Origin of the sequence: Nocardioides sp., from assembly GCF_047607365.1 — a bacterium.
GTDB lineage: Bacteria > Actinomycetota > Actinomycetes > Propionibacteriales > Nocardioidaceae > Nocardioides.
Genome location: NZ_JASGDD010000153.1, coordinates 1 through 57209, shown reverse-complemented (window position 1 = coordinate 57209; position 57209 = coordinate 1). Strand labels below are relative to the sequence as shown.

Annotated in this window: 58 protein-coding genes (1 of these 58 running past the window's edge); 43 read left to right on the top strand and 15 right to left on the bottom strand. The window is 67.6% G+C overall.

Annotation, left to right across the window (positions count from 1 at the left end):
• On the bottom strand, nt 1-713 hold the 5' portion of the coding sequence (locus QM572_RS12200; protein ID WP_415093450.1) for a hypothetical protein. It extends 85 nt beyond the left edge of the window; only the first 713 of its 798 coding nucleotides appear in the window; the start codon lies at nt 711-713; its stop codon lies off the left edge, out of view.
• 122 nt (nt 714-835) lie between these two features.
• Complete coding sequence (locus QM572_RS12195; RefSeq protein ID WP_415093448.1) at nt 836-2605, bottom strand: Ig-like domain repeat protein; 1770 nt, start codon at nt 2603-2605, stop codon at nt 836-838.
• A gap of 172 nt (nt 2606-2777) precedes the next feature.
• Between QM572_RS12195 and QM572_RS12190 the strand changes: the two genes are divergently transcribed.
• Complete coding sequence (locus QM572_RS12190; RefSeq protein WP_415093446.1) at nt 2778-3245, top strand: hypothetical protein; 468 nt, start codon at nt 2778-2780, stop codon at nt 3243-3245.
• Between the two features lie 231 nt (nt 3246-3476).
• Here QM572_RS12190 and QM572_RS12185 read toward each other — a convergent pair whose 3' ends face one another.
• A complete protein-coding gene (locus tag QM572_RS12185; RefSeq protein WP_415093444.1) occupies nt 3477-3755 on the bottom strand; it encodes a hypothetical protein in 279 nt (92 codons plus the stop codon).
• Between the two features lie 16 nt (nt 3756-3771).
• Here QM572_RS12185 and QM572_RS12180 point away from each other — a divergent pair, with 16 nt between their 5' ends.
• The 6 genes from QM572_RS12180 to QM572_RS12155 all read left to right on the top strand — a co-directional run bounded on the left by QM572_RS12180 (nt 3772) and on the right by QM572_RS12155 (nt 10963).
• A complete protein-coding gene (locus QM572_RS12180; protein ID WP_415093442.1) occupies nt 3772-4668 on the top strand; it encodes an FAD:protein FMN transferase in 897 nt (298 codons plus the stop codon).
• The gene (locus tag QM572_RS12175; protein WP_415093440.1) at nt 4623-6269 is read left to right on the top strand and encodes a 2Fe-2S iron-sulfur cluster-binding protein; all 1647 of its coding nucleotides are present in this window, start codon (nt 4623-4625) and stop codon (nt 6267-6269) included. The genes QM572_RS12180 and QM572_RS12175 overlap by 46 nt, the downstream gene beginning before the upstream one ends.
• Before the next feature lie 46 nt (nt 6270-6315).
• Nucleotides 6316-7029, top strand: coding sequence for a response regulator transcription factor (locus QM572_RS12170; protein WP_415093438.1), 714 nt, complete (start codon nt 6316-6318; stop codon nt 7027-7029).
• Nucleotides 7026-8441: a HAMP domain-containing protein gene (locus QM572_RS12165; protein ID WP_415093436.1), complete on the top strand. Its 1416-nt coding sequence runs from the start codon at nt 7026-7028 to the stop codon at nt 8439-8441. Before QM572_RS12170 ends, QM572_RS12165 begins: the two co-directional genes overlap by 4 nt.
• 606 nt (nt 8442-9047) lie before the next feature.
• Nucleotides 9048-10211: an MGDG synthase family glycosyltransferase gene (locus QM572_RS12160; RefSeq protein WP_415093434.1), complete on the top strand. Its 1164-nt coding sequence runs from the start codon at nt 9048-9050 to the stop codon at nt 10209-10211.
• Nucleotides 10212-10261: 50 nt separating this feature from the next.
• Complete coding sequence (locus tag QM572_RS12155; RefSeq protein ID WP_415093432.1) at nt 10262-10963, top strand: polysaccharide deacetylase family protein; 702 nt, start codon at nt 10262-10264, stop codon at nt 10961-10963.
• Here the strand turns inward: QM572_RS12155 and QM572_RS12150 are convergent.
• From QM572_RS12150 to mobF, 3 genes are all read right to left on the bottom strand, one after another.
• Nucleotides 10893-11639 carry an ABC transporter permease gene (locus tag QM572_RS12150; RefSeq protein ID WP_415093430.1) on the bottom strand — a complete coding sequence of 249 codons (747 nt, stop codon included), beginning with the start codon at nt 11637-11639 and terminating at the stop codon, nt 10893-10895. The two genes, QM572_RS12155 and QM572_RS12150, sit on opposite strands and share 71 nt — an antisense overlap.
• A 7-nt stretch (nt 11640-11646) precedes the next feature.
• Nucleotides 11647-12027 (bottom strand): hypothetical protein, encoded by a 381-nt coding sequence (locus QM572_RS12145; RefSeq protein ID WP_415093428.1) that lies wholly within the window; start codon nt 12025-12027, stop codon nt 11647-11649.
• 80 nt (nt 12028-12107) lie between these two features.
• A complete protein-coding gene (mobF, locus tag QM572_RS12140) occupies nt 12108-15650 on the bottom strand; it encodes a MobF family relaxase (RefSeq protein ID WP_415093472.1) in 3543 nt (1180 codons plus the stop codon).
• 561 nt (nt 15651-16211) lie between these two features.
• On the opposite strand from mobF, the gene QM572_RS12135 reads away from it, so the two are divergent.
• The 27 genes from QM572_RS12135 to QM572_RS12005 all read left to right on the top strand — a co-directional run bounded on the left by QM572_RS12135 (nt 16212) and on the right by QM572_RS12005 (nt 42074).
• Nucleotides 16212-16640 carry a hypothetical protein gene (locus QM572_RS12135; RefSeq protein ID WP_415093426.1) on the top strand — a complete coding sequence of 143 codons (429 nt, stop codon included), beginning with the start codon at nt 16212-16214 and terminating at the stop codon, nt 16638-16640.
• Complete coding sequence (locus tag QM572_RS12130; RefSeq protein ID WP_415093424.1) at nt 16625-17584, top strand: hypothetical protein; 960 nt, start codon at nt 16625-16627, stop codon at nt 17582-17584. The genes QM572_RS12135 and QM572_RS12130 overlap by 16 nt, the downstream gene beginning before the upstream one ends.
• A gap of 24 nt (nt 17585-17608) precedes the next feature.
• Complete coding sequence (locus QM572_RS12125) at nt 17609-18280, top strand: SAF domain-containing protein (RefSeq protein ID WP_415093422.1); 672 nt, start codon at nt 17609-17611, stop codon at nt 18278-18280.
• Nucleotides 18280-19047 carry a hypothetical protein gene (locus QM572_RS12120; RefSeq protein WP_415093420.1) on the top strand — a complete coding sequence of 256 codons (768 nt, stop codon included), beginning with the start codon at nt 18280-18282 and terminating at the stop codon, nt 19045-19047. The genes QM572_RS12125 and QM572_RS12120 overlap by 1 nt, the downstream gene beginning before the upstream one ends.
• A gap of 62 nt (nt 19048-19109) precedes the next feature.
• Entirely contained in the window at nt 19110-20531 is a 1422-nt protein-coding gene (locus tag QM572_RS12115) for a CpaF family protein (protein ID WP_415093418.1), read from the top strand.
• Nucleotides 20528-21385: a type II secretion system F family protein gene (locus tag QM572_RS12110; RefSeq protein ID WP_415093416.1), complete on the top strand. Its 858-nt coding sequence runs from the start codon at nt 20528-20530 to the stop codon at nt 21383-21385. The genes QM572_RS12115 and QM572_RS12110 overlap by 4 nt, the downstream gene beginning before the upstream one ends.
• Nucleotides 21382-22287 (top strand): type II secretion system F family protein, encoded by a 906-nt coding sequence (locus tag QM572_RS12105; RefSeq protein ID WP_415093414.1) that lies wholly within the window; start codon nt 21382-21384, stop codon nt 22285-22287. Before QM572_RS12110 ends, QM572_RS12105 begins: the two co-directional genes overlap by 4 nt.
• 205 nt (nt 22288-22492) lie before the next feature.
• Nucleotides 22493-22900, top strand: a complete 408-nt coding sequence (locus QM572_RS12100; RefSeq protein ID WP_415093412.1) for a TadE/TadG family type IV pilus assembly protein — start codon at nt 22493-22495, stop codon at nt 22898-22900.
• The gene (locus QM572_RS12095; protein WP_415093410.1) at nt 22897-23334 is read left to right on the top strand and encodes a TadE/TadG family type IV pilus assembly protein; all 438 of its coding nucleotides are present in this window, start codon (nt 22897-22899) and stop codon (nt 23332-23334) included. Before QM572_RS12100 ends, QM572_RS12095 begins: the two co-directional genes overlap by 4 nt.
• Nucleotides 23331-23756 carry a TadE/TadG family type IV pilus assembly protein gene (locus QM572_RS12090; protein ID WP_415093408.1) on the top strand — a complete coding sequence of 142 codons (426 nt, stop codon included), beginning with the start codon at nt 23331-23333 and terminating at the stop codon, nt 23754-23756. Before QM572_RS12095 ends, QM572_RS12090 begins: the two co-directional genes overlap by 4 nt.
• Nucleotides 23753-26866, top strand: a complete 3114-nt coding sequence (locus QM572_RS12085; protein WP_415093406.1) for a LysM peptidoglycan-binding domain-containing protein — start codon at nt 23753-23755, stop codon at nt 26864-26866. The genes QM572_RS12090 and QM572_RS12085 overlap by 4 nt, the downstream gene beginning before the upstream one ends.
• 214 nt (nt 26867-27080) lie before the next feature.
• A complete protein-coding gene (locus QM572_RS12080; protein ID WP_415093404.1) occupies nt 27081-27995 on the top strand; it encodes a bifunctional DNA primase/polymerase in 915 nt (304 codons plus the stop codon).
• A 412-nt stretch (nt 27996-28407) separates the two neighbouring features.
• Nucleotides 28408-29271, top strand: a complete 864-nt coding sequence (locus QM572_RS12075; RefSeq protein ID WP_415093402.1) for a hypothetical protein — start codon at nt 28408-28410, stop codon at nt 29269-29271.
• On the top strand, nt 29264-30253 hold the full coding sequence (locus tag QM572_RS12070) for a ParB N-terminal domain-containing protein (protein WP_415093400.1): 990 nt from the start codon (nt 29264-29266) through the stop codon (nt 30251-30253). The genes QM572_RS12075 and QM572_RS12070 overlap by 8 nt, the downstream gene beginning before the upstream one ends.
• Nucleotides 30254-30281: 28 nt before the next feature.
• Nucleotides 30282-30959 (top strand): hypothetical protein, encoded by a 678-nt coding sequence (locus QM572_RS12065; protein WP_415093398.1) that lies wholly within the window; start codon nt 30282-30284, stop codon nt 30957-30959.
• A gap of 3 nt (nt 30960-30962) precedes the next feature.
• Nucleotides 30963-32096, top strand: a complete 1134-nt coding sequence (locus QM572_RS12060; RefSeq protein WP_415093396.1) for a C40 family peptidase — start codon at nt 30963-30965, stop codon at nt 32094-32096.
• Nucleotides 32097-32136: 40 nt separating this feature from the next.
• Nucleotides 32137-32421: a DUF6112 family protein gene (locus QM572_RS12055; RefSeq protein WP_415093394.1), complete on the top strand. Its 285-nt coding sequence runs from the start codon at nt 32137-32139 to the stop codon at nt 32419-32421.
• A gap of 55 nt (nt 32422-32476) precedes the next feature.
• Nucleotides 32477-32776, top strand: coding sequence for a DUF6112 family protein (locus QM572_RS12050; RefSeq protein ID WP_415093392.1), 300 nt, complete (start codon nt 32477-32479; stop codon nt 32774-32776).
• A gap of 38 nt (nt 32777-32814) precedes the next feature.
• Entirely contained in the window at nt 32815-34140 is a 1326-nt protein-coding gene (locus QM572_RS12045; RefSeq protein WP_415093390.1) for a conjugal transfer protein TrbL, read from the top strand.
• Nucleotides 34137-35600 carry an SCO6880 family protein gene (locus tag QM572_RS12040; protein ID WP_415093388.1) on the top strand — a complete coding sequence of 488 codons (1464 nt, stop codon included), beginning with the start codon at nt 34137-34139 and terminating at the stop codon, nt 35598-35600. The genes QM572_RS12045 and QM572_RS12040 overlap by 4 nt, the downstream gene beginning before the upstream one ends.
• A gap of 41 nt (nt 35601-35641) precedes the next feature.
• Nucleotides 35642-36085: a VOC family protein gene (locus QM572_RS12035; protein WP_415093386.1), complete on the top strand. Its 444-nt coding sequence runs from the start codon at nt 35642-35644 to the stop codon at nt 36083-36085.
• Between the two features lie 97 nt (nt 36086-36182).
• Nucleotides 36183-36590 (top strand): hypothetical protein, encoded by a 408-nt coding sequence (locus QM572_RS12030; RefSeq protein ID WP_415093384.1) that lies wholly within the window; start codon nt 36183-36185, stop codon nt 36588-36590.
• On the top strand, nt 36587-38071 hold the full coding sequence (locus QM572_RS12025) for an ATP-binding protein (RefSeq protein WP_415093382.1): 1485 nt from the start codon (nt 36587-36589) through the stop codon (nt 38069-38071). Before QM572_RS12030 ends, QM572_RS12025 begins: the two co-directional genes overlap by 4 nt.
• Nucleotides 38072-38357: 286 nt before the next feature.
• Entirely contained in the window at nt 38358-38546 is a 189-nt protein-coding gene (locus QM572_RS12020; RefSeq protein WP_415093380.1) for a hypothetical protein, read from the top strand.
• A gap of 77 nt (nt 38547-38623) precedes the next feature.
• Complete coding sequence (locus tag QM572_RS12015) at nt 38624-39691, top strand: ImmA/IrrE family metallo-endopeptidase (protein ID WP_415093378.1); 1068 nt, start codon at nt 38624-38626, stop codon at nt 39689-39691.
• Nucleotides 39688-40314, top strand: coding sequence for a hypothetical protein (locus QM572_RS12010; RefSeq protein WP_415093376.1), 627 nt, complete (start codon nt 39688-39690; stop codon nt 40312-40314). The genes QM572_RS12015 and QM572_RS12010 overlap by 4 nt, the downstream gene beginning before the upstream one ends.
• Entirely contained in the window at nt 40311-42074 is a 1764-nt protein-coding gene (locus tag QM572_RS12005) for a type IV secretory system conjugative DNA transfer family protein (protein WP_415093374.1), read from the top strand. Before QM572_RS12010 ends, QM572_RS12005 begins: the two co-directional genes overlap by 4 nt.
• 12 nt (nt 42075-42086) lie before the next feature.
• Here the strand turns inward: QM572_RS12005 and QM572_RS12000 are convergent, their stop codons facing one another.
• Nucleotides 42087-42359, bottom strand: coding sequence for a hypothetical protein (locus QM572_RS12000; RefSeq protein WP_415093372.1), 273 nt, complete (start codon nt 42357-42359; stop codon nt 42087-42089).
• 5 nt (nt 42360-42364) lie between these two features.
• Nucleotides 42365-42796, bottom strand: coding sequence for a hypothetical protein (locus QM572_RS11995; protein ID WP_415093370.1), 432 nt, complete (start codon nt 42794-42796; stop codon nt 42365-42367).
• A gap of 321 nt (nt 42797-43117) precedes the next feature.
• Here QM572_RS11995 and QM572_RS11990 point away from each other — a divergent pair, with 321 nt between their 5' ends.
• The 5 genes from QM572_RS11990 to QM572_RS11970 all read left to right on the top strand — a co-directional run bounded on the left by QM572_RS11990 (nt 43118) and on the right by QM572_RS11970 (nt 46678).
• Nucleotides 43118-43786 (top strand): hypothetical protein, encoded by a 669-nt coding sequence (locus QM572_RS11990; protein ID WP_415093368.1) that lies wholly within the window; start codon nt 43118-43120, stop codon nt 43784-43786.
• A gap of 176 nt (nt 43787-43962) precedes the next feature.
• Nucleotides 43963-44322, top strand: a complete 360-nt coding sequence (locus QM572_RS11985; protein WP_415093366.1) for a hypothetical protein — start codon at nt 43963-43965, stop codon at nt 44320-44322.
• Entirely contained in the window at nt 44319-45665 is a 1347-nt protein-coding gene (locus QM572_RS11980) for a hypothetical protein (protein WP_415093364.1), read from the top strand. The genes QM572_RS11985 and QM572_RS11980 overlap by 4 nt, the downstream gene beginning before the upstream one ends.
• Nucleotides 45592-46155, top strand: a complete 564-nt coding sequence (locus QM572_RS11975; protein ID WP_415093362.1) for a single-stranded DNA-binding protein — start codon at nt 45592-45594, stop codon at nt 46153-46155. The genes QM572_RS11980 and QM572_RS11975 overlap by 74 nt, the downstream gene beginning before the upstream one ends.
• 85 nt (nt 46156-46240) lie before the next feature.
• Nucleotides 46241-46678: a single-stranded DNA-binding protein gene (locus QM572_RS11970; protein WP_415093360.1), complete on the top strand. Its 438-nt coding sequence runs from the start codon at nt 46241-46243 to the stop codon at nt 46676-46678.
• 208 nt (nt 46679-46886) lie between these two features.
• Here the strand turns inward: QM572_RS11970 and QM572_RS11965 are convergent, their stop codons facing one another.
• The 4 genes from QM572_RS11965 to QM572_RS11950 form a co-directional block, all read right to left on the bottom strand.
• Nucleotides 46887-47780: a hypothetical protein gene (locus QM572_RS11965; protein ID WP_415093358.1), complete on the bottom strand. Its 894-nt coding sequence runs from the start codon at nt 47778-47780 to the stop codon at nt 46887-46889.
• Between the two features lies 1 nt (nt 47781).
• Nucleotides 47782-48738, bottom strand: coding sequence for a non-homologous end-joining DNA ligase (ligD, locus tag QM572_RS11960; RefSeq protein ID WP_415093356.1), 957 nt, complete (start codon nt 48736-48738; stop codon nt 47782-47784).
• A gap of 227 nt (nt 48739-48965) precedes the next feature.
• Nucleotides 48966-50069 (bottom strand): site-specific integrase, encoded by a 1104-nt coding sequence (gene xerC, locus QM572_RS11955; protein ID WP_415093354.1) that lies wholly within the window; start codon nt 50067-50069, stop codon nt 48966-48968.
• Nucleotides 50070-50272: 203 nt separating this feature from the next.
• Nucleotides 50273-50578: a helix-turn-helix domain-containing protein gene (locus QM572_RS11950; RefSeq protein ID WP_415093352.1), complete on the bottom strand. Its 306-nt coding sequence runs from the start codon at nt 50576-50578 to the stop codon at nt 50273-50275.
• Nucleotides 50579-50949: 371 nt separating this feature from the next.
• Between QM572_RS11950 and QM572_RS11945 the strand changes: the two genes are divergently transcribed.
• A complete protein-coding gene (locus QM572_RS11945) occupies nt 50950-51240 on the top strand; it encodes a hypothetical protein (RefSeq protein WP_415093350.1) in 291 nt (96 codons plus the stop codon).
• Nucleotides 51241-51836: 596 nt separating this feature from the next.
• Here QM572_RS11945 and QM572_RS11940 read toward each other — a convergent pair.
• Nucleotides 51837-53873: an ATP-binding protein gene (locus tag QM572_RS11940; RefSeq protein WP_415093348.1), complete on the bottom strand. Its 2037-nt coding sequence runs from the start codon at nt 53871-53873 to the stop codon at nt 51837-51839.
• Nucleotides 53874-54096: 223 nt separating this feature from the next.
• Here QM572_RS11940 and QM572_RS11935 point away from each other — a divergent pair, with 223 nt between their 5' ends.
• Nucleotides 54097-54591 (top strand): DUF6650 family protein, encoded by a 495-nt coding sequence (locus tag QM572_RS11935; RefSeq protein ID WP_415093346.1) that lies wholly within the window; start codon nt 54097-54099, stop codon nt 54589-54591.
• Nucleotides 54592-54603: 12 nt separating this feature from the next.
• Here the strand turns inward: QM572_RS11935 and QM572_RS11930 are convergent, their stop codons facing one another.
• Nucleotides 54604-55326 (bottom strand): hypothetical protein, encoded by a 723-nt coding sequence (locus QM572_RS11930; protein ID WP_415093344.1) that lies wholly within the window; start codon nt 55324-55326, stop codon nt 54604-54606.
• Here QM572_RS11930 and QM572_RS11925 point away from each other — a divergent pair.
• Complete coding sequence (locus QM572_RS11925; protein WP_415093342.1) at nt 55325-55819, top strand: hypothetical protein; 495 nt, start codon at nt 55325-55327, stop codon at nt 55817-55819. The two genes, QM572_RS11930 and QM572_RS11925, sit on opposite strands and share 2 nt — an antisense overlap.
• Nucleotides 55820-55892: 73 nt before the next feature.
• A complete protein-coding gene (locus QM572_RS11920) occupies nt 55893-56273 on the top strand; it encodes a hypothetical protein (RefSeq protein ID WP_415093340.1) in 381 nt (126 codons plus the stop codon).
• A 155-nt stretch (nt 56274-56428) separates the two neighbouring features.
• On the opposite strand, the gene QM572_RS11915 is transcribed toward QM572_RS11920, so the two are convergent.
• Nucleotides 56429-57022, bottom strand: coding sequence for a hypothetical protein (locus QM572_RS11915; RefSeq protein ID WP_415093339.1), 594 nt, complete (start codon nt 57020-57022; stop codon nt 56429-56431).
• Nucleotides 57023-57209 lie beyond the last annotated feature (187 nt).

Genomic DNA, 57209 nt, shown 5'->3' with positions numbered 1-57209 from the left:
AGGAGACCGAACAGCACCAGGCCGATCGCCGTGACGAGGCCGGTCGTCCATCCGAGCCCGGCCGGGTCGCCGTGACGCGACACCGCGAGCCCGTCCGCGATGCTGGCGCCGAGCGGGCGGGTCAGGGCATACGACGCCCAGAAGCAGATCACCGCGCTCGCCCCTAGACGCCAGGCCACCAGTGGGACCAGGATCAGGGCGCCGAAGAGCAGCGTCGACCAGCCGAAGCCCATGTGCAGGTTCGTCGCGGTCGTGTCCCCCAGCGCCGTGCCCAACCCGAACGTCAGCAGCACGGTGCCCCAGTAGAACCGCTCGCGCCGGCTCGTGGTGATGGAGTGGATGTCGAGCGTGCCCTCCGAGCGCTGCCACCACACCAGCAGCCCGCAGAGCAGGAGGAAGTAGATGCCCGAGTCGACGTAGTAGGGCGTTCCCAGCGCCACATGCGGGCCGTCCGCGATCATCGTGCCGAAGAGCGCCACCGACAGCACCGTGATCCAGTACCTCACCGGGTGGTACGTCGTCGCGCGGGTCTGCCACCAGATCGCGGCGAAGAAGCCACCGATTCCGATCACAGCGGCTGCGGCGATGTTCCACGTGCCCAGGAAGTCCGCCGCGGTCTCCCCGATGCCCGTCGTCAGCAGCTTGATCACCCAGAAGACAAGGAAGACCTCAGGGACCTTCGGCGACGAGAAGATGCGGGTTGGTGTCTTCATGGCCGGGACGGTAGGCGGCCCTACCTGAACCGAGGCTGACTGCGAATCCGGGTGCCCCCTGGCGCCAGTTCGCCCGGGTCCATCTCTGGACCCGGGCGAACCGCAGACAAGGTGCGTCCAGGTCAGCGCTTGACCTTCAGGACAACCGTCTTCGACTTGGATGCCGCAGTCTTGGCGTCACCCGAATAGGTCACCGAGATCTTGTGCTTGCCCTTCTTGAGCTTGGGCAGCTTGATGCTCAGCGAGCCCTTGGCACCGGCGGAGAGCTTGACCGTCTTGATGACCTTGGCACCGTCCAGCACCTTCACCGTGCCGGTCGGGACCACGCCAGACGCAGCGATGCGCACCTTGACCACCGCTCGCTTCTTTGCCGAGACCGTGCGCTTGGCGAACTTCGCCGTCGTGGTCGAAGCGATCGTCGTGCTGGCCGGCGGAACGGCCGGCGCAGGGTCGGAGATGTTCAGCTTGACCACAGTCGAGGCGTCAGCAGCCAACTTGGTCGCATCCGCAAAGCCCCCGTAGCCCGACATCACGACGGAGCGGCCGCTGTCGACGACGCTGATGCCCCAGAAAGTGTCGGCGTCCCCGCCGAAGTCGAACAGGAAGGTTCCGGTGGGCGACACCGTGGTGTCGAGCTGACCGTTCGGCGTGAGCACGGCGGTGAAGGCGTCCGGACCGCTGTTGCCGGCGGTCACGATGCGGCCATCAGGAAGGACGGTGAGACCGCGCGCACGGTCGAGGAAGTCCTTGCCCCCGGCCGGCTTGGACGGATTCTCGCGGTTGACCGTGGTGAGGCCGTTGGTGCCGAACGTGGTGTCGAGCGCACCGCTCTGAGTGAAGCGGTAGATGACGGCGTCCTCGTCGTGGGTCGCCAGCTCGGTGTCGCGCCCGCCGTAGCCCGCGATGACGTACTTGTCGCCCTGGGGCTCGATGCCGTAGGCCTCGATGATGCCGTCCGCGCCGCCGGGCTTGGCGGTGGCGATGCCGCCGGTCCCGAACGTGGAGTCGAGCGTGCCGTCGGCGTTGAACCGGTAGATCCAGGGCTGATTCTTCCCAGTGCCCACCGCGCTGTAGGCGGAGGTGATGTAGCGACCCTGCGCGTCGACGAAGCCTCGCCGTGGGTTCTCCGAGGTCTCCGAGGGGTTGACCGTGGTGGCAATGCCGTCACCGCTGAAGGTCGTGTCCAGCTGACCGCTCTCAGTGAGCTGGACGGCCGCGATCTCGCGATTGGTGCGCGTCGAGTCGAGGCCCTGGGATGCGGTGAAGATCGCCTTGCCGTCAGGGCGGAGCGAGATGTTGTAGCCGGCCTGGTCGCGGGAGACACCGGTGCCCGTGCCCGGCGAGAGGTCGACACGGGTGACGCCCGCGACACCGAAGGAGGTGTCGAGCGTGCCGTTCGCGTTGAGCTGTGCGACGTAGATGTCCACGTCGGCCGGGTCGGCCGCACCCGCCTGAGGCGTCTCGGCCTGGCCCAGGATCACGACCTTGCCGTTCGGGCGGACCGCGATCCCGCGAGCCGACTCGGTCGCACCCGTCGCCGGGCTCGTGAACGGGCCGGGGTTGACGTCAACTACAGCAACTCCGGCGTTTCCGAACGCCGTGTCGAGGGCACCGGTCGCAGTCGTCTTGGCGACGACGAAGGCCCGGTTGGTACCGCTGACTGTTGTGTAGCCAGCGTGGTACGTCACGTCCCCAGCGCCGGAAGCGGTGGCGAAGAGACGGTCGGAGCCGGTCGTCGACAGGTTGAGCTGCACGACGCCGCCGCTGCCGAACGACGGATCGGCGCCGACAGCGAAGGCCGCCTCGGTGATGGCTGCAGCGGCAGTCGTCGCAATGAGTCCGACGCCGGCGGCCACTGCCGCAAGGCGCAAGCGGCTGGAGGGAACGGTCATGAAGAGATGTCTCCTTGGTGAGGCAGGCGCATGGAAAGCGCCACGCGTTTCTCGCCCTGATTAGGCAAGGCAAACCTAAGCAGATAGGATCCCGGATAGACAACTACAAGTTCGATAGTAGTTTTCTCGAGCTGCCAGGAGACAAGTCGACGTGATCTGACGGGAGGGCGCGATGGAGCATCGCACCGCGCTCGCGGTCGCATTCGCGACCGTGGCGGTCGGCGTTTCGGCGGCGTACGCCGGAGTGACCCTCTATCAAGAGCCCACGCTGGCCGTCGTGCCGACGGCGATCGAAGCCGCCCAGCAGACCTCAACGCCCACCGTGGAGGAGACGCGCTATGTGGACGAGTGGGTGCCCGTCGTGGAGTACGTCGCCGGCCCAGGTATCGCATCGACCGCGAGTCCGACGACGTCAGCCTCGCCGACCGCTTCGGTGACGACGAGCGCGACCAAGAGACCTACGGCCGAACCGACGGCGACGCCGACCGGCACCCCGAGCGCGGCACCGTCCCCTCCGACTGTGTCGCTGCCTCCCCTGTCGGTCCCTCCGAGCACATCAGGGACACCGTCGCCCTCTGCGTCGACGACCGACACCGTGAGCGCCAGCCCTCTACCGGACGACGAGGAAGAGCATGACTAGGCACCCAGCCGCAGCTGCGCGCATCGCCGTGGCCGGAGCCAGCACGGCCGGGGCACTTCTGATCGTCGGTGTGCTCTCACACCAAGCTCGCATCGACGCGGAAGCGAAGGCTGAGCGCGAGGCAGCTGCCGCACTGGAGTCGAACCGACTCCAGTCGCAGGCCAACGCGGAGTTGGCGGCCTGGGTACGCGAGCACCCTCAGACCGTCGTGCGCACGGTCCATCGCAAGCACTACCTCACCATCGCGATACCGCTGGCGGGCGGCACCACCCTATCCACCGGCGCCTCGTCCACAGGACCCAAGCCAGCGTCCGGCGCCGGGTCCGGCACCCACGCCTCGACATCGACAACGTCAGACTCCAGCTCGTCCAACACTCCGGCATCGTCCGCGAGCACGACCAGCTCCGGGCCGACCCCGGCCACGCCGCCCGTGGCGCCGCCCGCGGCGACCCCGACACCTGCTGCCGAGTCGGGCGGCAGCGAGTAGGTGGAACGAACGTGGACTGCCATGGGAGGTCGCGTCCGGGTGGTCCTCGTCGGCGGCACTGCGACTGACCTGGCCTTCGCGGAGCGACGCCTCAGCGACCTCGAGGAAGTCTGGTCGCGCTTCCGGCCAACGAGCGAGCTGGTCCGCCTCAACGCCGAGCGAAGTATCGACGTGCGTGAGGAGACCTTCGATTTGATCCGCTACGCGGTGGAGGCTTGGCAGTGGACAGGCGGCCTCTTCGACCCCACCGTGCACGATGCCGTCGTCCATGCTGGCTACGACCGGACATTCGACCGGATTCGTGATGCGCCTGCGTCACCAGGGCCGCAGCCCGCCGTTCCCGGCTGTGCTGGGATCACCCTTGAGGGGCGCCGCGTCACGCTGCCCGACGGCGTACGGCTGGACCTGGGGGGAATCGGAAAGGGCCGTGCCGCCGACCTCCTCGCCGTCGAGCTTTGCGATCGAGGGGTCGCCGGAGCGTGCGTCAGCGTCGGCGGCGATGTGCGCGTGACCGGTGCCCCACCTCCCGCAGTGGGCACGTGGGCGATCGCGGTGGAAGACCCCCGGAATCCAACTCGGCAACAGACAATCGTCGGCCTCGATCAGGGCGGTATCGCAACATCCTCCCGGCTGAAAAGGCGTTGGAGGTCCGGAACAGCCGCTGCCCACCACTTGATCGACCCGGCAACCGCGCAGCCGGCCTCAGGCGACACCGACGCGGTCACCGTGATCGCAGCCCAGGCGATGTGGGCGGAGGTCGTGGCCAAGGCGGTTGTCGTCGGCGGGTCGCGGCGCGGGATCCAGCTGCTCGACACCACCGCCCTCGCAGGGCTACTGACACTGGCGGACGGCAGCTCTGTCCGCACCAACTCCTTCGAAAGGTTTGAGCCGTGGACCCACAACTCTGGTGGCACGTCGCCCGCGCCAGCGGACTGACTGCATGGGTATTGCTGTCGGCAAGCGTGCTGTGGGGCCTCCTCCTCTCAACGCGGGTGCTCGGCAACCGGCCGGCCCCCGCGTGGCTCCTCGACCTTCATCGCCTACTCGGCGCACTGACGGTCGTGTTCGTCCTTGTGCACATGGTCGGCCTCTACATCGACCGCTGGATCGACTACGGCATCGCCGACCTGCTGATCCCACTGAGGTCGGAGTACAGGCCGACCGCGGTCGCTTGGGGTGTGGTGACCTTCTACCTGCTGACGGCGATCGCCGTGACCAGTTGGCTGAGGCCGAGGATCCCAGAGTCGCTGTGGCGGTGGATTCATCGTCTCGCCTTCGCTGCCTTCGTGGCCTCGACCCTCCACCTTCTCCAAGCGGGAACCGACCGGCGCAACAGGTATCTCCTGGCTGTCGTCGTGGTGGTCGCCGCGGCGTTCGCCTTCCTCTGCGTCTATCGGCTTCTCGCAGGCCGCCGGCCGCCCGCAGCGCTGGGCCCAGGCGGGGGCAGTGAGACACGTGATTCCGCATCGCCTGAGCGCAGACTGGACTTCTATCCGTTGACCGTGCGCGACGCCCGGAACGAGACCGCAGACTCGGTGTCGATCGCGTTCGAGGTCCCGGCCGATCTCGCGGAAAGGTTCCGTTTCGAACCCGGGCAGTTCGTGACATTGAAGGCGCTCGTCGAGGGCCAGGAGATGCGGCGGCCGTACTCCATCTGCAGTGGAATCGCCGACGGCGAGCTGCGCATCGCCGTCCGTCACGGCGGAAGCGGGACCTTCTCGGGTTGGCTCACCACCGAGGTCACCGTCGGGACCGTGATCGAGGTATGTCCGCCCCAGGGAAGGTTCACCACGGTGCTCAATCCCCTCCGAAGCAGGCGCGTGCTTGGCGTCGCTGCGGGAAGCGGCATCACCCCGGTGATCTCGATCGTGCGAAGCATCCTGGCGATCGAGCCGCGGAGCTCCGCCGTCCTCCTCCTGGGAAATCGCGACGCCGACTCGGTCATGCTCCGCGACGAGCTGATCGCGGTGGAGGCGAACGCCGCCGGTCGTTTGACGGTGGTGCACCTCTACAGCCGAGACCCCGGGGCTCCCTCGCATCAGCTGGGGCGGATCGATAGCTCGCGGCTCGCCGCTCCGGCTCTGGAGCATCTCGACTTCCCGGGTTTCGACGAGGCCTTCCTCTGTGGACCTCGCGGGATGATGAGTGAGGTGCGCACCTTCCTCGAGTCGGTCGGGGTTGGCTCCGAGGCCATCCACGCGGAGACGTTCGAGGCAGCGAGGCGTCGTCACGGCGAAGAGATCGCTCGGCGACCAGGCGACTCGGCACCGGGTAGCCCTCTCAGCGTGATTATCGGGGGCGTCACCACCAGACTGTCGCCGCTTGCAGGCGAGACGGTCCTCGACGCCGGGCTCCGGGGTGGACTGGACCTGCCCTACTCCTGCCTGTCCGGCGCGTGCGGAACGTGCGTCGCGCGAGTCGTCAGTGGCGAGTGCGAATCTGGCGATGCTGAACTGACCACCGAGGAGCGGGCGGCGGGTGTCATTCGGACCTGCACCGCGATTCCTCGCGGGGATGGCGCCGTCATCCAGTTCTGAGCTGCTCTTAGGGTGCCTTTGACGGTTCCGCTCTAGCATCTGGTCGGTGACACGGATTCTGTTGGTCGAGGACGACGCGGCCATCCGCGCCTCTCTCACCCGCGGTCTCACAGCGCACGGCGCCGTGGTGAGTTCCGTCGCCACAGCTGTCGAGGCGATCAAGGCCGTCGGTAGCGAGCTCCCGGACGCGATGCTGCTGGACCTCGGCCTTCCCGATCTCGACGGCGCCGATGTCCTGACTATGATCCGGGCAAGCAGCGACCTCCCGGTCGTCATCGCCACGGCTCGCGACGACGAGCGCGAGATCGTTCGACTCCTGGACGCCGGCGCCGACGACTACCTCGTCAAGCCTTTCGCCGCGGCGCAGGCCATGGCGCGCATTCGTGCCGTCCTTCGCCGTACGGCGTCGTCCGCGCCTGCCGACCGGCGGGTCGTCGTCGCCGGCCTGGTGATAGACCCGGTGGCGCGTACGGCGGCGCTCCATGGCAGCGACCTGGGGCTCAACCGCAAGGAGTTCGATCTGCTGCTCGCGCTCGCCACCCGCGCGGGCCAGGTCGTCACCAAGCGCGAGCTGCTCGCCGAGGTCTGGCAGCAGCCCTGGGGCGGCGCTGACCGAACCGTCGATGTCCACCTCTCGTGGCTACGGCGCAAGCTCGGCGAAACCGCCGCGACGCCGCGCTTCCTGCACAGTGTCCGCGGGGTCGGCGTCAAGCTCGTCCCGCCCGACGATTCCCCCGCCGACAGCAGACCGACGTCGTGAGACGGAGCCTCGACGTCCGCGTCAGCCTTCGAGCGAGGATCCTGGCGCTCGGTGTGGGCGCCGCGGTCGCGGTGCTGGTCCTGCTCACCGTGCCCGTCGCCGTGTCGACCTACCGCACGTCGGAGCAGGAGACCGAGCAGCGCGCGAGCACGCTCGTGCAAGGGGTCGCTGACTACATCAGCACCGGGTCCGCGGCACAGGCTGATCTCACTGCCGTGGTGACGCGCCTCAACGATCGCGACAACGAGGCTCCGGTCGCCGTGCTGCTGCCCGACGGGAGCCGCATCGGCTCCTCAGCGACGCCCTGCGCCTCCGTCGCCTCGGCGTCCCGTGGCGGCCTGGGGCGCGACGGCAGGCACGACGACGACCACGGCCGCAGGGGTGGTGACCTGCTGCCGACGTCGCAGGTCACGACGAGCCGTACGGAGGGTGGCCGCGTCGTGCGGATCGGGACATCGGAGGCCGGACGCGAGGTGACGGTCTGTGCCTACGTCCCGGATTCGGTCGTGCGATCGGCCACGGCCACGCAACTCGGGGCGCTCGGCGCCGCAGGACTCTTGATCGTCAGTCTCGTCGCCCTCGCTGCCCTGCTCATCGCCCGCCGGCTCGCGCGCGACCTCACCGCGATGGCGCGCACCGCAGACAGGCTCGGTGAGGGCGACCTGGATGCTCGCGTCCCAGATTCCGGGCCGGCGGAGGTGCGGCGTGTGGGCGCCGCGTTGAACCGGCTCGCGGGGCGGATCGACGAGCTCCTCGCCCTCGAGCGGGAGACGGTGGCGGACCTCTCCCACCGGCTACGTACGCCGATGACGGCCGTCCGGCTCGACGTCGAGGCACTCCCCGAATCGGTGGCGAAGGCGGAGTTGGAGGATCACTTCGCTCAGCTCGAACGAACACTCACCGCGGTCATCCAGGCCGCCCGGCGCCCGCAGCGCGAGGGCGCCCTGCCCAGCGCCGATCTGGTGAAGGTCGTGCGGGACCGTTTCGAGTTCTGGCAGCCACTCCTCGACGACCAGGGACGCAACGCGTCCCTGTGCATCGAGCTACCGGACGACCTACGGGTACGCGCGGCCGAGGGCGACCTCGCCGCGGCGCTCGACGCTCTCCTCGAGAACGCCATCGCTCACACCCCGATCGGCACCTCCGTGCGCGTCGAGGCCGCGCTCGCCGCACTCGCCGGGCACGCCGATGCCACGCGAGCGCAGGTCGACGTGCTTGACCGCGGCGACGGCGTACCTGCCATCGCGCTCCAGCGCGGGCTGAGCGATCGCGGATCTACCGGACTCGGACTCGACATCGCCCGTTCATGCGCCGAGGCGAGCGGAGGGGCGATCGAGCTGGGCGAGCGACCCGCGGGAGATGCTCACGACGGGACCTGGCGCTACGTGCGCCTCGTTCTGGGCGCCCGCTGATTTGACCCTGATTTGAAGTCGCCTTGCCGCGGCGCTGACCTGGGGGAAGAGACCGTGTGTACTCCACTTCCGAAGCCAGGAGCCTTACGTGACCGACGATCCCACCACCCCCAACCCGACTGCCCCGACCGAGACCGCTGGAGACCAGGCCGTAGCGCCCGAGACCACGCCGCGGCGACGCCGACTCGCCGCGTTGCGGGCCCGACTGACTAACGTGCCCGGCGCCGCGCGCTGGGCCGCGGCAGCCTTCGTCGCCGGCCTGCTCCTCGTCGGCTCCGGCGCCGCCGGGTATGCGCTGGCCGACGGAGACGACCACGGCGCGGACGGGCGATCGTCCGAGGGCCGACACGGCGGCGGTGAGCAGCACGACAGCCGCGGTGGCGATCACGAGAAATCCGGCGACGGCCCACGTGGGGGCCAGAAGGTCCCTCGTTCTGACAACGGCACCGACGGTGGTCACGGCCAGGCGCCTGATGCCACGACTCCGACACCACCGCCCGCCTCGACCTCGCCCGCCGCCCCGTCGCCCACGGCATCAGCTTCCTCGTCCGCAGCGGGCTGACGGCTGTCAGGCTCCTTACAGGAGCGTGCGCCGAGGATCCGACCATGATCATCGACGAGGCGCGGTCCTCGGCCCCTCCGTCCTCTCCTTCCTCGCACGAAGACGGCAAATCGTCTCTGTCCCGCGCCGTGGTCGTGTCCGGCAGCTATGGCGCAGGACACGATGCCGCCGCCCGCGAGATCCAGCATCGACTGACGACTGCCGGCTTCGGAGTCGACGTCCTCGACATCGCCGAGCTCTTTCCCCTCGGAATCGGCCACGCACTGCGGCGGGCGTACTTCACTCAGCTCAAGGTCGCGCCGTGGAGCTGGCGGGCACTGCTGTCGTCCCTCGATGCGGCGGAGGTACGTCGCGGCCGCCTCGACCGCAGTCACCACCCCCTTGTCGGTCGCCTGCCAGCGGCTCGCGTCGCCGCGGCGGTCCAGGCCGACGCGCGGCTCGTCGTCTCGACCCATCCGTTCGCCAGCCAGGCGCTCGGATACCTCCGCGAGCGGGGCGCGCTCGACGTACCCACGGTCACCTACCTGACCGACGCCTCTGTCCACTCCGTCTGGGTCCATAGGTCGGTCGACCGACATCTGGCTGTTCATGAGGAGGCCGCGCGGCAGGCGACCGCGCTTGGCGCCGCAGACGTCCGCGTCATCGCTCCCTTGACGCCGCAGGTCGCTCTCCCCGGAGGGCACGAGCGACTCACCCTGCGCTCTCGACTCGGCCTCGGACCGACTGAGCAGGTCGCCCTGATCGCGAGCGGATCTGAGGGCGCCGGAGACGTTCGCCGATCCGCTCTCGACGTCCGCGCCACCGGGCGGGCGAGGCCAGTCGTCCTGTGCGGCCGCAACGAACGGCTTCGCCGGGTCGTCGAGCGCGAGCCGGGCGTACTCGCCCTCGGATGGCTCGATGGGCTCACCGACACCATCCGCGGAGCCGACTGCCTGCTTCAGAACTCCGGCGGGTTCACAACCTTGGAGGCACTCGCACTCGGAACCCCCCTCATCTCCTACCGTCCGCTCCCCGGCCATGGCGAGGCCAGCGCGCAGGCGCTCGCCAAAGAAGGGCTCGCGCCGTGGCCGCAGACTGCGTCCGAACTCGGCGCAGCGATCGACCAGGCATCCCTGCGGTCAGCCTCGCCGCCGCGCAGGTGGGAACGGCGTGCGTCCCTGCTGGATTCCCTCCCCGCGCAGCCCGCCGCCCAGTTGGTCGGCGGATGAGGAGCCCTCGAATCCGCCAGTGGATTCCAGGAGCGCTGTACGGCGCTCCCATGCGCTGGGCAACGCCCTCGCTCGCGGGCCGGTCGGATCGGCGCCACATCGCGCTCACGATCGATGACGGCCCCGACCCGGGCTCCACCCCTGTCATCCTTGAAACCCTCGCCCGGAACAGCGTCCGAGCAACGTTCTTCGTCATCGGGGAGCACGTGGAGAGGAATCGCAGCCTCGTCTCCGAGATGCACCTCGCCGGACACGAGTTCGGCGTCCACGGCTGGAGTCATACGTGCACGCTCTCCATGGCTCCAGAGCGGCTCCGCCGAGACCTGACGAAGACCGCGGCGCTCCTCACGGATATCACCGGCGCCTGGCCACGGTGGTACCGACCGCCGTACGGCATAACGACCCTCGCCTCCAACGAGGCCGCCCGCATAAATGGCCTCACTCCGGTGCTGTGGACCGCCTGGGGACGGGACTGGTCCCGATTCGTCAGCGCCGAGGGCATCGTCAAGCGAGTGAACCGCGCCCTGCGGCCGGGCGGCACCGTCTTGCTTCACGACACCGACCGCTACGCGAGCCCCCGCTCCTGGATCAAGACCGACCGAGCGCTTCAAGTGCTGCTGCCTGAGTGGGAGCGGCTCGGCATTGCAGTCGGGCCGCTCAACGACCATTGGAGCGGGCAGCTCAAGCGTCCGTCTCTGGTTCGGGGAGATGGGTTGGCGCGCCGAGTGCATGTGCCAGCACGACCGCGGTGATCGCCTCGGCGCACAGTAGGCCAACAAGCACGACCACCTGGAACTGCGCCGCCTCAGCGACGCCCGCCCCACCTATCAGCGCGCCAGCAAAAGCGCCCGGAAGCGTCACAAGCCCGACCGTACGGGTCTGATCGAGTGCCGGGATCAGCGCCTCGAACACCGCTTGCCGCGCAATCGGTCGGACCGCAACACGAGGCGTTGCCCCGAGCGCGAGCCACCCCTCCACCTCGTCACGCCGCGTTCTCAATCCGGTCAGGAGTCGGCGGCCCGTCAACGTCGCTGCCGTCATGGTCCCCCCAATGACGATGCCGGAGACGGCGACCAGGGTTCGCGTGTCACGGCTCAACGTCGGCAGCCCCACGATCACGCCGACGGACACCACGGAGCCAGCTAGGACGGCCACCGCGACCACCCGAAGGAGGCCAGCGCCGCCGCCAAGACGCCGGGCCGCTGTCCACACAGCGACCCCAAGCATCACCGCAATGACCGCGATGACCGCAACTGGCGCAGCGAAGACACCCCGAAGCGCGAGCGCTACGACCGTGAGTTGAACGCACGCGCGCACCGAGGCACCCAACACAGCACGACGGTGGGCAACTCCCGCGAAAGTCAGTGCGGCGAGTGTGAGCGACAGGAGGAGGACTAGGCCCCCAACCTCGTTCCAACTCAGGTCCACAACCCCATCAAACCGAAGAGTCGCTCATTGGCGAAGGCCGCTCGCAAGCAGGTAGTGCCAACAGCTTCTGCGAGGCGGGGATCGAAGCACGACGAAGGGCCAGGCGAAGTTGGCAAAGCGGTCCGAGAACCCCCATCCAGGCGAACTTCATTGCGTTCCAGTAGAAGAGCAGGACGAGGATGTTCATGAAGCCAAAGTGAGGCTGACGGGCCAGCGCAATCGCCAGCGCGGTCAGTCCGAGGTACGTCGGCGTCGCCACAAGTGCGGCGGGAAACGCCCACTTGAGCCCGCGCGGCGAACGGAGCCAGTCGACGGCTCGGTTCGTGGGCATGTAGAAGCGCAAGTAGGCGCGGATCGCGGCGCTGAGGCGCCAGAGTGCGGTAATCACGAGGGTCTCCTTCGGTGGGGTCAACTCCTCCGTAGGCGCGGCATCCGACACGAGTGGCTCACGATCGACCGTCTTGTGGACTACCGGGTCCAGGACTGCCTCTGTGAATCGCTACGGGTGCGCCCATCCTTTCGATCCGTCGCCTGGCTACGCACGTTGTGGGTCGTGTCAGCGTCGGAGATGGCTTGGGCACGACGGATCGCCCGTTGGGCGCGAACGGCGTCGAACTTCTGCGACTCCGTCCTCGGCTCACCGAGAGCTCTCCGGCCATCGACGTTGTAGCGGTCGCGGTAGGCGGCAACCGTCCTGGCTTCGTAGAGCCAACGGCGACGAGCCGCGTCAGCCGACGGTACAACGCCGAGCCGCTTCAGCCAGGGAGCCTCCTCCTCGACTGCCTTCGCCGCGAGAGACAGCGCTCGCGCTTCCATGAGGTCAGCGCGTTCGGCTAGCGCGTTGGACATCGTCTCGCTCATGCGGCCGGCAGCGACGGGAATGAGCCCGGCGACAAGGCGGGGGGACGGGCGTCGGCCGCCCCGCCTGGGACGCGCGACCCTCTCCAAGCGACTGATGAGCACCGCACCAATGTCCTCGGCGTCGCCGAGCGCGCGACGAGAGACGAGGGCAGGCAAGAGTCGATCGATGTCGTGCCGGTCGGCCTCGGCCCGACGCAGCTCGGCGGTGAGTGGGCCGAATGACTCCGAGGCGAGCACCTTGGCGATCTGGACTTCGGTGAGGCCACTCCCCCGGATCATGGCAACCCATCGGTCGCGCTGGGCGACTGCTCCGATGGTTTCGTATTCGGCGGCGATCTGCGCGATGGAAGACCACCGATCCTGTTCGGCCGTGATCATCTGGTGCGCGGAGAGCTCGCCGCCGATGTGCTGGAGCACTCCGTAGAGAACGGTGTACGCATTCACATCGTCGGGCTCGGGAGGGGTGTGGCCTTCGTCGGGCTTGTCGAGCGCGACGTACGCGATGTTGGAGTCCCGTCCGCGGGTCATAGAGACATAGAGGTTCTCCCGAGTCGTCGACCCGGTCACCACCACATGCGAGGTGTCGACCGTCATGCCCTGGGCGCGGTGGGCTGTGACGGCGTACCCGAGGTCGACGTGCTCGGCCACGTACGCCGCGGGCAACACCACCGACCCGCCGACGGCGGGTCCGAGTCGTTGGACCTGCATCGACCCGTCCCTGTGAACGCGGGTGACGGTCCAGCGGTCGCCGTTGCGCACCCAGCCGCCCCGCATGGTGTGGAGGCGACGGTCGTTGTGGCGCGTGATGATGATGTCACCCTCGGAGGCCTGGGTGCCGTCCTCGAGGTTGACCTCGATGTCTCCGACGGGGTTGGCGACGATGCGGTCGGCGCGGGCGCGCCGGTTGAGACGGATCACCATGTCGGTGGCCTCGGCGACCAGGAGCGAGGTCCGCCCGTCCTTGACGTCGGCCGCCCACGCCAGATAGGCGGCGTCCATCATCTCGTCGGTCGTGCCCTGCTGGACGCGGTCCATCTCGACGTAGGTGCCAATCACCTCCGCCCGTCCGAACCGCAGGTCAAGGGAGGCTGTCTTCTCCCATTCGTGGGTGAAGCGGTGGACCTCGGTCAGTTCGGGAGTGTCAGGACGGGCGGAGGCCAACAGGGAGAACGCCCCTCCTGCGTCGACCGATTGAAGCTGCGCCCAGTCACCGACCAGCAGGACCTTCGCACCAGCCTCGGCAGCGAGCGCGGTGAGCCGGTCGAGCGTGAGCGTGCCGGCGAGGGTCGCCTCGTCGATGATGACGAGCTGGCCGCTGCGGAACTCCGCCCGTCCCCTGTCGTGCTCGTGCAGCCACTTCGCGGTGTTCTCGCAGGCGATGCCCAAGTCCTCGGCGAGCACCTGTGCGGCGACCGCACTCGGCGCGAGGCCGACGATGCTTTCCTTGCCGTGGGCCTTCACCCACGCGGTCTTCAACGCGTGCATCGCGGTGGTCTTGCCTGCGCCCGCCGGCCCAACGAGTAGGTCGAGCCGCCGCCCGGACACGGCGATGCGTGCCAGCGTCTCGGATTGCTCGGCAGACAGCAGGTGTTCCTTGCGCGTCACCCGCTCGATCACGTCCAGGCCGATCGCCGGGGCGGTCATGTCCTCGGCCCGGGCCAGGAGGCGGTCCTCGGCGGCGAGCAGGGTCTCGGATGTGAACACGACTCCGTGGCGCGGCCGGAAGCGCGAGGTGCCGTCGGTTCGCTGGAAGACCTCCGGGACGGTGACGAGGTCGGGCGGCGTGATCGCGAGCGACTCCTGCTTCGCAGCTTCGACGATCATGCCGACCACGGCTTCGCGGTGCTCGACACTGGCGAACCGCCAGCCCATCGTCTGGCGGGATGCCTCGGCCCAGAGGTTCCAGTGCTTCCAGGTGGAGCGCTTCTCCTCGACGGCTCCGACGACTGAGATGCCGACTTCGGTGATTGCGTCGAGGGGCACGTCGTCGGCGCGAAGGGTGGGACGGGCGCGAGGAGGGGCGGTGACCTCTTTGGCCCAGTCGACCGCGCCCCTCCCCAGGATCTTCTGCGCCCGTCCTCGCCACTGGGTCGTCAGGTCGAACAGGGAGTGGATCTCCTTCTCGGGGCGCGTCGCGAGCGTCGCCTTGGCGCGCAACTGGATGATCTTGGCCGAGGAGGGGCGCCGTCCGGTCAGCTCGGTGTACTCCGCGATGAGGCGGTCCTTCTCCTGGTCGATGTGGCTGGAGCGGCTGGAGAACTCGCGGATGAGCGTCTCGGGGACGGGCGCGAGTTCCCACGCGGCGTTGCGTTCGGCACCACGTTCTCGTTGCTCCCATTCGATGCCGAACAGTCGAGTCAGGCGGTCGGCGAGCACCGCGTTGTAGTGCTCGGAGATGGGGACGTTGGCCTCGTACATCGCGGTGCCGTCCAGGCTGCGCCATCGCCCGTCCTCGGTCGTCTTAACCTTGTTGGAGACGACGACGTGGGTGTGGAGTTGCGGGTCACCAAGTCGAGAGTCCCAGTGGTCGTACGCAGTGGCGGCGACCCCTATGACGTCGGCCTGCATCACCGCGCCGTTGCCGGCAGCAACGCCCCTCCTCGTGGCGGCGACCTCCCGCTCCATGAAGTCGAGCACCTCGGCGACCGCCTCGTGGTGGGCACCGACGATCAGCGCTTGCGTGCCCGCGTCGGCCACACCCCACAGCGCTGAGACCGACTTGGGGACGCTGAACGTGAAGTCGTAGCCGGCGACCCCGCTGGACGGCTTGACCGACTCCTCGGCTCTGATCTGCCTCGTCGCCTCCGACCGCTGCTCGGCTGTGAGGCTCGGACTCAGCTCGGCGACTCGGGCTGCGAGTCGTTCCTCGACGGGCGGGTAGACCGGAAAGGCTCGCCCGAGCTTCTCCCCGGTGACAGGGTCGAGGCCCGCGCCGATCAGGAGCTGGAGCTGCTGCGGCGTTACCTGGTCGCCGCGCCTGATCTCGCCGTCGCCGAAGGCGTGAAGAGCTGAGCCCATCCAGCGGCCTGGCGGGGTTCCTTCCTCGGTGTAGTAGCGGGTGACCGGGTTGGGGTCGGCCATGTTGGCGTCGCCACGGACGACGCTCTTGAGCAGGTAGTCGTAGCCCCGGCCGGCCTGGATCTTTCGCATCGAGACGGTCATCGCCGCACACCTCCTTGGCGTGAAGGTGTCGACGTGGGTCCACAGCCCCGGTACTGGCCGAGTTGTCCACAGTGCCTGGACGACAAAGCCCACCTCGTTCTGCATGACGTGTATGCCGGAATCGAGGTTGGGAGTGCCGCGGGCGGGCGGGCAGGCGCTCGCCGAAGCACCAGCTCGGTCGAAAGCCGACTGCCGACTGCCGACTAAGACCGCTGGAGAGCTAGGGGCGATGGGCCTAGTCCACCGACGCGACTCCGACGTACGCTGTAGTAGCGACGACCTCGTCGGGCCCCCCGGCTGGCGCCGCACGCGCTCCCCGCGACAGCACGTTGCGGGGGAAAGTGGATCTCGGCCATGACGTACGCACAGCGAATCTCGGCGCTAGCGTCCGCTGCAGTGGTGGCGGTCGTGGTATCCGCCTGCGCTAACGGAGGCGATCCCGCCACCGATCGAAGCCCCGCTACAGGTTCTTCGGCCCCGACGGCAGCGACCAGCAGCTCCGCGCCGCGTTCGGAGAGCGAGCTCGCTTCGACGGCAGCGTCCGAACTCGTGGCGCGGTATTACGCCGCCGTCGACAGGGTCGCTCAAGACCCCGGCGCCCCGCTCGGCGATCTATCCGATGTGGCGATTGGCGCCCAGCTAAGTGCCGAGACCACGCTGCTGAAGCGTCAGCGCTCGTCGCACCAGACCCAACGAGGGAACACCAAGGCGACCCGGATCGACGTTCAGTCCGTCAATCTCGACAACACTGATCCGTCCGCGGGCAAGGTCCCAACCGTCCAAGTCGACGTCTGCTGGGATGTGAGCGACGTCGACGTAATCGACTCCGCGGGCAAGTCGATCGTCAGCGAGAACCGACCCAACACCGGCTGGACCCGTCTGACGGTCGCGAACTACAACTACGCCGACGATCCGGAAGGTGCCTGGCGTGTGGCGACGGGTCAGGATCTTAAGAAGGCGCCATGCGCGGCCTCGTGATCCGGCTTCTCATCTCCTCGGTAGCTGCCGGCGCCTTCGTTGCATCGGGTCACGCCACGACGTACGCCGACACCGTCTGCCAACAGACCGACCCAGCCACGGGGCAGTGCCTGATCTCAGTCGAAACGCCCTCCTCCCCGACGGGACCGGGTGCAGGTAGCAGCGACGGCCCGACTGACACCGGGAGCGGAGCTGCCTGCTTCTGGGACGGGACCAAGCAGGGAATCAGCAAGCCGACGCCAGGTCCTGTTCCGTGTAGCAGCGACGCGGGCTATTGGTCGAACGAACACCAGTGCTACATCGCCCCGGTCGATCCTCAGCCGCCCGCCGGCGACCCGAGCTGGACGGGCCATCAGCCCGGCGACGGGGCGGTCTACAACTGCTATCAACCTCAGACCGGCTCGCTGGTCATGCTCTGGGCGCAGGACCCACCGGCGAACTCAGGCGCCGGCCCGACTCCCCGCGATGTCGCGCAAGTCGCGATCAAGCAAATGGCGCTGCGGGCCGTCGACATCGGCATCACACCCGAGCCCGGTCAGAACAGCATCGGCGTCGTCGGCATGCCGGTGTGGATGTGGGCCGCGAACCCCGACAGCCACACGGTCGGTCCAATCACCGAGTCGGCCAGCGCTGGCGGTATCACCATCACAGCCACAGCCGAGCTCCAGAAGATCACCTGGGATATGGGTGACGGCAGCAAGGTGCGATGCACCTCCGCCGGGACGCCGTATAGGGCGTCCTACGGCGGCGCGGAGTCGCCGGACTGCGGGCACACCTATGAGAAGTCGAGCTCGAAGAAGCAGGACCGGAAGTACACGGTGACCGCCACCTCGGACTGGGTCATCACATGGGAAGGGGCTGGCCAGACGGGAACCATCCGTTTGAACGGCCTCACACGATCGACCGCGATTGCGGTCGGGGAGGCGCAGGTGCTCGTGCAGTAGCGGGCAGCGGAGAGGCAGTGAACGATGAGCAGTGCAGCCACCCAGTTCGACGGCGCTCTGACCCAGGAAGGTCCGGCCGCGACTGCTCTCGCGCCGCCACCGAAACTGCGGCGACGGCCCGCCCTTATGGCTTCCGCTATCGGTGCCATCTGCATCGGTGCGCTGCTGGCCGGATGGGCCTGGACTGCCACGACGACCACCCATGAGGTTCTCGTCGCACGGCACTCCATCGAGCGCGGTGCCGTGATCCAAGCCGACGACCTCGCCCGGGTACGGCTGAGTGCCGACGCGGCACTGAAGCCTGTCTCGGCCTCACAACTTGAGGAAGTCGTCGGGCAACGGGCAGCGACCGACATCGCCGAGGGCGTGATGCTGACACCCACCTCTGTCACCTCCGAGGTCGTTCCAGCTGCTGACCAGTCGGTGGTCGGCGTGGCCCTCACTCCGGCGCAGGTACCGGGACTGGCCCTTCACTATGGCGACCGCGTGCGCATCGTGGCCACACCTGCGCAGGGCGAGGAACTTCCGGCGGGTACGCCGCTGACGACCGACGCCACCGCGGTCGGGGTCCACGTCTCCGAGGAGACCGGGCAGACCGTGGTCGATCTGCTCGTTCCCAAGGCCGATGCCGCCGTGCTGGCCACGAGGATCGCCACGGGCAACATCGCTCTCGTCCTGGACTCGCGGGAGCGCTGATGGCTGTCATCGCTCTTGCCTCCGCTTCCGGTTCGCCCGGGGTCACGGCGACTGCTCTCGGGCTGGCGCTGCTGTGGCCCCGCCCGGTCCTGCTCGTCGAGGCAGATCCCACGGGCGGCTCCGGCGTGCTCGCCGGCTATTTCCGTGGCACCCGGGAGTACGACGCCGGGATCATCGAGCTGGCACTCACAGCGAGCAACCTCAGCAACGCGCTCGCCGACATCGCCCGTCCCATCGAGGGCACCACGGTCTCCTTCGTCGCCGGCACCCGCTCCCATTCCCAAGCCAGCGCACTGCGGGATCTCTGGGCCCCACTTGCCGACGTGCTGAGCGAGCTGGAGTCGACCGGGCAGGACGTCATCGTCGATGCCGGTCGCCTCGGTCTCCACGGATCGCCGGAGCCCCTGCTCGACGCCGCCGACCTGGCACTGCTCGTCAGCCGCACCACGCTGCCCAACCTGTCGGCGCTGCGGTCGCGGGCCGAGACTTTCCAACGTCCCGCTCTGGACTGGCACCAGTCGGCAGTCCTGCTCATCGGCGAAGGCCAGCCGTACGACGCCCGGGACGTCTCCGCGGCAGTCAACCTGCCTGTGCTGGCCTCCCTGCCGAACGACCCCGATTCGGCGGCGGTGTTCTCGCGCGGGGCCCAGCCGCCCAAGAGGTTCGACACAGGGCCTCTCGTCCGGGCACTGAACGCGGCCATCGCGTCGGTCCACTCGACGATCACCCACCGGCGCAACGAACTGCTCGAAGGAGCCCGGCCATGACGACGGAACGTTCTGAGGACTACTCGACCCCGCTGTCCGGACTGCCGCTGTTCAGCCAGCCAGTGGCGCCGGTCGCCGAGCAAGGCGATCTCGCACGACCGCTGACCTCGGTCGCACACCTGTCGGCTGTGAGCACCGTCGCGCCTATCGGCCGGAACGTGGACTGGTCGATGGCCTCTGCCTTGCGCGCGCAAGCCTCCGAGCAGCTCAGCCAGTCGGTTGCCGCCGACCGAGGGCGGCTCGACAAGGTCGCGCAGGAGGAGCTGGGGCGGACGATCGTGCTCGACCTCATCGAGGCCACCGTCGCCGACCGCGTCAACGCGGGGATGCCGACACTCCCGGTCACGGAGCAGGATGCTCTCGCTCGGGCGGTCTTCGATTCACTCTTCCGGCTCGGGCGGCTTCAACCGCTCGTTGACGACGACCGCGTGGAGAACATCATCATCACCGGACACGATCACGTCGTCCTGGAACTCACCGACGGCTCGCAGGTCGACGGCCCTCCGGTCGCCGATTCCGACGAGGAGCTGATCGACTTCCTGGTCTTCCTCGCCTCCCGCTCCGAGGTCAATGCTCGCGGGTTCTCCGAGGCCCAACCACGCCTCCATCTGCGCCTGGACGGCGGATCGCGTCTCGCTGCCGCCGCATGGGTAACGCCGCGCCCCTCCGTCGTGATCCGGCGGCACCGTCTGATGAAGGTCACGCTCGACGACCTCGTGGCCAGGGAGATGCTCACGCCCGTTGCCGCGTCGTTCCTGCGGGCGGCGGTGCGGGCGCGCAAGTCCATCGTCGTCTCCGGCGCCCAAGGTGCGGGCAAGACCACGCTGGTTCGGGCGCTCTGCGCCGAGATCGACCCGCTGGAGGCAATCGGCACCTTCGAGACCGAGTACGAGCTGCACCTGCACGAACTTGAGCGGCACAAGATCGTGCATCCCTGGGAGGCCCGCCCGGGGTCCGGCGAACGTGGGGCGGACGGCCGGATCGCGGGCGAGTTCACCCTCGACGACGCCCTGGTCGACTCCTTTCGCTTCAACCTCGCACGCCAGATCGTCGGCGAGGTACGAGGCAAAGAGGTCTGGGCGATGATCAAGGCGATGGAGTCAGGCACCGGCTCCATCTCCACTACCCACGCCTCCGACGCGGTCGCCGCGATCCGCAAGCTGGTCACCTGCGCCATGGAAGCGGGACCGCACGTCACCCACGCGCTGGCGACCAGCAAGCTCGCGTCGACGATTGACGTGATCGTCCACCTCGACATGCGCACCATCAACGAACCGGGTCGTTCGACCCGGCGACGCCGGGTGGCAGAGATCATCGCTCTCGACCCCGGCGAGCGTGAGACCGGCTACGCCACCACTCACGTATTCTCGCCCGACCTCGACGGCATGGCAGTTCCGGCGATCCTGCCTGATCCTTACCGGGCTCTCGCGCCGTACGGCTTCGACCTCACCTCCTACCTCGCGCAACAGGAGGTGAGGTCGTGATCGTCCTCGTCCCTGCCCTCGCCGGCGCGCTGGTCGTCGGTGGCCTGATCGCACTCGTCGCGGGTCTGCGCCCTGCTCCGGTGATTGAGCGACCCGCACGGCCGCACAAGGTCCGCGCGCTGACCAAGCAAACGCGGTTGCTTCTGCTCGGCGGGATCTCCGCAGGGGTCGTGGCGTTCCTCGTGACCGGCTGGGTGCTCGCCCTGGTCATTGTCCCAGTGGCCTTCGTTGGCCTGCCCGTCCTGCTGTCCACCTCCTCGGCCGCCCAGCGGATCGCGCGCCTCGAAGCGATGGAGGAATGGACCCGCTCCCTGTCTGGAGTCCTCACCGTCGGTGTCGGCCTGGAGCAGGCGCTGGTGGCGACACTGCGCTCGACTCCCGCCGCAATCGCTCCCGAGGTGACCCGCCTCGTCGCCCGGCTGCGTGCACGGTGGCTTACCGAGGAAGCGCTACGCGCGTTCGCCGACGAGCTCGACGATGCGACCGGAGATCTCGTGGCGGCCAACCTGATCCTCGGAGCCCGCAGAAGGGGCGCCGGGCTGGCAAGCGTGCTCGAAGGCCTCGCCGAGTCGGTCGCGGCCGACGTACGCGCCCGCCGTCAGGTCGAGGCAGACCGCGCCAAACCACGGGCGACTGCCCGCTGGGTGACGCTGATCAGCGTCGGCGTGCTGGTGATCCTCGCGGTATCGGGCACCTACGTCGAGCCGTATCAGAGCCCGCTCGGCCAGGTCATCCTGGTCGCGCTGCTGGCGATGTACGTGGCGACGCTGGTCTGGATGAAGCGCATGGCGATAGGACGGGCGATGCCCCGGATCCTCTCGCCCGACCCCGCGACGAGGGAGCGTGCGGCATGACCACCGGGCTTCAAATCGCTCTCCTGGGAGGGGCGCTCCTCGGTCTCGGCCTCGTGCTGCTCGTCGCCCGGCTGACGCCCGCCGAGCCTGACCTCACCGAAGCACTGTCACGACTGACACCTGCCAGAGGACGGGCGAACGCGGTCGGCCCGGTCACGACCGCGAAGGGCAAGGAGCGAATCGGGGTGTGGGCGATCAAGGCCCTGCCGCCAGCCATCTGGATCAGGACCCCGACGCGGGAGCTGGCGCTCCTCCGCATCCCGCTGGCTCGGTTCTACGGCGACAAGATCGTCATGGCCCTCCTGGGACTTGTGATCCCACCCCTCCTGGCGATCTTCTTCGACCAGATCGGCATCGGATTTCCCATTGCGATCCCGGCCATCGCCTCCCTCGGTCTCGCCGTGGTCATGTTCTTCCTGCCGAACTACAACGCGGTCGACGACGCCCGCAAAGCTCGGCTCGAGTTCGCCCGTGCGCTCGGCGCCTACATCGAACTCGTCGCGCTAGAACGCCACAACGGCTCCGGCGTACGGCAGGCGATGGAAGCAGCCGCCCAGGTCGGCGACTCGTGGGTCTTCACCCGGCTGTCGGAGGAGCTGACCCGTTCACGCTGGTCGGGGCAGCCTCCGTGGGATGCCCTGCATGCCCTGGCCGACGAACTGGGGCTGCCCGAGCTCGACGACTTCGCCGACATCATGCGGCTCTCCGGAGAAGAAGGCGCCTCGGTCTACACCAACCTGCGCGCCCGCTCGGCCGCCATGCGCACCGCGATGCTCAACGACGAGATCGCCGAAGCCAACGCCGTCGGCGAGCGGATGACGATCCCCGGCTCCCTGCTCGGCGTCATCTTCATGGCGCTGCTCGTTGCGCCGTCCCTGCTGCGGATGTTCGGCAACACCTGAGGCCTCGACCCCTTCGAAAGGGAACCCATCCAGGAAGGAAACGCCACCATGAATCGATTGCTCGCACTCCTACTCACGCTCCGTCTCGGAGTCGGCCTGCGTCGGCGTGCCCGCGGCGAGCGAGGCTCCGTGACCACCGAGCACGTGCTCTGGGCGGTGGCGGTCATCGCCATCGTCGGCATCGTGGTCGCGGCGATCAAGGCTTATGTTGAAAGCCAAGCCGGTCAGATCAAGTAGGCGGAAGGACGAACGCGGCTCGGTCTCCATCGAGCTGGTCATCCTGCTGCCCGCACTCTTCGCGGTGATGTTCCTCGGGATGCAGGCCGCGCTGTACTACCACGCCCGAACCGTGGCAATCGCCGCCGCACAGGAGGGCGCCAAGGCGGCCGGCGGCGAGAGCGCCAAGGCGGCCGATGGTGTCTCGGCGGCCTCGTCGTTCGTCGACGAAGCTGGTGGCGACGATGTGCTGCCGGGTGCGACCGCAACGGAAAACCGCACCGCGACCACGGTCACCGTGACGGTGCGCGGTCACAGCCTGAGCGTGGTTCCGGGCTGGAGTCCCTCGATCGTCCAGTCGGCCTCGCTGCCCGCGGAGAGGGTGACGGCTCCGTGAGGTTCTGGCGACGTGAGACGGACGAGCGTGGTTCGGCTGCGGTCGAGGCCGCTGTCGGCGTACCCGCCTTCGTGCTGTTCATCGGGCTTATCATCTTCGGAGGCCGTACGGCCACCACCCACTCGGCCGTCGAGTCCGCCGCTGCCGACGCCGCTCGCACCGCCTCGATCGCCCGTAACGCCACCGACGGCAAGGCCGAGGCCAAGTCGGCCGCGCAGTCGAGCCTCGCCAACCAAGACATCCACTGCCTGACGGTGACGGTGACCATCGACGTCTCCGACTTCGCCAAGACCGTCGGGCAGGCCGGCTCGGTCTCGGCCACGGTCGAGTGCCTCCTCGACCTGGGCGACCTCTCCGTGCCGGGCATCCCAGGCAGTCGCCTCATCAAGGCCACCAGCACCTCGCCGCTGGACACGTTCAGGGAACGCCAATGACGCGACGTGCCTACGACGAACGCGGCTCCATCACCCTCTGGCTGGCGGTGTCGAGCTTCGTGATGATGATTCTGGTCGGGTTGGCTGTCGACCTCGGTGGGCAGGTCCACGCCAAACAGCGCGCCCACGACATCGCCGCCGAAGCCGCCAGGACGGGCGGCGAGCAAGTGCAGGCGGCTCCCGCGATCAAAGGGCAGTACGTCGCCGTCGACGCGGTCACCGCCCGCCGTGCAGCCGAGGACTACCTCGCCGCCTCCGGCGTCACCGGCACCGTGATCATCACCGGCGGCAACGCCATCACGGTCGACGTGACGGACACGTACACCCCGAAGTTCCTGAGCTTCATCGGCATCGGCGACCTCACCGTGACCAGCCATGCCTCAGCACGATTGATCCGCAGCCTCGGAGGGAGCGAACAATGACCCAGCCCACTCTCGCGCAGAGACTCCAAGGTCTCGCAGCCACGCTGCTCATTCTGCTGCTCGTCGCCGGCGTGCCCTTCCTCCTCCTCGCCATCAACGCCGCCCCGTGGAGGGCCGACCTCGGTGAGCTGCAGACGCTTCTGACCAGCCCGGACGACGGAACCCTCGCGATGGTCGTGATCGCGGCGGTGGCATGGATCGCTTGGGCGTTCGTCGCGGTCTCGGTCGTGCTCGAAGTCGCCTCGAAGGTGCGCGGCCTACCGACACCTACGCTGCCCGGTCTCGGTGCTCCCCAGCGGGCGGTCGGCCAGCTCGTCGCCGTTGCCGCGTTGCTCTTCGTCGCGGCTCCGACTCTGGTGGCTGCCTTCCCTGCACCGCCCGCCCACGCCGCGGCACCGCCCGTCCTCGAAGCCCCTAGCCTCGCTGCGATCGACGCCCCTCCGCCCGTCCTGTCGGAGGCTGCGCCCGTCCGCGTTGCCGAGGCGCCGACCAAACAGCACGCGACTATCGACTACACGGTGAAGCGCGGCGACAGTCTGTGGCGCATCGCCGAGTGCCTGCTCGGTGACGGCACCCGGTTCACGGAGATCTTCGACCTCAACAGGGATGTGCTGGACCGACCCGACTTCATCACCTCCGGGACCGTGCTGAAGGTGCCGCACGAGGTCACCGATGTCGGGGGTGATCGCCCAGCCGAGGGGTACGTCGTACGGCCCGGCGACACGTTGTCGGAGATCGCCGGAGCCGAGATGGGCGACCCGATGCGCTATCTGGAGCTTTTCGAGGCGTCTCGCGACACCGTTCAACCGGACGGCGCGATGCTGACCGACCCCGGCCTGATCCGGCCTGGCTGGGAGGTCACGATTCCAGGCCGGGCCAAGCACAAGGGCGAGGCGCTTCCCCTCGAGGTGGAGCCTCCCGAGAGGCTTCCGCCCGTCGACGTTGAGCCTCCGGTCGAGACACCTTCCGTAGCGCCGACCCCGGAGCCGACGACCACCTCAGAGCCGAAAGAGGGGCTCGAAGTCGGCGCCACGGCGGAGACCGACGACGAAGTGAGCGCGTCATCGCCCAGCTGGCTGGTGCCGGGACTCACCGGGGCGGGCGCAGTCCTCGCAGCGCTCGTCCTGCTCGCCGTACGTGCACATCGCAACACTCAACTCCGTTACCGCCGACCTGGGCAGACCATCGCTCCTCTTCCCGTGGTGCTGCGAGGGGCGGAGAAGACGGCGTTCGTGTCAGGCGCGCCGCTCACGAGGGCCATCGAGGACCTCGACCGGGCACTGATGCACCTAGCCGGCGATTGCTCCGACGCAGGACGGGCGCTGCCCCAGGTCATCGCCGCCACACTGGCCAAAGGCACGGTCACCCTGCACCTCGGCGAGGACACAGACCTGCCGGGACCGTGGGCCGGCGCAGGCTCTGAGTGGCACCTCGCCCTCGGTGAAGCTCTGCCCGAGCGAGGCGACGTGCTCCCGCCGTACCCCCTGCTCGTCACTATCGGGCAGGACGACGACGCCCTCCACCTGGTGAACCTGGAACACCTCGGCGTGGTGACGCTCGCGGGCGACCAGGAGCGCGCCAGCGCGCTCGCCCGGCACATCGCGGCCGAGCTGGCGCTCAACCCGTGGTCGACGCTCGTCGAGGTTGACGTCATTGGAATCGGCGAGGAGCTCGGTCTGCTTGACCCTCTGCGCCTGCGTCACCACCCTGTCGGCGAACAGGTCATCCCACGAGTAGTACATGACGTTACGACCTCGCTGGAGCACAGCCGGGCCGACCCCGACCCCTACCGCGCCGTCATTACCACCGACCACGGGGCAGGTGACCTCGCCCCGCTCCTTGCGGCACCCGCCTCTCGAATCGGTGCGGTCCTAGTCTCGCTGGCTGCGCCCGTCCCCGGATCGACTGTGTTCGAGGTCGACCACGTCGGGCGGCTGACTGCGCCCGTCCTCGGGCTCGACCTGCAAGCCGCCGGACTGACCGCCGAGGAGGCGAAGGCCTGCGCAGCCATTGTCGACTTGACTCGCGAGAGCGAGCCGGCGAAGGTCCCGACATTCGAGCAGGCTGCCGACGGCTGGCGGGCCTTCGCCGACCAAGCCGGCGCGCTCCGCGAGGAGCTGACCCACGTCCGCGAGGAAGGCCCCGTGGGCGACGGCTCGCTGCTGCCCGAGCCCGCTGGGCGGTACGTCGACGCGACGGCAACCACCGTCGAGGACGTCGAAAGGCTGGCACCTGTCGTGCCCGAACACATCCGCGAAGCGGTCGAGGAAGCTGACCCCACACTCGATGACGACGTCGCCGACTGGTTCGACGAGGCCCACTTGAGGCCCCGTCTTCAACTGCTGGGCCCCGCCCGCGTACACGCTCACGGCAACGTCGTGGCAATCGCCAAGCGACGTCCGTACTTCGTCGAACTGGTCGCCTATCTCGCGCTTCACCCCGAGGGTGTCTTCAGCCGCGACCTTGCCCAGGACTTCGGCATCAAGCAATCCCGTGCCCGTACCGACCTGAGTCTCATCAGGGACTGGCTCGGCGCGAACCCGCGTACAGGCGACCTCATCCTTCCGAAGAGAGATCTGAACACGCCGCAGAGCCCAACCGACAACGGGTACTCCCTCCATGGTCTGCTCGTCGACGTCGATCTCTTCCGCCGGCTCCGAGCCCGAGGACAAGCCCGAGGCTCGGAGGGCATGGCGGACCTGGAAACTGCCCTCAACCTCGTGGCGGGGCAGCCGTTCAGCGCCCTCCGTGGGAACGGATGGGCGTGGCTCTTCGACGGCGACCGGATCCATGAGGTCGCAGCGCACATGATCGTCGACACCGCACACATCGTGGCGGTGGCCGCTCAAGAACGCGATGACTTGGACCGGGCCCGTTGGGCATCCGAGATCGCTGTGGGAGCCGCTCCCTATGACGAGGTCTCCCGCCTCGACCTCGTCAAAGTCGCCACCGTCCAGGGCCACGTCGAACTCGCCGAGCGCATGCTCGACCACGACGTGTTCAACCGCTCCGACGACTACCTCGGCCCGATCGACCTGCCGCCAAGGACGTCGAGCATCGTGCGGAAGGAAGGCTGGGGCAAGGGCGGGCGCCCCCGCCCCGCCCACTAGCAAACGCCGCAGGTCTAGTCAGCCGGAAGCTCCGCACCAGCGCCGCCGACATCCGCAAGCCGGATTGCCGCAGGATCTCCAACTTTCGGAGGGGCGCCCCCACAGAGGGGCCGTGACCTGCGCAGATGCCCCTTGCGACAGGCCTGCTCGGCGGGGACGGGCGGGGGCGAGGACGGGCGATTTTTGGTGCCCCCCTCGGCGCAGTGTGGGGTGCATGAACGAATCCGACACTCGGCGCGGCCCAGCAGTCCGGTGGGATCCGCGCCTTCTCAACAACGTTGCGGCCGCTCCGGATCTCGCCTCGGCCGCGGAGCTTCTCGGAGCTGCTGGGATCCCGGTCCTCCCATGCGTGCCCGGCGGCAAGCGCCCCCTGACCACCCACGGCTTCCACGAGGCGAGCGCCGATCGCAGGGTCATCGAGTCCTGGTGGCGCCGCCACCCCGAGGCCAACATCGGTGTTCCGACAGGCACCGCCGGCGGCGTCGACGTGGTCGACGTCGACATCCACCGGTCCGGCTCCGGTTTCGAGGCCATCCAGCAGGCCCGTCGAGCAGGTCTGATCGACGGGTGGGCATGGATGGTCCGCACCCCCTCAGGCGGCCTGCACGCCTACTTCCTCCGCACCGATGACCTCCCGCAGCGGTCCTGGCAGCTGCCCAGCAAGCACATCGACTTCCGAGGCGACGGCGGTTACATCATCGTGCCGCCATCACGAGTGCGCACCAGGGACGGCATCACCCACACCTACTCCACGATCACGGTCGCGGACCACCAGCCAGGACCAGTAGACGCGGCCGCACTCCGACACTTCCTCTCCCCGCCTCGCCCCTCAATCGGGCCGAGAGCAGTGCCAGACATCGGACCTCGGCCGGACAAGCTCGCGGCCTGGGTCTCCTCCCGTCCCGAGGGGGCCCGCAACGGCGGGCTCTTCTGGGCTGCCTGCCGGATGGCCGAGGAGGGACACGACCTCGAGGCCGCGACCACCGTCCTCGGCGACGCTGCGCGCACCGCCGGTCTCCCCGATCACGAGGCGACGACGACGATCCGCTCGGCCTATCGGATCGCGACCAGCCCAGGATCACCGGGCCCGCCTCGCCCTTCAAACACCGGCCAGGCGGTGTCACTGTGAACGAGCCCACCCCCGAGGGCCACCTCGACTCCACGCGCCCAGACGGCGCTCCCCGACCCGGGCAAGACCTCCAGGCAGACACCGCGGTCGATGCACTCGCCGTCCACAAAGACCCCTCCGCGCAAGCACCTGACGCCGTCCCGCGGAGCAACCCGGGTCCGCGCGGCGTCACGTGGGTTCGCCCGACCGACGTGCCGACGCTCCTTGGCGCGCGCCTTGCCGGTCGCGGCATCGATCTCCACGCAGAGCTCACCCGCCGCGCACGCCGCGCCCCCGGCGCCGCCCTCTCGACGGCGTCCCGCCAGGCGTCACGCCGGATCACCCGAACCGCGATCGCCCGACCCGACCGATCCACGACCCCCCGAACCGACGCAGTCACTGACCGAGTCACTGAACGAGGAGGACCCTCGCTATGAGCACGCCCGACTTCGCCACCGCCGAGGGCCTACGAGCCCTCCTGTTCGACCTCGCCTACGGCGACCCCAACGCATGGCAGTCCAGTCCCGAAGCCACCGACCTGATGACGTACGCGATGGAGAAGTACGCCAGCCTCGCTCACAAGTACGGACTCGAGCCGACCGATGCGGCAGCGGCAGCTTTCGAGGTCATGCAGAACCGTGCGACGAGAATCGCCGAGGATCCCTGGGCGGTCATCACCCACGCCGTCGAGCTCACCCTTATCTACGAGTCGCGTGCCGAGGGCCTGCTCTGCTCCACCGACAGGGCACGGAAGACGACCGGACTCGACTATCACGACGCCGAGCGGTTCTCCGACCGGGAATCCGAGATCACCGACTACGACCCTGCGTTTCACGTCCACGCACTCATGGCCGACCCCTACGACCCCACGGAGAAGCAGCCCGACGGCGAGCCAACCAACGCCTTCTTCGCTCTCGCCGATGCGGTGAAGTTCTTCGAGGAGCTGGGCTGGCGCCGGCGCGACGCCGAACTCGGCCTGGACTACATCGCGGCCCGCTTGGCGCGGTGCGGTGACCCGAGGACGGCATACGTCTCGCTACGACGCGATGGCAACGGCCCTGGCTGGCTCGACGTTGACCAGAACGGATGGCTGACCATGTTGCGCACACTGCTCGGCGACCCTCGCAAGGACTACGAAGGGACCGGCCGCGGACGAGGCGTCCTGCTCCGGCTGTGCACCGGCGATGTTCTGAACGACCTCTTCCAAGACGACGCTCTCGCGAACGCGATCCAGGCCATCGCTCCTGTCGCCCCCGCGTCCCCTCCCACGACCCAGGCAGATCAGAGCCATGTCTGATCGCGGCCGCATCGAACTGGAGCGCAGCCTCGGGTCCATCGTCGTCGGTGAGCGCCACCGCCGCGACCCCGGCGACCTCACAACGCTCGTGGACTCCATGAAACGGGTGGGACTCCTCCAACCGGTGACCATCACCCCCGACGGATACCTGATCTGCGGCTACCGCCGTCTCGAAGCCGCAAAGCAGCTGGGATGGAGCACCTTGCGTGTATGGGTGAGGTCCGGAATCAGCGACGACCTGACCAAGCTCCTCGCCGAGCGCGACGAGAACCTCACCCACAAGCCGCTGTCCGCGATCGAATCGGCGCACCTCTTCGAGGAGATGAAGGCCCTTCTCCAAGAGGATGCCGACCGACGAATGAAGGCGAATCAGTTCAAGGCCGAGAACCACGAAACCGCAGGTCACCCGGGCCGTCCCGAATCGGGACAGCCGGAGAGTCCGACCGGACGAACCTCCCGCCAAGCAGCTCTCCTCGTGACCCAGAAGGCCTCCCACAACCGACTTGAGCAGATCCTCGCCATCGAGCGCGTGGCCGCCGACCGCGACCTGCCGAAGGACGTGCGACAAGTCGCCGACGACGAGATCGCCGCGATTCGAAACGGTGGCGCGGTCGACCCCAGCTATCAGCGCGTCATGGCAGCCAAGCGGGTCGCAGAGATGATGAAGCCCGGAGCACAGGCCGCACTCGACGATGCCGCCGACGAAGCACTCAAGCAGGCACAAGAGGACCGCCGACGCCGCGTCAAAGAGAACCGCGCTCGCCGCGAAGCCGAAGCAGCGAACACGAAGCGCTCCACACGGTCGTTCAACCTGAGATGGGCCGAACTCGATGGCTGGTCATCGAAATACGCACCCGAGCAGATCGCGCGCGAGATCAAGCCCGACGATTGGACGCTCTTCATCCGCGTCGTCGACGAGACGAGGGCGTTCGCTGACGCGGTCCACAGGCTGCGTGGACCGGTCGGCACACCTGAGTTGTGACCACGCCGACTCCCCGAAGGCCACGCTGATGCGCTTCCCCCACTCTCCCCATGAACTCCGCCGACGACGTCTGCTCGTCGCAGGAGCGGGCGCCGCCTTGCTGCTGATCTCTGTGTCGACCTACGCCGCCCTGGTGCATCGCGCGGCCGTCCACAGCGTCCGGGTCGAGCAGCGAACCGCTTCTGAGGGACCGACCACGCGGGCGGCGGCTCCTCCCTCGGCAGTTCCCTCGTCGCTTGACGGCACCGACGATCCGGAAGGGTTCGCCCGCAGTGCCGCGCTGGCGATCTTCGAGTGGGACACCGCAACGATGCTCCGCCGCGAGGACCACATCGAGCAGATCGTCGTGGCTGGCGACCCGGCCGGCGAATCGACTGCCGGCCTACTGTCCGACCTGAGCGGATACGTCCCGACTGACGCAGCCTGGATCGACCTGGCACAGTATGCGACGCGGCAGTGGCTGACGATCGACTCGCTCACCACGCCTGCGAAGTGGGACGTGGCCGTAGCTCAAGCCGGGAGCGCCCTGCTCCCGGGGACCGCCGCGTTCACAGTTCGCGGGGTGCGTCACCGCACCGGCACCTGGGACGGCGCGCCCATCAGCACCGAGCACCGCGTGGCATTCACGGTGTTCGTCGTCTGTGGCCCGACGTACCCGGAATGCCACCTCCTACGCCTCTCGATCCTCGACAAGCCGCTGGACTGAGCGATGCTCAAGGCTGCCATTGGCACAGCCCTTGTCGCCGTCTTCACCGGACCGGCGTGCCTCCTGCTCGCCCTCGGTGTCTTGATGAACCCGGCAGCCCAGGCCCAATGCCTGCCGTCGAGCCCCGTGGTCAACGGCACCCCTACGACACTGACCGCGACCACCTCAGACGGAAGAAGCGTCACGCTCGACGAAGCGCAGCTGACCCGCGCCGCCACGATCATCAGCGTCGGAGCCGGCACACGAGGTGTCGGCCGCGATGGCATCGTCATCGCACTGATGGCTGCCCTTACCGAGTCGAGCCTGCATCTGCTGTCCAACACCACCGCTTATCCCGGCTCGGCGAACTACCCTCACGACGGCAACGGCTCCGACCACGACTCGCTCGGGCTGTTCCAGATGCGGCCGAGCACCGGCTGGGGATCGGTCGGGAATCTCATGGACGCTGAGTACAACGCTGAGGCGTTCTACGGCGGACCGACTGGACCCAACCGCGGGTCGCCGCGCGGTCTGCTCGACCTCACGGACTGGAAGGCACTGCCCAAGGGAGCCGCAGCGCAGGCCGTGGAGGTCTCCGCATTCCCGGATCGATACGCCGCCTATCAGCCTGTCGCCGAAACCATCCTCGATGCACTCGCGACCACCACTTCCTCAGGGTCGTGCGGCGCCGAGGGGAGTTCTGCTGCGGGCGCCCCCGGTGCACCGGCGGTGCCACTGGCATCCGGGTTCGCAGGCGCCCTGATCTCAGCTGCGCAGGTTCAGATCGGCAAACCGTACGTGTGGGGCGGGGGCACCTACACCGGGCCGTCAGGACGAGGCTCCGACGGACGCGGGCCGGGGTTCGACTGCTCAGGTCTCGTCCTGTACGCGGCCTTCCAGGCCACCGGCGGCAAGCTCCGACTCCCCCACTACTCCGGCGCGCAGATGACCTTCGGCCGTTCCGTCGCTTGGGAGGACAAGCAGCCCGGCGACCTGATCTTCTTCATCGAGCCCGGCGCCTCCGCACCGCACCACGTCGCGATCTACGTCGGCGACGGAAAGATCCTCCAAGCCCCGCGCACAGGTCAGAACGTCCGCTTCGGGACGACCTCCGAGTTCGCCGGCCAAACCATGAGGGTCCGACGACTCACCTCGTGACGTGCCTCTCCCTCGGCACCTTGGAGCACACCTCCTGGCCATGAGTGACTCTCTCATCATGGGCGTCAGCCCCGACTTCGGCGCCGTCGGCGCCTCCACCCAACTCCGATCGATCATCGGTGCCCTCCTCACCTACGGCCTGGTCATCGCAGCACTGATGGTGATCATCTGCGCGGCCGCTTGGGCCATCGCCTCGGCGCACGGAAGCTGGCAGGCGGCAGGCAAGGCGAAGACTGGCCTCTTCGTCGCCGTCGGCGGCGCAGTCCTGGTCGGCGGCGCGCTCGCGTGGGCGAACTGGCTGCTCGGCATCGGGGCGCGGCTCTGACGCCCTCACGAGAACACCTGAGCGAGTGAACCCCCAACTCACTCAGGAGGACCCCGTGAAGCACCTCGCCGCCCTGCTGCCGCAGGACATCAACATCAGCCCGAACGACAGCGGCCTGCCCGGCATCGCCCAGCTTCGCACCATCGTCGGAGCCACGATGACGGTCGGCCTCGTCCTTGCCGTCCTCGCCCTGGTCGTCTCCGCTGCGGTCTGGGCGCTCGGCGCGAACTCGTCGAACCCGCACCTGGCCGGCCGCGGCAAGTTCGGCGTTCTCGTCGGGCTCGGCGCGGCGATCATCACCGGCGCTTCGGTGACGCTCGTCAACTTCTTCTGGCACGTCGGCCAGTCGGTCTGACCAGCTACCGCACCAGGGCCTAAGAGAGGACTCGAGCGATGGCTGACGTATGCGATGTTCCAGTGATTTCCAGCGTGTGCGACACCGCGGGCAACGCGGCCGGTGCTCTGGTGTCGGCTCCGTTCGACTGGCTCGCCCAAGGCATGGGCAATGCCGCAGGCTGGCTGTTCGAGGCCGTGTGGAAAGTCTTCGACTCGACCACGATGGTCGACGTCACCAGCGAGGGCTACACGAAGGTCTACAACATCCTCTTCGGTGTCGCTGTGTTCGTGATGCTCGGCTTCTTCCTACTACAGGTCATCGGCGGCATGATCCGCCGAGAGCCTGCGGCACTGTCGCGAGCCGCGTTCGGGCTCGCCAAGTCCATCCTCGGTTCCTTCGTGGCGCTTGCCCTCCTTGCGACCGCCTTCGAGGTCACCGACCAACTGAGCATCGGCATCGTCCACGCCGCGGGCACCGACATGACCAAGATGGGCGACCGGATCGCTCTCCTCGCCAAAGGCCTGGTCGGCATCAACGTCGCAGCGCCAGGCGCCGGCGCGATCATCACCATCTTCATCGCCGGCCTCGCGATCGGCGCAGCAGCGATCGTGTGGATCACCCTGCTTATCCGCAAAGCCTTGCTGCTGATCGCGATCGTGTTCGCGCCGATCGCCATGGCCGGCGCGAGCTGGGACCACACCCGGACCTGGGTGAGCAAGTGGGCGTCCTTCGTGATCGCCCTAATCCTTTCGAAGGTCGTACTGGTCGTCATCTTCCTACTCGCCACCGCTCAGGTGTCGGCACCGATCGATGGCGACCTCAAATCCGTAGGCGATCCCATCGCAGGCGTCGTCCTCATGTTGATGGCCGGATTCGCGCCGTACATGACGTACAAGGCGATCAACTTCATGGGATTCGACATGTACCACGCGATGTCAGCCGAGCAGGAGGCGAAGTCGGCACTCAACCGGCCGATGCCGATCCCGATGAACCGCAAGCCCACCGGCACGCCCAGCAAGGTGCTCGACGGCAGTGCTGGCACCAAAGGGGCTGGGAGCAGCGGAAGTAGCGGGCCGAGTGGCGGACCGTCCCCGACACGACCGCCAACGGGTACCGGCCCGATGGCCGGCGGGGCCGGCGGATCAGGGCTCGGCAGCACGGGAGGAGGGGCCGCGGGAGCTGCTGCTGGCGGAGTTGGTGCCGGACTGGTGGTGGCACGGGAGACCGCTGGGGCCGGAGCGCGGAGCGGTCGGTCCGCCGGAGCGGCGGCCTTCGGCCAGGCCGATTCCGCTGAGCGAGACTCACCTCCCAGAACCACGGCCGTCCCTCCCCACGGGTCTGACTCGGTGCCTGCGCCCCGCGGGCGAGGAGGCCGGCGATGAGTACGCCCATGCCAGCGCGTGGCTATGACCTCGCTGCGGTGAAGTTCTCTCGCCTCAGCCATCGCGGTGTCCTACTCGGTCTGTCCGTTCCTCAGCTCGTCGCAGTTGGGTCCGGCGCGGTCATCTTGGTGTTCGCGCTCTATGTCGGCGGAGATGCGACCCTGCTGCTGGTTGCCCCCGTCCTGCTGGGATGCGTGGCGGTCGCGTTTGTGGGCGTGGGAGGCCGCAAGGTCGTCGAGTGGCTGCCCATCGTCACCAAGTGGACCTGGCGAGCGACTGCCGGACAACTGGTGTTCCGTCGACGGATCATCAAGCCCCGGCCCGCGGGGACTCTTTCGTTGCCGGGCGACGCGGCCAGACTGCGCCAATGGACCGACCCTGAGTCCGGCGCGGTCATGGTTCACGACCCCTATGCCGCGACTCTGACAGCGATCGTGGGCGTCACCCACCCTGCGTTCATCCTGCTCGACCCCGTCGAGCAACAACGCCGGGTCACGAGTTGGGGACGCGTACTCGCCACCGCGTGCCGCTCAGGACGCTTGTCATCGGTGCAGGTAATGGAGCGCACTCTGCCCGATTCCGGGAAGGGCCTTGCGCAGTGGTGGTCCGAGCACGGCGCTCACGACGAGTCGTGGACCTCGAGAACGTACAGCGAGCTGATCGACCGCGCCGGGCCTGCCGGCGAGCGGCACGCAAGCACGGTGTCGATCTCGCTGGATATGCGAGCAGCCTCACGCGCGATCCGCGCCGCCGGCGGCGGCATCCGGGGTGGTGCCGCGGTGCTGCGCCAGGAGATGTCGACGATCACCGCCGCTCTCCGTGCTGCTGACCTCGCACCGTCAGACTGGCTGGAACCGGGCGACCTCGCGGTGATCCTCCGCTCGGCTTACGACCCCGTGGTCGCCGGAGCACTGGAGCGTCACGGCGACCTCGGCCGCGACCTTGCGACAGCCGGCCCCGTCGCAGTCTCAGAGAGCTGGTCGAGCATGCGCAGCGACTCCGCCCATCACTGCGTCCTCTGGATCAGCGAATGGCCGCGCTCCCTCGTCTACCCAGGGTTTTTGGCGCCCGTGCTGCTCACCTCCGGCGTGCGACGGACCTGCACCCTGCTCTACACACCGATGCGCACCGATCAGGCAACCCGCGACATCCGTAGGAAGAAGACCGAGCACATCTCCGACGCCGCTCAACGTCAGCGTATCGGCCAGATCGAAGACGCACGGCAGTCAGCGGAGTACGACGACGTCCTCCAACAGGAAGCAGACCTGACCGCGGGTCACGGCATCCTCCGCACCACCGGACTCATCGCCGTCAGTGCCGAAGACCTCGAGGAGCTGGAGCGGGCCGTCGCCGACATCGAGCAGGCCGCCATCCAGGCCTCTTGCGAGACGAGGCGACTCTGGGGCCAGCAGGCCCAGTCGTTCTCCGCCGCTGCTCTGCCGCTCTGCCGCCAGGTGTAGCCTCCGGCCGGGCGTACGGGCTGTCCCAGCCCGATAGCCTCATGATCGTGGTCATCAGGTTCGTCAACGTGGGCATCGCAGTGGACGACCTCGAAGCGACCATCGCCTTTTTCACCGACCTTGGCCTCATCGTCATAGGCCGCACTGAAGTCAGCGGCGAATGGGCCGACACCGCAGTGGGTCTCGACGGCAACCACGCCAAGATCGCGATGCTCCAGACGCCAGACGGCAACGGTCACATCGAGCTCTTCGAGTACATCCACCCCGATGCGATCGAGACGCCACCGACCCTCCCCAACGAGATCGGCATGCACCGAGTCTCATTCGCCGTCGACGACATCGACGACGCGCTCGCCATCGCGGCTAGACACGGATGCCGCCCCCTGCGAGGCGTGGCGAACTACCAAGACGTCTACAAGCTCGCTTACCTTCGAGGCCCCAGCGGCATCCTGGTGATGCTCGCCGAGGAGCTCGCACCCAGCTGACGAGGACGCCGGTCATCGACGAGGCAGGATCCCGCTCTCGCAGTCCGACGGCTTGAGCCGCGCACCTCCTTCTCGACTAGATCGAGAAGGAGCCCCCATGCCCACGTTCGAAAATCCGGCGGCAGATGCAGACGAAGTCCAGGCTGCGCTTCGCGCCCTCGCGTACGCCACTCGTTCCATCGACGACCCGCGCCAGATCTACTCGGTGCTGGGATCGCTCACCTCGGCGGTGGCATCCCTAAGTCAATCGCTCCACCAGGTCGCCTCGTTTCACGACTCCGAGGCCGAGAAGGGCGTCTGGGTTGCTGGTGACTCCCGGGCCGGACGTGCGGCGACCTATCAGGTGTCGTGGGAACTCCACCGGGTGGGCGAGATCCTGCGCCAGGTCTCGGAGTCCATCGCCAGTGCTCACAGCGCCGAGGCCCGGATCACGTACACGCACCGCGACCTCCCGGACGCAGAACGGCACCCCAGCCGCCCCAACGACCACCCGCTATCGCTGTGAAGGGCTGGAACGAAGGCCGCCTGCACAGCACGGTCCTGGTCTCACCTCGCCGCGAACGGCGGCGCGACCGACGGGCACGGAGGGCCGCAGCGAGGTCTCTGCTCGCCGAGAACCGCGATACCCGGAAGGCGGCCGCCAGGGCGAAGGCCGACGAACTGACGGCCGAGCATCGTGCGACCGTGGTGTTGCCGAAGTCAGGAGAGGCCGGCGCGGCCGCGCTGCGGACCCCGGGGCGGCTGCGACTGCCGCGCCACCAGGACACCTCGGCCACGCTGGCCGGCGCATATCCCTTCCTCGCCGAGGGCGGCCTCGGCAGCGACGGCGTGTTCGTCGGTCAAGACCTCTACTCAGGTAGCTCGTTCGTCTACGACCCGTGGGTCCTGTATGCGCGCGGGATGATCACCGCACCGAACCTGGTCTTGGCTGGCATCGTCGGGTCTGGGAAGTCCGCGCTCGCCAAGAGCCTTTACACCCGCTCCATCCCCTTCGGCCGCCGCGTCTATGTGCCTGGTGACCCGAAGGGCGAGCACACCGCCGTCGCCGAGGCCGTCGGGGGCAAGGCGATTGCTCTCGGGCACGGGATGGTGAACCGTCTCAATCCCCTCGACGAGGGCCACCGTCCCGGCGGCCTGGACGACGCGCAGTGGGCCGCGCAGGTCACCTCCCGCCGGCGTGACCTTCTCGGCGCGTTGGCGGAGACGGTGCTGGACCGTCGCCTCACACCGTTAGAGCACACCGCGATCGACGTCGCGCTCGCTGACGCCGTTCGGTCGTCGAACGTGCCCGTGTTGCCGATGGTGGTCGACCGGCTGCTGGCCCCCGACCCGGCGACCGACTCGGACCGCAGATTGGCTGAGGACGGCCGCGTCGCAGGTCATGCTCTGCGACGTCTGGTCGCTGGTGACCTGGCGGGCCTGTTCGACGGTCCGTCGACGGTTCGGTTCGACCCGACACTGCCGATGGTGTCGCTCGACCTCTCTCGTGTTGCGGAGAACTCCACGTTGGTGTCGGTCTTGATGACGTGTGCCTCGGCATGGATGGAGTCCGCACTCCTCGACCCTGCCGGCGGACAGCGGTGGGTGGTCTACGACGAGGCGTGGCGGCTGATGTCACACCCTGCGCTGCTGCGGCGCATGGACGCGCATTGGAGGCTGGCTCGGCACTACGGGATCGCGAACATGCTGATCTTCCACAAGCTCTCCGACCTCGACAACGTCGGCGACTCCGGCTCCGCGATGCGAGCCCTCGCATCGTCCCTGCTGGCGAACGCCGAGACGCGAGTCGTCTACCGCCAGGAGTCCGATCAGCTCGGCAGCACAGCGGCCTCGCTTGGCCTGACGGAAACCGAGCAGTCATTGCTGCCGACACTCGGGACCGGGCAGGGTCTTTGGCGGATCAAGCATCGCTCGTTCGTGGTCCAACATCAGCTCCATCCGGCCGAGCTCAGCCTCTTCGACACCACGAGCAGGATGAACTCCTGAGGCGCCCCGGAGGGGACGCTCACCCGGCGCTTCGATGCCGCTCTGCTGCGTCGGTGCGGAGGCCGTTAGCGTCCTCATAGTCCCACAGCGCCCACTCGTAGCCAGCGGCGTAGGCGGGGTCGATGCGCTGGTTGTCAGCGAGCCACTCGCGTCCCGTCGCAGACCCACCCGCACGCAAGCACGCCGTTCGGCCGTCGCGATAGCCCTCGTCGTATCGGCGTTGCTCGGGCGTCGTGATCACACGCCCTAGTCGAACATTTGTTCTAAACTGGGTCAATATTGGGGCGTGTCCGCGAACCCGCCCAAGAACGATGCATGGCCCCAGCCCAAGCGCTGGAACCACTGCTGGGTGCGGTTCGGCCACGGGAACTATCCCCCTCCTGCGCCTGGACTGATCTTGGACTGGCGCCGCGAGGGACGTCAGTGGAAGGCCTGGGTGATCTGGCTGGACAACACCGACGGCCCCTGGCGATAGCCAGCCGTCAGCCGCTGCGTCGACACCTGGAGTTGCGGCTGGCACACCTGCTCCGATGAGGAGTCAGGAGGCATCCGATGGGAACTCAGGCACGCGACATCGCGGCCCGCGAGGCGAAGCTCGAAGCCCTGCAGAACAAGCTCACCGCGTCGGTTGGCGCATTGGTGAGCGGCGACGATTGGAAGCGAGCGCTCTCGTTCGCCGCGCAGTTCCGCGCGCGATCGTTCAACAACACAATGCTGATCGCGGTTCAGCACTACGCAGCCTTCCAGGAGGGCCGTGTGCCCGCGCCGATGCCGACGTACGTGGCCGGCTTTCGACAGTGGCAGAGCCTGAGCCGTGCCGTGATGAAGGGGCAGTCGGGTTACGCGATCCTCGCGCCGGTCACCGCGCGATTCGCGTCGGCAAACCCATCCGACCCGGACTCCTGGAGACGTCTCGCGCGGGGCGAGACACCCCACTCGGGTGACATCGTCCGCTCCAAACTGGTCGGGCTCAAGCCGGCTCACGTCTGGGACGTCTCGCAGACCGATGGCAAGCCGATCCCCGAGACTCCACGCCCGACCCTCCTCCAAGGCCAAGCGCCCGACGGGCTGTGGGACGGGCTCGCTGACCAGATCACGGCGCAGGGGTTCGAGCTGCGACTCGTCTCCAACGCGACCTCGATCGGCGGGGCCAACGGTCTGACCGACTACGCGACGCGAGAGGTCTCCGTGCGTATGGACATGGACGACGCCGCTCAAGCCAAGACCCTCGCGCACGAGCTCGGGCACGTCCTTCTCCACGACCCAACGCAGCCCGAGGCCAGTGCCGACGCTGCGATGCACCGAGGAATCGCCGAGGTCGAGGCAGAATCGGTCGCGTTGATGGTCGGAGCCGCGCACGGTCTGGCGACCGACGACTACACGATCCCCTACGTCGCCTCCTGGGCATCCAGCGTTCCGGGCAAGACTCCTGCCGAGGTCGTGCAGTCAACCGCCGAACGCGTCCGCAGCACCGCCGTCAGGATCCTCGACCAGCTCGACACGCCACAGATCAGCGACGGGAACCCGCCTGGACTCGACCGGAGCGGCCCCGCTCACGAGCGCGGAGCAACAGCCACGCGAGCGGCCACTCCGCAGCAGATCGAGACGGTCGGACGATGAGCGCGATCAGCACTGCCGGCTTCACCCAGCCGCGCGGCCGAGGTCGAGACCGCGACGCGGGCCGAGGCAAAGACCGGGCGATGCACCGACCGGAGGACCGGCGGACCGTCCGGGTCCCGGTCGTCATGCCGCTGGTCGAGGTCGACGTCGACCACCGGGGCCTTCTGACAGTGACGCTCGACCACGAGCCGCGTCCCACCGAGGCAGCACTGACCCGCGAAGGCCTCAAGCCGCTGCTGGTCGAGATCGCGAACGAGATCGGAACCCCGGTGCGGGTCGAGGTGCGGGAGGCAGACCGATCGACCTTCACCGACATCGTGACACCAACACCGCCGACGATCCTCACGCCAACCACCGCAGCGCCGACCAATCCACACACAGACGACAGAGACGCCGTCGATGCGCTTGCGACCTGTGACAGGCGCCTGGGCGATGTGACCGGGGCCGGGTTCCTTCCCGATGAGGAGGTCGCGGTGGCCGTCGTGGTCGCCCACCAGGTCGCGGGCAGCGACGGAACCGCCCGGCTCCACCTACCGCCGGCATTGCTCGAGGCCCACCCCGGTCTCCTCGTACTGCTGGGCAGCCGATCTCAGGTCGTCGTGATCGCCGGCGGCGCCGCATGAATCCCCGCGGCGACGGGGTCGATGACGTCCTGGTCAACCTCGGGCTCCTGCTGATCTCGGGCATCGGGCTGATCGCCGGGACCCTCCGGCTCGCAGGCTCCGCCGCCGCGTGGGTCACCGGAGCATCCCAGCCGGACGGCGGCTGGGAGTCAGGACTCCGCGTGCTCACACATCCCGGCGATCCCGCCGCAGCACTGCAAGCTCACGGCCTCTCGCCGTGGGCCTACTGGCTCGTCGTCGCACTCCTCATCGCGGCGAGCCTCAGCGCAGCCGCCCTGGTGTGGCGTTGGACCGGCGCGATGCGGCACCGCACCTCGCACGACCCGCGCCGCCTCGCCGGAGTGGCAACCGGGCGCGACGTACGGGCAACGGCATCCAGGAAGGCACTACTGGCCCGCGGACGTACACTGCGACCCTCGCTCGATGCGCCAACTCCGTCCGACATCGGCTACCTCCTGGGGCGCTCACGCGGACAAGAGGTGTGGGCCTCGGTCGAAGACTCGATCCTGTTGCTCGGACCGCCCCGCTCCGGCAAGGGCCTCCATGTCGTCATCAACGCCATCCTCGACGCCCCCGGCGCGGTCATCACCACCGCCACCCGACCGGACAACATCGCCGCCACCCTCACCGCACGCCAGAACCGCGGGCCCGTAGCCGTGTTCGACCCCCAACGACTCGCCGATGGACTGCCCGCCGGCCTGCGCTGGTCACCCGTCCGCGGCTGCGAAGACCCCCTCAGCGCGATGATCCGAGCCACCGGCCTCGCCTCCGCCACCGGCCTATCGGCCGGTGGAGTCGAGTCGGGCGGCTTCTGGGAAGGCAAGACCCGAACCGCACTCCAATCCCTGCTCCACGCCGCCGCCCTCGACGACCGGACGCCGCGAGAACTCTTCAACTGGACCCTCACACCATCCGCGGCCGCCGACGCCGTGGCGATCCTTGCGACCGACCCGCGCGCCGCACCCGGATGGGCAGATGCCCTGGAATCGATGATCCACGCCGACCCCCGCACCCGGGACTCGATCTGGATGGGCGTCTCCCTTGCCCTATCCTGCCTCGCCGACCCACGCGTCCTCGACGCGGTCTCCCCCGCCGCGGGTGAGGAGTTCGACCCCGTCGATTTCCTCACCAAGAACGGCACCCTCTACCTGCTGGCCACCGGGGCAGGAGCCGGTGCATCGTGGTCCCTGGTCGCAGCATTCATCGAAGACCTCGTCGAGACCGCCCGCCACCTCGCAGCTGCTTCACCCGGCGCCCGCCTGGACCCACCGCTGCTTCTCGCACTCGACGAGATCGGGAACCTCTCGCCCCTGCCCTCCCTGCCGACCCTGATGGCCGAAGGCGGCGGCACCGGCATCACCACCATGCCCGTACTCCAATCCCTCTCCCAAGCACGGGACAAGTGGGGGGACCACGCCGCCGGCGCGATCTGGGACGCCTCCATCGTGAAGGTGATCCTCGGCGGCACCTCGTCGGCCAAGGACCTCCAAGACCTCTCCGCACTCATCGGCGAACGCGACGAACGAACCGACACCCTCTCGATCGGCGACCACGGCTCACGGTCAGTTCAACGCTCCATCCGCCGTGTGCCGGTGATGCCACCGGAGACCATCCGGACCCTCCCGTTCGGCACCGGGCTGGCGCTGCTGCGAAGCGCACCGCCGCTGGTGGCCGACCTGCGTCCCTGGACCGCCCGCAGCGACGCTGAGCAGATCCGACGGGACCGCGCGAAGGTCGAGACGGATCTTCGGCGCCGGTAGCGCGAACGCGCGTCAGACGCTGGCGGCGAAGCGGTTGACCGCCTCGACGTAGCTCCCGACCGGCCCGGGCAGGACGTCGACGTGGACGACCGTGCCCTTCTCCTCCTCGACGAGGTCGACGATCCGGCCCATCGCGAGGGCATCCTCATCACCGACCACGACGATCGACCCCGGCTGGATCACCGTCGGGTCGCGCGCGTCGGAGAGCCATGTCCAGATGTAGCCGGTCTCGTCAACGCTGTGGAAGTCGACCTCCAGGTCGACGACAACGGGTACGTCGGTCATCGCGGTCACCTCCTGTGCGCCTCGGGCGGTACGTACTTCGGATTGTCCAACAACGGTCCCAAGATAGCGAGGAACTCCTCGACAAGGTCTGCCAGCGGACGTGGCGGGACCGATTGGGCGGGCTCGAACAGCAGGGTCCAATGCGGCGCGGCGAAGGTGGGAAGCAACCGCCCGACGGTCGCCAGCTGTGCGGGTGCGACCTTGTAGTACCGGCGGTAGGTGATCAGGCGGGTTGCGAGCACGGCGCGTTCGTCGAGGTCACCACGTGCCGCGAAGAGGGAGATCCCTCTGGCCGCCAATCCCTGATAGGTGAAACGATCCGACATCCGGTCAGCGTGCTGAACGAGCTTCTCCTTGGTGTCAGTGCCGCCACGGATCAGGAGCGTCAGGTCCTCCGGCGACTCGCCCGCTCGCACAGCGTCCTCGAGCCTCTTCACCCTTTCCTCCCCTCGCCTGCGTCAGGTTGGTTCGACGTCGACGCTAGCCGTCGTCGGTCAAAGCGTCCGAACTTGCTCGGTCACTCCCGTCGCCGTCGGTAGGTGTCCGGGCGGACCCCGATACGGCGGCACACCTGCCTCGTGAGACGCGGAGCCGCCCGGCACCGCCCCGAGACAGGAGACACCGATGACCAACCCGACCCATTGCAGCATCCGCGGCCCCGTCGCCTCGGTCGCCGAAGCGACGCCCGACGCGATCTCTGGGTCTGGATCTCGGTCTGCCCCGGTGCTGCGTCCGGTCCTCGGGCTCTGAGGCACGACATGCTTCACGCGCTCCAAGCCGCCCTGGGGATCGAACGCGCCGTGCAGGATCGTCGTGGTGACGACGTCCACGACGATGACGATGTTTACGACGATGTGGGCGACCTCTTCGCAGACTTCGACCCCTCCGACCTGCCCCGACCGGTCAACTGGAATCTCCTCACCGCGGACGAGGCTGCCATCGAGTGGCCCGCCCTCGACGAGTGGATCGAATGGCTGCGGTTGAGCTACGGCCTGCCGCCGGCCGTCGTGCCGCCGTACTGGCACCGCCACGACGAGCTCGTGTGGGAGCTCTCCGCCCTGCACACCTCCTGGCTCACCGCCTACCACCCCGACGGCAACCCCTCAGGTCCCCTCGCCTGGCACCGGGACTTCTCCGATTGCCGCGCCCGGCTCAGAGACTGGGTCTCCACCGCGGGCTGCCGGCTCGACCGAGACCGGCCCACCAGGCAGGCCACCTGGCCCGGTGAGCCGATCCGCAGCACCGGATCCGAGGTCGAGATCCACGACCGGTACGCCGACTTTCAGCTCTTCGTCGCCGAGGACGTCGCCGCGCGGCGGCTCATCGAGCAACGCGTCAAGCAAGCCGTCGCACCCGCACGGGACGGCCGAGGCGACGACGACCGAAACCAGGGCGACGACGACGACGGGGCCGTCGTTCCCGGATGAGCCTGCCCCAGGTCACACGACCGTCCGGCCTCTCACCACCACCGGCGGATCGAGCCGACTGTCCACACCCACCACTGTCGACGACTCCCCGCCGCGCACCGTCGAGGCACCGTCGAATCGACAGACCAGAGGCCCGACGAACGCCCGCCTCAACGCAGAACTGGAAGGAAATCACCATGCTCCTCGCCCACGCCGTCACCCTCGTCCAGGCTCGATCCTGCATCGCCGCACTCTCCGACCGCGCGCGAAACCTGGAGGCGTCCTCGGCATTCGAGCGGGCGCTGATCCAACTCGACTGCATCCACGACGACGACGTCCCAGCGTTGGACACCACGGACCTGACCGAAGACCGGACCGCGCTCGCAGAGCTCGCCACCACCGCGATCCGGCAACTCCACGACTACGGCGTGGACAGCCTCCGCATCGAGTTGCTCCTTGCAGCACTCGAGGACGCCCACGCCCTCGACTACGAGTCCGACGACCAGCCCGATATCCAGGTCGATAGCCAGGTCGACGATGTCGTGGACGAGCCGTGACGTACGCCGAGACCGGCGCCCTTCTGCGCAGCGAGCTAGCCGCCCTATTGCGCGAGCACCGCATCCAGCAACGCATCGGCGGAGGCGGAGTCCACACCGTGCCGGTGACCGCGACCGTCGCCGAACGCGAGGAGATCGGCCGCCAGATCCGCAGCTACCGGCAAGCCGCCCTCGTCTGGTGCCACCAAGCCAGCACCGCCGCGCTCCCCGGCGCAGCGAGCGCGCTCCAGCCAACAGGAAGCGACCCGTTCCGACTCCCCGAACGCCGGCACAACGCCTTGGAGGCCCTCGACCGCTCCGTCGGCCAGGCGAGGCATGCGTCCTCGACTGCACTCCCGAGCTTGGCCGACCTCACCACACCTCACACCCTCGACATGGTCGAGCACTGGCGACACGTCGCCCGCGCCGCCGCGTTAGGTGAGCACGACTTCACCGCCGGCCTCGGACACGGCAGCCTCGACGCCAGCCAACTCCGGACACTGGTCGGCGACGTCGCAGCGACCGTCCAAGCCCTGGTCGTGCTCGATCAGCGGTACGCCGCCATCCCTGGGTGGGAGAGACTCCACCACCCCGACCGACTCGGCTGGAGCGCCCTGGCCTGCGCCATGGACGCCAGCCTCGAACCCCCCGACTACTCGATCGATATGCGCGGCTGGCAACCGCCCGTGAAGCCGATCCGCGGGCCCGCCAAGCCCGGACTGCTCGGAGTGCTCCAGGCCGAGCACAACCTCACCGTCCGGATGAAGTCCTTCCCCAACGCGACAAACCTCCGGCTCATCGTCGACAGCCAGATTCACCTCACCGGGCGCCTCGCCCAACTCGCCAGTGCCCTGGAACCGGACCTCGCCCGTACGTGGAGCGAGCGAACTGAGACCTACCGAATCCTCAAGCAGGAGTTGAGGAACATCGGCGGACGGGCCGGCGTGGGCGGACTCGCCGCCGCCGAAGCCGCTAACGCCGTCAGCCGACTCAACGGCGTCCGACCCGAGCACGTCGATCCGCGCGCGCTCCACGCATTCACGACCCTGTTCACGCGGCTTGATCACCGAATCGCCGACGTCATCGAGACCGGAATCAACCGCCAGACGTACTTCACCCGCGTCACCCTCCCCCGGCTCGTTCAGGGCACCGGCAGCATGGTCGCCCCCGTCCGGGAGCGGTACGTCCCGCTCGCCGAGACCGACCACACCACCCTCAGTCAGCTCATCAACCGACAACTTCGCCCGCCCGCCGTCGAGAAGCCTGCACTGGCGGCCGCAGCACGGAGCCGTGCCGACCTCCACGCCGCGCTCGTCCACCGACCCAACTCCCGAGGAGCGACCTCCGATGTCCCAACGATCTGACTCCCAGCCCGAATCCAGCGGTGAGGGGAGCGCGCCCGAGCGGGGCCGAGACACCGCGCACGACGCGGATGACGACCGGTCCATCCCGACCGGCGCGAGCCTGCACGGCACGATCTCGACGATCCCACGGCTCACCGTCATCGGCACAGAGCCCGCCCGGTTCTACGCAGAGGTCGACGTCACGACCGCGCCGGTAGGTCATGAGGCGCGCCCGTCGATCCGATGCGGACTGGTCATCGTCGGCGCCGCGGCCCAACGTGCCTACCAAACACTCCGCCAAGGCGATCCCGTGGTTGCATCAGGGCAACTCGACTCCTACGAGTACGACCGCGAAGGATTGGTCACCGAGTTCGTCGCCGAGCAAGTCGGCCCCGACGTCACTCACCCGAACTGCACGGTCAACCGACGCTCAGCGCGGCGAGCCGCCGCGCCAACGCTGGTGCCACGCGTCACCGCTCCGCGACCAGAGAGCCCGCAACCCGGCCTCTGAGGCCAGCTCGGCTCGCAGAGCACACCTGGCTGATAAGGAGCCGTCACCACGTCGAGGTGTCGGCATGATCAGCAGGAGTTCCGAGATGTCGATCCCCACTCAGATGAGCCTCACCGGGTTCATCGCCTCCGACCCCCAGCTCACCTCCACCAAAGACGGCACCGCACGGTTCTATGCCCGGATCGGCGTCGAGCACGCCCGCAAGGAGCCCGACGGCACCTTCACGCCGATCGAGCCCAGCTTCCACGACATGGTGCTCTTCGGCGCCACCGCAGAGAAGGCCCACGCATGGTTCCGCAAGGGCGACTCCTTCGTTTCCTCCGGCTACGCCCACGAGTACGACGTCGAGCGCGACGGGAAGACCGTGACCCGCGAGGAGTTCGTGGCCCGCCGCATCGGCCACGATGCCGCCCGCACCAGGTACGAGGTCGACCGCACCCCGGGGCGACGCGCCGAGAGGTCACCGATCCCCTCCTCAGCCGAACGGCGCGCGCCCGACACCGGGCATGCGGTCGGCCTCTGAGCTCGGCGAAATCTCGTCGCTACGAGTCCGACGCGGCGAGCGCTCCGAGGTCTGAGCGCCGGTGGGCCGAGCAAGGAAGTGATGCCCGGCGGAGCGCCACACGCCGCCGACCTGAATCCCGCGGGTCGGCTAAACGCCCGAATGGGACCTGGTCGTTCCTGCGCCCGGGGTGTAGCCAGAGAGGACTCCAGGTTGTGCGAGCGGACGGTCAGTCGAGTTCCGCGAGGCTCCGACGGGCCTCGTTGACGGCGTCGCGAGCCTCGGCCAGTTGGGTCTGGGCTGTCTCGTGCTCCTGCTCGGTGTCACTGAGCCGGTCCTCGGCGTCGCGGACGGCGACCTCAGCGTCGGCGACGCGGCGCTGCAGTTCCTCGAGTTCGGCGTGTGCCTGCATGGAGGCGGCCTCGCGGCACCGAAGCTGCGCGGCAGATCGGGCCAGCTCCGCCTGCGCTGCGTCGGCGACGTCCTCTGCCTGCGCGAGCATCTCGCGGGCGGCCCGGCGTCGTTCGGCGCGCTCGCGGGCAGGGGCTCTCGTGGATTCCGCATCGTTCGGGGCGTTCTTCACAGCCCGCAGTCCCGTCGGGGACGGGGGTGACGCATGGCCGATGACCTCTGGCAGTGCGACGGACTCGGTCACCTCGACCGGGCCGACGCCGGTGGCCATCAGCGTGCCGACGAGCAGCCCGCTGCGAACGGCCCCGGCCGCGCCCTCGTCGATCATTGCGGCGTTGAGCGTCTGCAGCACCTGCTCGGCGACGCCCTCAGTCACGCGGACACCATGCTCACCGGACAAGGCGCGGCCGCGAGTCGTCATTGCAGCGGTGAGTTGGCGTCGCTGCGTGGTGAGCGCTCGGAGCTGCGCGGCGTCCAGGTCCGCCTGCGCGGCACGCAGCGCGGCTCCCACGTCGAGCATCTGCTCGATCTGCTCGGTCTCGTGACGGACGAGCAGGTTGACCACCCAGGCGGCCATCGAAGGCTTGCGCAGCCGCTTCACGATCACTGCGTCGGGGGTTCCCTTGAGGCGCGTGACCGCTGCGTTGCGGGCAGGGGTGAACTCCGCGGGTGTCAGCCCGTACAGCTCACCGGCGACCTCAAGCGCGCTCACGTCAGGATTCTGGCACCACCTGGTCGGGCCGCTTGTCGGGCCGTAGTCCGCGCCACGAGGGATGGCGCAGCCTGCCGTCGCGGGTCCATTCGGCGAAGGTGACCTCGCCGACCAGCTCGGGCCTCACCCAGCGCGCGGCACGGGCATCGGCTCGAGGCAGCTCGAGGAACGGGGAGTCGGCGACGGCCAGCGGCGCCAGGTCGCCGACAAGGTCGCGCAGCGTCGAGGAGCTGAAGCCCGTGCCGACCTTGCCGACGTAGCGCAGCCCTTCGGGCGAGGGGATGCCGAGCAGGAGCGCACCGAGCGTGGTGCTGCGCGCACCCTGACCCGCGGTCCAGCCACCGACGACGACCTCCTGGGTACGGATGTTCTTGATCTTGATCCAGTCGGCCGACCGTCGTCCGGGCTGGTACGTCGACGCCAACCGTTTCGCGACGATGCCCTCCAGTTGGTGCGCTTGACTCGTCGCGAGCGCCTCATCACCGTTACCGACGAACGCGGCCGGTGTCTGCCACGTGGATGTGGTCAGGCCGAGCTGCTCCAGACGTCGTCGCCGATCCGTGTAGGGCTGAGACACGAGGGTCTCGCCGCCGATGGCGAGGACGTCGAAGAGGAGCAGCACCACGGGCTCGCTCTTCGCAAGCCTGGCCGCCGCGCCAGCGCTGCCAACATGCATCCTCCGCTGCAGGCGAGCGAAGCTCGGTCGGCCATCAGTGTCGAAGCTGACGATCTCACCGTCGATCACGCAGTCACCGGGCAGCGTCACGCCGGGATCCGCAAGCTCGGGCCAGGAGACAGTCATATCGTTACCGTTGCGGGACACCAGACGCACTGCACCGTCGTCGACATGGGCGAGTGCGCGCACGCCGTCCCACTTCATCTCGAACGCCCACTGATCCTGCGGCCCCAGTCCCTCGAGGGTGCCTGCGGTCGCGAGCATCGGCGCCACATCGCGCATGCCTCCACCGTTCCCCGAACCGAGGTCCGTATGCGTGGAACGGTCTCGGGGGCACCGTGAAAGTGTGGTCGAGACGGGTCCAATGGGGTCGATCACCGCGAGGCAGCGCATCGTTCGGCTGCGCTGATCGAGGCGGGCCTCGACATACACCTAGGGACCCGTCCCATCGGTGACTACGTGTTGGCGGTCGAGCGTAGGGCCCTCGAGCGGCCAGATGTGGCCTCGCATCATGCGGCCGGGGCCTCCTTCCGCTCGCCTTCCGTGCCGCCGTCTCCATCCGCGCCGTCGTCATCGATCTGGTCGAGCAGCAGTTCTTCCTCCTCGCTCAGAGGTCGGGTCAGGAGTGAGAGGTCAGGGTTGGTGGGTCGCAGCGTCGTCTCGATGACTGCCGCCGCTGCGAAGTCGACCGTCAGGTCGGGCTCGATGTAATGACCCTCGGTGATCGCCGTCGAGGTGTGCCCGAGATGGGTAGCGGCGGCGTCGGCGCTGATCCCACGTGCCAGCACGGTGGCGCCGGTTCGACGGAACCAGCGAGGAGTGATTCCACTGTCGGACAGGTCGGCGAGCGCCAGGAACTCACGGAACGTGCGCCGGAAGTTGTGGGGGCTCAGCGGGCCGCCGTCGCGGTTGTGGAAGAGCGTCCATTCCTTCTCCTCCGGACCCATCTGATCGAGGCGACTGCGAATGACATCGGCTGCGAACTTCGGCACGGGGATGGTCCGGAAGGACGCATCGGTCTTGGGGCGCACTTGCCGGTAGGTCCCCTTCCCCGTCCGCGTGACCACGGTGCCGCAGATGTGCACCGTCATGCCCTGCTTGGTGTCGCGGATGTCCAGCGGCCGGATGGCGAGCACTTCGCCCGGACGCATTCCGGTGCCCAGCAGCACCTCGACCGCATCGCGGACCTGGCCATCGGGCTTGGGGCCCTTGACTCCCGGGCCCGTTCGCCACACCGCAGCAGCACGCCGGATGGCTGCGATCTGGTCGGCAGTGAGGGCTTGGGGCGAACCTTTCGGCCGGTGCAGCGACGAGGTCCCTTCGACCGGGTTGCGTGGCATCGCATCGTTGCGCAACGCATAGCCGAACAACTGATTGAGCAGCGTCCGGGTGTGCTTCGCACGAGAGTAGGAGACGGCCGACTGCGACTTGAGAAACGTCTCGACCCGGCCCGTCGTGATCTCGCCGAGGGTGTATCCCTCGAAGTACGGCCGTACGTGCACCCGTAGGTCATCGCGGTAGTTCTCCTTGGTGCCTTCGGAGATGTCACGCGTGGCGAGCTCGGCGAGCCAGAGCTCGGCGAGGTCAACGAACGGACTCCGCAGGCTCAGCACTCCGCCGTGCCCATATCCCGGGCGATCGAGGATCCGGCTCTTAAGGTCCGCGGTGGCTCGGCTGCGGGTGGGTCCACTGCCTCTGACCTGCCGGACCTGGCCGTCGGCGTCGCGGAGACGCGTGCGCGCGTAGTACCGCCTGGGCCCGGCACGATGCACGTGGATGGTGCCGTACGTCCCGATCTCCAGGCGCGGTCGGCCGCTCATGGCCGTGCCTCCGCGTGGTGTCGCTCGGCATCCTCGGACTCCAGGCGCTCCAGCCACGCTGTGACCTCGGCGCGGCGGAAGCGCAGATGTCTGCCCACACGGAATCCCACGGGCCCCCGGCCTTGGCTACGGAGGTCGTAGAGCGTCTGGACGCTCACATGCAGCAGGGCGGCCAGCTCCTTCAGTGACAGCGCGGAGTCGAACGCCTCGTTACCGAGAGAGCGGGGACTGGCGTCGGAGGGCGCGCCGGGCTCCCCGACGGTGTCGCGATCGGCGGGCGAGATCGAGCTGATCGGCTTCATGACGAGAAGGTGTGCGAGCCTCCCCGAGAGTCGGCTCGGGCACCCCGAGATGACCCGAGACGGGTCGAAAGTTGGGGCATTTTCGTGCCATAAACGGTAACGGCGGGTGATCATGCGGTGTTTGCTCCCTTGTGAAGGGGCTTGTCGCGTCCACCCTGAAACTGAAAAAGCCGCAGGTCAGAGGCCTAAATCCTCCGCCCTGCGGCTTCGTCCAACGTGTGGTGCTCCTAAGACAGCTGACGAACTCGTCCCCGTCACCGCTGAAGCGGGCAATCAAGGCGTACCACTCCATAGATTTTACCAAATCACGGCCTCCTCACCCAGAGCAACGCGTAGCGCCGAGACGAGCCGTCCGCCTCAACGAACGCCAAGTGGCGCGTCTCGTCGAACGCTACGAGGCCGGAGCGACGGTGTATCAGCTCGCAATCGAGTTCGGCATCGAACGGCGCACGGTCTCGATCCGGCTCAAGGCTGCGGGGGTCAGCATGCGCCACCAGGCACCGACGAATGCACAGGTGGATGAGATGGTGCGGCTCTACCGGTCAGGCTTGTCGATGGCGGCTGTTGGCGAGGGACTCGGGTTCCACCCTGCGAGCGTCCTCCGGCACCTGCGGAGACGGGGTGTTGTCACACGGGACCCTCACGGTCGTGACCGATCCTGATCGTTCTCCTCGGCACGCTCAGCTACCTACACCATTCAGAAAACCGCTAATCGCCAAGGCTGCTTTGCATAGGTCATTTTAGCCACAAGTCCACATAGCCCGCCGACCTGCTCGTCAAGCCTCATCGCTTCTATTCGTCCGCTCCAGAGTATCTTTCATTCTTACCTTGAGTCGGTCGAACAGATATCTCACTCTTGCCATATCCTGGTAGGGGTCGCGCGATACGTCTGCTTCTATCGCGTCAAGCAACGCATAGAGCTCCTGCAGATCGTCTTTATTCTCGGACCTGCGACGCTGTATCGAATCGCTTAGAGACGGGATTAGTTCGTCGGCTTCAATATCACTCATTACATCCAATATAACATTCATTCAATTCATTAACGACACGTCCACAATTCATTTGCCGCATTGCCGGCCCTTCGGATCTAAGCGTGGGTGAGTCTGCTGGTGTGGTCGGGACTGTCAGACTGGGTGCGATAACTGTGAAGAGCCGTGTTGTCACCCGGGACCCTCACGGTCGTGACCGATCCTGATCGTGCTCCCCGGCACGCCAGCGGTCGAGCAGCGCTGAGCCCATCTCTAGATGCACCAGATGACTAGCTGGACGGCAGACCCAACTTGTCGAAAAACGCTCGGTTCCTCTCGGTAGCGACATTGACAAGCCTGTCGAATGACATGACCTCGACATACGCCTTGGTCGCTTCATTGAAACCGAAGTAGCCCATCCCGTCGTGTGTCTTTCGCAGGTTCGCCAACTCGCACCGGGCAACCATGGTTGGCGTGATATCGGCAATGATGTAACAGAAGGCTGGGGACTCCGCGGTCTCAGGTATCGGTCGGCCTGAGGAAGTACGCACTCCACCATCCCGCACTCGCTTGACGTACTCAAGCGTTTGGGCGATCGGGTCTTTTCCTTCTGTGGCGTCGTTCCGCATGGGCCGCTTGAACTCGATGACCACAATCGACGCCAACGGGAGCGTCTCGCCCTCAGCCGTCAGGAACGGTGTGTCAACGAGTCGCGTAGCAAAGATGTCCGGCTCGGTCGTCGAAGTGGAGCCCGTGATCGGCATGCTTCTCAGCGTTTTGTCGGAAGCGAGATAGTCGTGGAAAGCAAGGCGCTCGTCGATGATCCACAGGTTGGAAGCATCGGTGCCGACACCGTTGGAATCGGTTCGCATCGGCATCAGGAGCGAATGCACGGCCTCCTCGCGCGAGTACGTTCCGGAGTCGTCAGTGCGGACAAGCTTCTGGAGAAGGTCGAGGATCACCCGCCGGCGCGAAACATACGCAGCCAGATCGGACTGGTTGATCTCCTGAATGGTCTCTAGGTAGCGACCGAGGCGTTCCTCGTACTCCTCAACCGGAGTCGAGCCAACTTCAGCGAAGACGGCCTGGCCCTCTGCGATGGCATCCGCTTCGAGCCGCTGCAGACTGCGATGCAATAAGAGCTCGAGCTCCTGATCTTTGACTCCGGGATCGACCGTGACGCCCAGGTTTTCAAGGCGAGCCAGGACGGGGCGGTAGCGAGGTGCGCGCTTGCTCACGAAGTCGTTGACTCGATGCTTGCCCTCTTCCCGCGCACGGGCGAGAGGCGCAGACAGCAACCGCTCTACCTCTGCGAGTACATCTGATCTGATGTCCTCCATCGAGAGATCGTCCATCAAGCTCGTGCCCGGAATGCGCTCGTCAAGGTCGAAGGCGGTCCTATCGGCGCGAACGTGTCGATCTAGGAAGTCTGACGAGAGGTAGCAGACGTATGTGAACTCAGTCTCCTGCTCGTCTTTGAGCCGTCCGAAGAGGCCTGGAACCTTTGCGGTCAGATTCTCCTCCAGTACAACTCGGTTAGCGGCGCACCAGAGTAGGCGCGGCACAACGTTGCGAGATGACGATTTGAGGCAGAGGTTGACGAGATCGAATCGGATGCCCTTGACCTCGATGCTGCTAGGCGCTAGCTCAGAATAGATAAATTCATCCATGAGGTTGCGCAGCGCAAAGACCTCCTCGTCAATCACGACGATGTCCGGAGCGCCGCCCGGCCGCAAGAAATACCAGATACAATGCTCGAAGATTTCGCGAGCAATCGCGTCTCCAGACTTTGGTGCACTCTTCTGGTAGTCATTCTTGAACCCGTCGAGATGAACAATGGTTCCAGGTTCGGTGAAGCCGGCCGGCGGCTCCAACGGCTCGACTTCACGAGAGACAGAGAACCTAAATTGTCGGGAAGCGAGGTCGTCGCCATTAAGGTAGGCGCTCTGGATCACTACGCGGTCGAACGCTTTAAGCCAAACCAGACGGCCAACGCCGCGGCCGCCGAGCCTGACCTTGTGATCGCTGTCCAAGGTCTCAAACGAACGCATATTTTCGTCGGTGAATCCCACACCGTTGTCACGGATCAAGAACCCGACGATCGGCCTGAGCGGCGCACGGCCCGGGCTAGCGGAACCCAGATCGAGCTCGTCCTGCGCACTCCGCATGATCGTAATCTCAAGCTTGCCCTGATCGAGGCTGTCGCCGAAGCGCTCGTCGATCGCCTGCAGACTGTTCACGACAGCCTCCAGGAGCGGCAACAAGGAGTGGCTCTTGGGTAGGCTGGTGTTGCGGACCCGCCCCGCCAGCGATGTGGTCAGCGCCATTGCGTACTCCCTCCCTACGGCGATCCGTACTGTATCGAGGACGTCCGACAATTGCCGGTGGCCTCGGCGTACGTCAGCCGGACCACACGGCTCGCGCGCGTCGCGGGGTGCGCAAGCAGCGGGGATGTCTCCGCCTATGCCAAGTGCGAGGCACGGAGCCATGCAAACTCGAGGCCGAAGCTGAACGCCACCGAGGCCCTGCCAAGCGGAGTAGCGTACCGACATGGGCTACGAACTCACCGGTGTCAGCATCCCGCTGGGCGGCATCCAATGGCAGAAGACGCCCGGCGATAAGGCAGTGGCCCGTGCCGTACTCGCCTTCCTCGAAGACCGGCGCCTCCTCTTCGGCGACCGGCATGTCGAGGATGAGCGGCACTGCGTCCAGTCAGCGCTCCAGATCCGAACGATGTTGACGGAGCAGATCACGAATGCCAAGGCGGGTCGCGAACTTGAGGGCTGCCTCAAAGCGATGCGCGGCGCTTGCCGCAAGTTTGTCGAAGTAGCCGGACCGGAGGGTCGTCACTTTGACCGCCCGCACTATCCGCGAGAGGCGGATGCGTTCGGCCTGGCGCTGGGCGACCTTCGCACGGCTATCGGCTACCAGCTCGCGATCATCTTGAGCCAGTACGACATCAACATCGAACCGCCACTGGCATCAATCCTGCCGGCCGCAGACGAAGACGATCAAGACCTCAGCTGGATGATCGGCTTCGCCTAACTGCCCCGAGTCTCAGCCACCGCCGCTGTCTTCCGGCGGGTGGGCAAGCGCGGCGTAGAGAGGATCTTCCTCATGCCACCGCGCGATGGCCGCCGCTACATCGCCGCGCGTGTCCTCCGCCGCCAGAAACGTTCCTGCGGACTCCCAACTCGAGATCGCATGGCCGAGCGCGTCGACCAAGGTCACTTCTCCCGCCGCCGCATCCGGAGTATTGATGAGGGCCTGCATGCCCTCCGGTGTGGGATGACCTCCCAACTCGCAGTGCATGCTGTAGTCCTTGGCAAGGAACCGGCCTTGGGAACGGCTGCGAAGATGCCGCGGTTGCCACATCGCGCGTCGCTCGTCAGCCGAAGTGTTGAGCCATGTCGCCGCCTCGCCAGGCTCGTGCGCGAACACCCAGAGTAGGTACTCGGTCTCCACCAACTGCCGCGCAAGCGCCGCAGCCGCGTAGAACTCTTCTTCGTCGATGAGCAGAACGACACTGCGCAGCAGCGAGCCGACTGTCTGCGCCAGATAGCCGGCTGCAACTTGCCGATCATCTCCATTGCCGCCGGGTGACGTAGCGTCAACGCGGCCGCTTCCCAGCAAGTGGCCCTCGACCCGGAGCAACTCACCGTGTCTCGACAGTGCCTCGGACAAGTTTGCTGTCATTGCTCGCCGGAGGGCTTTCGCACAAGGAGACTGAGCAATCTGGCGCAGCGCGTTGGTGTCGTCCTGACCTAGGCTCGAAGTCATGGCTGCCATTCTCAACCCGCCGCTCGGTATCGGGTGGGACCGAGCTCGTGGGTGGCATGACCAGTACGCCCGAATGGTGCGCTGGCACGGGCGGCTGCTGCGCGAGATCGCCCACGAGGCCGAGCACGGCGATTGGGCTACATGGCCAAACGACCTGTGGGATACCGCGATGGCCTTCTTCCAGTCCGCCTTCCACTTGAAGGACTGGATTGTTCGCGACCACCCCGAGCTACAACGGCCGCTCAATGCGGCGATCGCCGCACATCCCCGGCTGGCATTGTGCGCGGACATCTGCAACGGCACCAAGCACGGCCACGTAGACCGGAATCACCGAACGGGGGCACACGCCACCGGACTCCGAGAGTTTGCACCGGATGTACCTTCGCACGCCCGGTGGCTCGTCTTGGGGCCTGAAGGACCAATCAACCTCGATGTCCTTGCCAACGACGTCCTGGACGCCTGGGAGTCTCTCCTTCGGCGCGACCTCACGTAGGCACAAGCTCTGGTAAGCAACTCGCAGATGCACAGCGCGTCTTCCAAGCGCCGAAGTTGACTACCGTGAGCACATGTTGGCCGTGATGAGTTCGCTGCTGGGCATTGTTCTGGCCGGCATCCTGTCCTTTGCGACGGCAACGTATGTCTCCAGGCGCGAGACGCTGCGCCGCGAGAGGATCGGCTTCCTGCTCAGTGCCTATCGGACGCTGTCAGATGCGAGTCATCGGCCGCTCGAGTCGAATGCACGCGCCTTCGAGCAAGCACTCAGCGACATCGGCCTGCTCGGCGAACCGGAGCAAGTGCAGTTGGCGACCACAGTCGCCCATGACATAGCGCGGTCCAAGACAGCCAATCTCGACGATCTCCTGCACTCTCTCCGAGGCGCGCTACGTGAGGAGCTTGCGCTGGCCAAGGAAGTGCCAGCGATGCCGATCCTTCGAATCGACCAATAGGGTGTCAGCCGGTTGCCGACGAGTCCTATTGGCCTCAGCATCACCGACTCCTGGGTGGCCGCCTAGCGGATCGGCGGCGCTGTCCTGCATGGCCTTGAGAGCAGTGTGGAGATGGTGTTCGAGGTGGCCCAATGCCTCTTCGCAGACGGCTCCCATCAGCGCTCCCCCGCCGCCTCATCGCGGGCTTTCACGATGGCAGTGAACAGATCCTGGGATGCTCGGCCAGCAACCTCGAAGTCAATGGAGCCTCCGAGACAGTTGAAACGGCTCCCGTTCCACTCACCGACGTCCAGCATGCGCCGCCCGATCTTGTCGGCGCGACCCGGACGAACATGCCTGCGCCCGCGGCCGTCAACGGCGTACTCCTCGTAGTGCTGTGCGACGTCGCGCATGCGCTTGAGATCCGGAACTTGGGCGTCAAAACGGGCAAGGGCAGCACGCAGACGGTCGGCGGACGTATCAGCGGAGAGCGCCAAGGCGCCTGCTTGGCGCATCCGCCAGAGGATGACGATGAGGAATTGAAGATCCATCCACGCCCGTCCCGGCCAGTCATCGTCTTCGGGCTCTCGTCCCCGTATGCGGCGAACTTGAGTCGCTATGCCGCGGAGGCTGTCGCCGCCGAGCCGAACGGCGCGTTCGAGGACTGCGAGTCCCGTCGGCGCTTGGGCATCGCGGAAGGTCTCGTGCGCTGCGATGAAGTCGCCGACCTCGTCGAAGTTCTCCCGACGCGGTACCGAGTCAGGTGTCATGCCATCCTCCTGCCGTCACCGTATGTGCTCTCATGCCGCCGGGCGGGAGCAAGATCAGGCTCGGCATGACAGCCTGACATAATCGCAGTCGGCGCCCGGGAAAGAGACCTCGCGAATCGGTTGCAGCTCTGCGCAACCGCCGCTACGGTTCGAGCCAGCGCAATGCGGCGCATCGGGTTCTTGGGTG

Coding starts and splice junctions, on each gene's coding strand:
- QM572_RS12030 (WP_415093384.1), top strand. CDS start 36,183: ATGCCCACGTTCGAAAATCCGGCGGCAGATGCAGACGAAGTCCAGGCT.
- QM572_RS12130 (WP_415093424.1), top strand. CDS start 16,625: ATGCGCGGCCTCGTGATCCGGCTTCTCATCTCCTCGGTAGCTGCCGGC.
- QM572_RS12185 (WP_415093444.1), bottom strand. CDS start 3,755: ATGGCAGTCCACGTTCGTTCCACCTACTCGCTGCCGCCCGACTCGGCA.
- QM572_RS12195 (WP_415093448.1), bottom strand. CDS start 2,605: ATGACCGTTCCCTCCAGCCGCTTGCGCCTTGCGGCAGTGGCCGCCGGC.
- QM572_RS11940 (WP_415093348.1), bottom strand. CDS start 53,873: ATGGCGCTGACCACATCGCTGGCGGGGCGGGTCCGCAACACCAGCCTA.
- QM572_RS12055 (WP_415093394.1), top strand. CDS start 32,137: ATGAGTGACTCTCTCATCATGGGCGTCAGCCCCGACTTCGGCGCCGTC.
- QM572_RS11935 (WP_415093346.1), top strand. CDS start 54,097: ATGGGCTACGAACTCACCGGTGTCAGCATCCCGCTGGGCGGCATCCAA.
- QM572_RS12075 (WP_415093402.1), top strand. CDS start 28,408: ATGAGCACGCCCGACTTCGCCACCGCCGAGGGCCTACGAGCCCTCCTG.
- QM572_RS12065 (WP_415093398.1), top strand. CDS start 30,282: ATGCGCTTCCCCCACTCTCCCCATGAACTCCGCCGACGACGTCTGCTC.
- mobF (WP_415093472.1), bottom strand. CDS start 15,650: ATGCGAAAGATCCAGGCCGGCCGGGGCTACGACTACCTGCTCAAGAGC.
- QM572_RS12005 (WP_415093374.1), top strand. CDS start 40,311: ATGAATCCCCGCGGCGACGGGGTCGATGACGTCCTGGTCAACCTCGGG.
- QM572_RS11950 (WP_415093352.1), bottom strand. CDS start 50,578: ATGAAGCCGATCAGCTCGATCTCGCCCGCCGATCGCGACACCGTCGGG.
- QM572_RS12010 (WP_415093376.1), top strand. CDS start 39,688: ATGAGCGCGATCAGCACTGCCGGCTTCACCCAGCCGCGCGGCCGAGGT.
- QM572_RS12105 (WP_415093414.1), top strand. CDS start 21,382: ATGACCACCGGGCTTCAAATCGCTCTCCTGGGAGGGGCGCTCCTCGGT.
- QM572_RS12100 (WP_415093412.1), top strand. CDS start 22,493: ATGTTGAAAGCCAAGCCGGTCAGATCAAGTAGGCGGAAGGACGAACGC.
- QM572_RS11925 (WP_415093342.1), top strand. CDS start 55,325: ATGGCTGCCATTCTCAACCCGCCGCTCGGTATCGGGTGGGACCGAGCT.
- QM572_RS11985 (WP_415093366.1), top strand. CDS start 43,963: ATGCTCCTCGCCCACGCCGTCACCCTCGTCCAGGCTCGATCCTGCATC.
- QM572_RS12125 (WP_415093422.1), top strand. CDS start 17,609: ATGAGCAGTGCAGCCACCCAGTTCGACGGCGCTCTGACCCAGGAAGGT.
- ligD (WP_415093356.1), bottom strand. CDS start 48,738: ATGCGCGATGTGGCGCCGATGCTCGCGACCGCAGGCACCCTCGAGGGA.
- QM572_RS11930 (WP_415093344.1), bottom strand. CDS start 55,326: ATGACTTCGAGCCTAGGTCAGGACGACACCAACGCGCTGCGCCAGATT.
- QM572_RS12160 (WP_415093434.1), top strand. CDS start 9,048: ATGATCATCGACGAGGCGCGGTCCTCGGCCCCTCCGTCCTCTCCTTCC.
- QM572_RS11915 (WP_415093339.1), bottom strand. CDS start 57,022: ATGACACCTGACTCGGTACCGCGTCGGGAGAACTTCGACGAGGTCGGC.
- QM572_RS12045 (WP_415093390.1), top strand. CDS start 32,815: ATGGCTGACGTATGCGATGTTCCAGTGATTTCCAGCGTGTGCGACACC.
- QM572_RS12040 (WP_415093388.1), top strand. CDS start 34,137: ATGAGTACGCCCATGCCAGCGCGTGGCTATGACCTCGCTGCGGTGAAG.
- QM572_RS12035 (WP_415093386.1), top strand. CDS start 35,642: ATGATCGTGGTCATCAGGTTCGTCAACGTGGGCATCGCAGTGGACGAC.
- QM572_RS11990 (WP_415093368.1), top strand. CDS start 43,118: ATGCTTCACGCGCTCCAAGCCGCCCTGGGGATCGAACGCGCCGTGCAG.
- QM572_RS12000 (WP_415093372.1), bottom strand. CDS start 42,359: ATGACCGACGTACCCGTTGTCGTCGACCTGGAGGTCGACTTCCACAGC.
- QM572_RS11920 (WP_415093340.1), top strand. CDS start 55,893: ATGTTGGCCGTGATGAGTTCGCTGCTGGGCATTGTTCTGGCCGGCATC.
- QM572_RS12015 (WP_415093378.1), top strand. CDS start 38,624: ATGGGAACTCAGGCACGCGACATCGCGGCCCGCGAGGCGAAGCTCGAA.
- QM572_RS12190 (WP_415093446.1), top strand. CDS start 2,778: ATGGAGCATCGCACCGCGCTCGCGGTCGCATTCGCGACCGTGGCGGTC.
- QM572_RS11970 (WP_415093360.1), top strand. CDS start 46,241: ATGTCGATCCCCACTCAGATGAGCCTCACCGGGTTCATCGCCTCCGAC.
- QM572_RS12070 (WP_415093400.1), top strand. CDS start 29,264: ATGTCTGATCGCGGCCGCATCGAACTGGAGCGCAGCCTCGGGTCCATC.
- QM572_RS12090 (WP_415093408.1), top strand. CDS start 23,331: ATGACGCGACGTGCCTACGACGAACGCGGCTCCATCACCCTCTGGCTG.
- QM572_RS12060 (WP_415093396.1), top strand. CDS start 30,963: ATGCTCAAGGCTGCCATTGGCACAGCCCTTGTCGCCGTCTTCACCGGA.
- QM572_RS12080 (WP_415093404.1), top strand. CDS start 27,081: ATGAACGAATCCGACACTCGGCGCGGCCCAGCAGTCCGGTGGGATCCG.
- QM572_RS12120 (WP_415093420.1), top strand. CDS start 18,280: ATGGCTGTCATCGCTCTTGCCTCCGCTTCCGGTTCGCCCGGGGTCACG.
- QM572_RS12085 (WP_415093406.1), top strand. CDS start 23,753: ATGACCCAGCCCACTCTCGCGCAGAGACTCCAAGGTCTCGCAGCCACG.
- QM572_RS12155 (WP_415093432.1), top strand. CDS start 10,262: ATGCGCTGGGCAACGCCCTCGCTCGCGGGCCGGTCGGATCGGCGCCAC.